This window comes from Mammaliicoccus sp. B-M6 (assembly GCF_022386965.1).
In the GTDB taxonomy this organism is placed as follows: Bacteria; Bacillota; Bacilli; order Staphylococcales; family Staphylococcaceae; genus Mammaliicoccus; species Mammaliicoccus sciuri_A.
Map to the genome: position 1 here is coordinate 1 of NZ_JAJNHJ010000014.1, position 57,671 is coordinate 57,671.

The following is a 57,671-nucleotide window of genomic DNA, read 5'->3' on the forward strand; positions in this document are numbered from 1 at the left end:
TGCCCTATGTACAGAAAAAGGCATTACCAGAAGCATGTCCCGTAAGGGAACGCCAGCTGATAATGCCCCAATAGAATGTTTTCATGCCTCTATAAAGTGTGAAACATTCTACTTAAACAGTGAGCTTAGAAGCTCTAATACCATTGTAATAGATATTGTCGAAAATTACATTGAAAACTATAATAAAGTTAGAATTCAACAAAAACTAGGCTACTTATCCCCTATAGAATATAGGGAATTAGCAGCCTAGAAAATAGTGTTTTTATTGAGCTCCCTTAGTAAGGGTGCAGTGCCATTCTACGGGGCTTTCTTTATATGGTAGTATTATAAATCCAAAATTCACTTCTTTTCTATCATCATAAATAAGACATAAAACAATAAGAGAACTGAAATACCTAATATAATAAAAAAGATTGATAATATAAAATTAAAACCATAAACTAAATCTCCAGCAACAATCAATACTGTTCCTAAAAATAAACAAGTAGAAAATATGTATGAGATTTTAGCTATATTTTCTGGATTTACTTTATCATGTTCTATAGAAGCAATAATATTTATATTTTTAGATATTGCAACGTATATAGAAAGGGTTAAAGAAATTACAAGTATACATATAACTAGTACAATATTAAACACTGTCTACCTCCATTTACTTGTTAGCTTTATTCTTTTTATAATCTTTGATTAAGTAAAATAAATGTGAAGCACCTAAGCAACAAAAAATGACTATAACTATATTAACAATTATACATATCATATTCGAATTAGGTAAATACGAAAACAATAACATAAATGGTATAAAGCATATAATTTCTAGTATTGTTATATTCTTAAAAATTTCTTTTAAGTTATTCAACATTGACCACCTCATTATGATAACCTAGTTAGACTTAATTTATATTTCCTTATTTTGTAAAAATAATACCATAAACACATAAGATGGTATATATTTTCTATATTAAAATATATACCATCGATTTTGTTAAGTGCTGACGCCTGAGGGAATAGTATGCGTGAGAGACTATAGGCTCGAACCATACCCTAGGCAAGCATGCACGAACAAAATCGAAGATTACTTTATAAACACATTATCTAAAATAGATTAAGAAATAGAAAAACCCTGTATAAGTTCTTACGACTAAGAACTTATACAGGGTTATTTTATCTATAAATATTGTCTTACACAGTTTAATTGGTATTATCCAATTGAACCTTCCATTTCGAATTTGATTAGTCGGTTCATTTCTACTGCGTATTCCATTGGTAATTCTTTTGTAAATGGTTCGATGAAGCCCATTACGATCATTTCAGTTGCTTCTTCTTCTGAAATACCGCGGCTCATTAGATAGAACAATTGTTCTTCAGATACTTTAGAAACTTTCGCTTCGTGTTCTAATGAAATGTTATCGTTCATGATTTCATTGTAAGGAATTGTATCTGATGTAGATTCGTTATCCATAATTAATGTGTCACATTCAATGTTTGAACGTGCGCCAGTTGCTTTACGTCCGAAGTGTACTTGACCACGGTAAACAACTTTACCACCATTTTTAGAAATTGATTTAGAAACAATTGTTGATGACGTATTAGGTGCTTTATGAATCATTTTTGCACCAGCATCTTGAACTTGTCCTTTACCTGCAAGTGCGATAGATAAAGTCATACCTCTAGCGCCTTCTTCAAGTAAGAAACAAGATGGGTATTTCATTGTTAATTTAGATCCTAAGTTACCATCAATCCATTCCATCGTACCATTTTCATATACGAAAGTACGTTTCGTAACTAAGTTATAAACATTGTTAGCCCAGTTTTGGATTGTTGTATAACGGCAGTATGCATCTTTCTTAACGATAATTTCAACTACAGCTGAGTGTAATGAATTAGTCGTATAAACAGGTGCTGTACAACCTTCTACATAGTGTACTGAAGAACCTTCATCAGCAATAATTAATGTTCTTTCAAATTGACCCATGTTTTCAGAGTTAATTCTGAAGTAAGCTTGAAGTGGTGTTTCTAATTTTACGCCTTTTGGTACGTAAATGAATGATCCACCAGACCAAACTGCTGAGTTTAATGCTGAGAATTTATTATCTGCAGCTGGAATAACACTTGCAAAATATTCTTTGAATAATTCTTCGTTTTCACGTAATGCTGAATCAGTGTCTTTGAAGATAATACCTTGTTCTTCTAAGTCTTGTTCCATGTTATGGTATACAACTTCTGATTCATATTGCGCAGATACACCTGCAAGATATTTTTGTTCTGCTTCAGGAATACCTAATTTATCGAAAGTATTTTTGATTTCTTCTGGTACTTCATCCCATGAACGCTCTGAACGTTCTGATGGTTTTACGTAGTATGTGATTTCATCAAAGTTTAACTCTGTTAAATCGCCACCCCACATTGGCATTGGCATTTTGTAAAATTGTTTTAATGATTTCAAACGAAAATCAAGCATCCATTGTGGTTCGTCTTTCATTTCAGATATTTTTTTAACGATTTCTTCTGTTAAACCTCTACCTGAACGGAAAATAGAAACGTCTTCATCATGGAAGCCATATTTATAATCTCCAACTTCTGGTGATTTTTTAGCCATTTTCTTCACTCCTCTTTTATAATAGCGTTCGCCCATTTTTCAAAAGTTACGCGTTATTTTGCTCTTTTGTTCCTTTTTCAAATGCTTTCCATGCTAAAGTAGCGCATTTGATTCTTGCTGGGAATTTAGATACACCTGATAGTGCTTCTATATCTCCCATTTCTTCTGTAATATCGTAGGATTCACCAAGCATCATGTTTGAGAATTCTTGACTCATTTCTAATGCTTCTTCGATTGTATGACCTTTAACTGCTTCAGTCATCATAGATGCGCTAGACATTGAAATAGAGCAACCTTCACCTTCAAACTTAGCATCTTTAATAACATTATCTTCTACATCTAATGTTAAGCGGATGCGATCTCCACATGTTGGATTGTTCATATCTATTGTTAGAGAGCCATCTTCAAGAACGCCTTTATTACGAGGGTTCTTATAGTGGTCCATAATGACAGAACGGTATAGTTGATCTAAATTGTTAAAATTCATAAGAGAAAAACTCCTTCGCGCCATTTAGTGCCTGAATGAGTTGGTCAACATCTTCAGTAGTATTATAAATATAGAAACTTGCTCTTGCTGTTGATGATTGGTTTAACCATTTCATTAATGGTTGTGCACAATGGTGACCTGCTCTTACAGCTACGCCTTCAGAATCTAATGCTGTTGCTAAATCATGTGGGTGAACACCTTCTACATTAAATGTAATTAATCCAGCTCTTTTATCAGGAGTAGGTCCATATATTTCAAGTCCATCAATTTTAGACATTTCATTGTAAGCATAATTCACAAGATCATACTCATATTGATGAATGTTATCTAAACCGATAGCATCAATATATTTAATCGCTTCAGCTAAAGCAATTGCTTCAGCAATAAGCGGTGTACCAGCTTCGAATTTCGTTGGTAAGTCTGTCCATGTTGCATCTTCTAATCCAACAAAATCAATCATATCTCCACCAAATTCGATTGGTTCCATCTTATCTAATAAATCACGTTTACCATATAAGACACCTATACCAGTAGGGCCTAACATTTTATGACCACTAAAGCTAAAGAAGTCTACATCTAAATCTTGAACATCCACTTTCATATGTGGTGCTGACTGTGCACCATCTACTGCAATAACAGCATTATGACGATGTGCGACTTCTGCAATATATTTAACATCATTGATTGTACCTAATACGTTAGACACATGAGCGACTGCGACAATTTTAGTTCGATCATTGATCGTACTTTCAATTGCTTCTCTTTCAAGTTCGCCACTTTCTGACATTGGAATAAATTTAAGTTTAGCACCTGTTCTTTTAGCAAGCTGTTGCCATGGCACGATATTCGCATGATGTTCCATTTGTGTGACAACAATTTCATCATCTTCAGAAACATTTGCATCACCGTAACTATGCGCCACTAAGTTGATCGCTGTTGTAGTTCCTCTTGTGAATACAACTTCTTCAAAATATTGTGCATTTATAAATCTTCTAACAGTTTCACGTGCTTTTTCATAAGCATCCGTAGCAAGTGTACCTAGTGTATGCACACCTCGGTGAACATTAGAGTTATAACGGTTGTAGTAATCTACAATGCTATCAGTGACTTGAGTAGGTGTTTGACTTGTGGCTGATGAATCTAAATACACGAGTCTACTACCGTTAACTTGTTGTTCTAATATCGGGAAATCTTTTATAATTTTTTCTACATTAAATGTTGATTCGGCCACATTATCAGACCTTTCTGTGCCTTTTTTATATTTGTGTTGTTACTTTTAATTCAATAACTTCACGTAATTGACGTTTAACGTCTTCGATTGGCAATGCAGATACAACTGGATCAAGGAAACCGTGAATAACTAAACGTTCTGCTTCTTCACGAGAAATACCTCTACTCATTAAGTAATAAAGTTGAGTTGGATCTACTCTACCTACTGAAGCTGCGTGTCCTGCTGTTACATCATCTTCATCAATTAATAAGATTGGGTTTGCATCTCCACGTGCTTTTTCAGATAACATAAGAACACGAGATTCTTGTTGAGCATCTGCTTTAGTACCACCGTGTTTGATGTATCCAATACCATTAAAGATTGAAGAAGAACTATCTTTCATAACACCATGTTTCAATATGTGACCATTAGATTCTTTACCATATTGAATGATTTGTGTTGTGAAGTTTTGTTTTTGTTCTCCACGACCAACTACGACTGTTTTTAAGTTACAGTTTGAACGGTCACCCATTAAATAAGTCGTGTTGTCATTAATTGTACTACCGTCATTCATTAAACCTAAAGCCCAATCAATTGTCGCATCAGCTGCTGCTGTACCACGACGGATAATGTGACCAGTAAAGCCTTTATCCATGAAATCAACTGTACCGTAAGTAATGTTTGAGTTTGCACCAGCAATTACTTCAGAAACGATGTTTAATTGACCTTCGTTTGAAGATACTGTAGATAAATAGTTTTCAACGTATGTTAATTCTGCACTTTCTTCAGTTACGATAATCGCATGGTTGAAGAAACTTGCATCGCTATCATCATGTAATACAACGTATTGAACAGGATTTTCTACAACAACATTTTTAGGTACGTATACAAATACACCACCGTTAACTAATGCTGCGTGTAAAGCTGTTAATCTATGTTCATCTACTTTAACTGCGTCTGTCATGAAGTATTTTTGTACTAAATCACTATTTTCAATTAAAGCTGTTTTTAAATCTTTAATTACAACGCCTTGTTCGACTAATTTTTCATCTACTTTAGTAAAAGCGGGTGTATTATTATGTTGAACAATTAAGTTTGTAGCATTTTCAGTATCGATAATTTTACGAACTGATTCTGGTAAATTGTCGATAGTATCAAATGTTTCACTTGTAACAGTATGTGTTTTGAATGAATCAAAATCCCATCTGTCAATTTTTGTTTTGTCTGGTTTAGGCATTTCTAATGTATCTAATTTTTGAAAACTTTCTTTTCTTAAATCAGTCATCCATTGCGGTTCATTTTGAGATGCTGAATAATTAACTAAGTCTTCAACGTTAATATTTAACTTTGTTTCAGTTGCCATTTATACTCCTCCTACTTGACTATCATGATCATATATTATTCAGCGTTAATTGTTTCGTCTTTAATGTTAAGTTCTTCTTTAATCCACTCGTAACCTTCTGCTTCAAGACGTTTTGCTAATTCTTCGCCACCTGATTTAACAACTCTACCTTGCATCATAACGTGTACAAAGTCAGGTGTAATATAGTTTAATAATCTTTGATAGTGAGTAATAATTAAACAACCAAAGTCTTCTCCACGCATTTTGTTAATACCTTTTGATACAACTTTTAATGCGTCGATATCTAAACCTGAGTCAATTTCATCTAAAATTGCAAATTTAGGTTCTAACATCATTAATTGAAGAATTTCGTTACGTTTCTTCTCACCGCCAGAGAAACCTTCGTTTAGGTATCTTTGAGCCATATCTTGGTCCATTTCTAATAGATCCATTTGTTTATCTAATTTCTTAATGAATTGCATTAAGTTAATTTCATCGCCTTCTTCACGTTTAGCGTTAATTGCAGAACGTAAGAAATCAGCATTTGTTACTCCAGAAATTTCTGATGGGTATTGCATAGCTAGGAATAAACCAGCTTGCGCACGCTCGTCAACTTCCATTTCTAATACATTTTCACCATCAAGAAGTACTTCACCTTGTGTTACTTCATAACTAGGATGGCCCATGATTGCAGATGATAAAGTTGATTTACCAGTACCGTTAGGTCCCATGATTGCGTGGATTTCACCTTGTTTAATAGTTAAATCTACACCTTTAAGAATTTTCTTACCTTCGATTTCTACGTGTAAATCTTTGATTTCTAATATTGATGCCATATTATTTTTCCCTCCAGAGAATTTATTCACATTTAAAAAAGATAACCCTACATTATCTTTTCTAGTTTATAATAATTTTAATGTAACGTCAAAGTTTGCTGTGAATCTTTACCCTTAATATTATAACGTAGTTACACGGGCAAATAAACATTTTCGCTTTATTTATATAGAAGAAACTGCTCATATAAACTATTTTTCTGAAATGTTTTTCAAATGATAATCATTTCAATTAATTCTCAATTTATAAATATTCTATTTCACCCTCTTCCGAATGCCTTTCTATCCAATATATACTATAATGATAATAAATAAATATGCAGTTTATGAAAGGAAAATTACATGAAACGCTATGAACAATTTGCATTCGTTATAAGTGCAATATGTGCATTTATACTTTTATTAAATTTAGTCAATGTTATTAATTTGAGTAGTCTTTTAAACACATTATTAACAGCTGCTACAATTGTTACAATCGCTACATTCAACGTTAGAAATTACAGATTTGTCGGTATCATTTTATATGCCATCGCCGTATTTATGCTCATCATTTATTTCTTTAACGGATATATTTAAGTATTGATTATTGCACGATATCTACCAGTCTTCGTGCAGCTTCCCCATATTTTCATCTCTACTAAAACAAAAAAGCAGTCGACTCTCCGTTTACAAAGGGAGATCAACTGCTTTTTCTTAAATATTATTCATAAACTCGGTATGTTTGACCCGAATGAATACCCTCTACACTTTTCAAGTATGCTTTAGCGGCTTTTTTAGCTGGGACTGCTTGATAACCTGTAAAGAAATCACCATAATCTTCGAGTGCTTCTTCAATTACATTTGGACTTACATTATTAATTCTTAAATCACGTTTTAATTCATATGCAGCTGATTTCACAAATGCTTGAATACCACCACCAGCCATTGCTGATGAAACGCCACCTTTGATTGGTTCGTCCATAATAACACCAGTTGTTAATGTGAACTTCCACCATCATTAATATAATGTTGTCCGATCAGTACTAAGTTGATTTGTCCAAGTAATTTACTCGTAACAGCAACTTCATTTGATTCAGGTGTTAAGTCAGATAAATCATCAAAATTCGCTGCACCTGCAGTAGAAACAACTGCATCTACATTTTGAATTTGTTCAAACATTAATTTAATATCTTCTACATTTGACATATCCATTTGATAGTCACCTGAGTTACGTCCAACTTTCACAACTTCATGTCCGTTTGACGCAAGTTCTTCTGCCACTGCTGAACCAATAATACCATTAGCACCAACTAATATAATCTTCATAATTTACTACCTTTTCGATTAATTAAATAAATTTTATCTATAAATGAAAGCATACACAAACATAATGCCCAAAGATGAGTAATAATACAAAAAAACATCTAACCATATGGCTAGATGTTTTTTAAATTTCTTATTTAGCTGCGATTACAGCTCCGTCGTATTTCTTGTTAATGAAGTCTTTAATTTCTTTAGATTGTAAGACTTTCATTAAAGCTTTAATTTGTTTGTCATCTTTATGACCTTTTTGAACTGCAATTAGGTTTGCGTATGGTGAATCTTTTCCTTCTACTGCAATTGAATCTTTAAGTGGATTTAATCCTTGTTCGATTGCAAAGTTAGAGTTGATGATTGTAGCGTCACCTTCATCTGCTTGATAAGATTTAGGTAAAAATTCTGCTGATTGTTTATTGTTGAATTTAATGTTTTTCTTGTTTTCTACGATGTCATCAAATGTTGCGTCAACTGGTTTAACACCGTCTTTGATTTTGATTAATCCTTCTTTAACGAAGAATGAGATGAATCTACCTTCTTCTGCTGGATTGTTTGATACATAAACTGTTGCATTTTTTGGTAAGTCAGATAATTTTTTATATTTCTTAGAGTAAACTGCCATTGGCTCTAAATGTACGTTACCTGCTGATTCAATTTTATATCCTTTTTCTTTTGATTCAGTTTTTAAGTATGGTGTATGTTGGAAGAAGTTTGCATCAAGTTCACCTTTGTCTAATAATTTGTTAGGTGTTGTGTAATCATTGATTGTCTTGATTTCTAAGTCATAACCTTCTTTTTTAAGAAGTGGTTTAGCTTCTTCTAAAATTTCAGCATGAGGTGCTGGTGATGCACCAATTTTAATTGTTTCGTTCTTTTCTTTCTTGTCGCCACTACCGCCACCACAAGCTACTAGCACGACTGCTAAAATCGAAATAAATAATAACCCAAATACTTTTTTCATTTAAAACACTCCTTAACGTTTATCAATTCTTTTTACAATTAAATCTCCAATAAATTGGATAACAAAAACAATAATTAAAATAAAGATTGTTGAAATTAAAATGACGTCATTTTGATTTCGTGTAAATCCAGTTAGGTAAGCTAAGTTACCTAAACCACCTGCACCAATTACACCGGCTATAGCAGTTGATCCAACTAAAGCAATAGCTGTAACTGTGATTCCCGATACTAAAGCAGGTAATGATTCTTTTATTAATACTTTTCGAACGACTGTCCAAGTAGTAGCACCCATTGAAACTGCCGCTTCAATAACACCTTTATCAATTTCTTTCATGCCGATTTCAACAAGTCGTGCATAAAATGGTGATGCACCAATAATCAATGCTGGTAAAGCGCCTTTAGGTCCACTAATTGTACCCAGTAAGATGTCCGTAAAAGGTAGTAATAATAATATTAAAATGATAAATGGAATGGCTCTAAATAAGTTCACGACAAATGAAACGATTGAATAGAACACACGTGAACTTTTCGATGTTCCTCTTGATGTTAAAAATAGTAAAGTTCCTAAGATTAGTCCAAATACTAAAGTAAATACTGTAGAAATAATCGTCATATATAACGTTTCATACAATGCTTCCCATACAGCATCCCATCGTACGTTAGGCATCGTGACCATTTCTGTAATGATATCTCCAAATGATTTATTCACCTACGTTCACCTCTACTTTCACGCCTAGATTATTCAATTCTTGCTTAATTGCTTCTTTAGAATAATCTCCTTGAGGTAAATGAACGATCATATGTCCAAATGTACCGTTTTGAGTTAATTTAACGTCACCTTCGATAACGTTAATATCGATATTATAAGTTTTTATAATTTTCGCTAATACTGGATCAGAACTTGTTCCACCAACGAAGTTTAATTTCCAAATTTCACCATTTGGTTGTTCTTTCTTAAAGTCTTGTAAAGTTCTTTGTAAATCATCTGCTTTAAGATCATCTTTAACAAATCGTTGTGTAACATAAGTTTGAGGGTTATTAAATACGTTAATAACTTCTCCCTCTTCAACAAACTTACCATTTTCCATGACTGCTACATGGTCACAAATTTTTCTAATGACATGCATTTCATGTGTAATCAGTATGATTGTTAAATCCAGTTCTTTATTAATATCTACTAACAAATCTAATATTTCATCAGTAGTTTGCGGATCGAGTGCACTTGTTGCTTCGTCACATAATAAGACATGTGGGTCATTTGCTAGTGCACGGGCAATACCTACTCTTTGTTTTTGCCCTCCTGATAGTTGTGAAGGATAGGCATTTTCGCGTCCTTCTAAACCAACTCTTTTGATGAGTGCTTTTGTTCTCTCATCAATCTCACTTTTAGATACACCAGCGATTTCTAATGGAAATGCGATGTTATCTTTAACTGTTCTAGACCAAAGTAAGTTGAAATGTTGGAAAATCATGCTTACTTTTTGTCTTTTTAATCTAAGGTCTTGTTTCGATAATTGTCCAATGTTTGCACCGTCAACAATTACCTCTCCCTCAGTAGGTGTTTCTAGGCCGTTAAACATACGTATAAGTGTGCTTTTACCTGCACCAGAAAATCCAATTACACCATATATACTTCCTTTATCTATTTTTAAGTCAACATGGTCAACAGCTGTTATGTCACCTTTTTTTGTTTTGAAAGTTTTAACAACTTTATTTAACTCGATCAAATCTGTTGCCTCCTAATCTCTAAATTAAAAACGCCTCACTCTTAAAATAAGAGAAAGGCGTCAAAAATTTGTCTTTCTCTCATCTCCAAAAGTTAACACTTTTTGTGAATTGGCACCATTTCATATTGATATGACGGTTGCCGGGCTTCAAAGGGCACATCCCTCCACCACTCTTGATAAGAGTTATTACGTATTTAATTAAATTCATACTATCATGATAAGTTTTTATCGTCAATAACTTTTTGAATATTCTCTAATATATACGGAACAGACTGAAAGGCATAGATTCGACGGATAACTTGATCTTTATGCATGATAAAAAGTACGGGTACTGACATGATTTCAAATTCTTTACAGAATTCTGGATAAAAATTTAAGTCACACTTATTAATAGGTAATTGTGACACATCGTTTGCAATATCTAACATGCGTTCTGATATTTTGCACGTTCCACATGTTGGCGTATATCCAAATAATAAATGGATATCTTTATCAAAATGCTTGTATATATCGTTCAATATTTCTGTGTGTTTCATGGTAACGATACTTCCCTTTCAATACAAAATCATTCTTAACTATAAATCCATGATAATTTAACACATTCGCTAAATATTGTCTTGGACAGCGCGCTACTTCAGAAAATGTAGAATCAATATAAATATGCTGGCTTTCACTCACATATTTCTTAAACCATTTTCTAATTTTCTTACCTTCCTTATCTTGATCTACTAAGACATATACTTGAGAACCGTATATCTCTTCTAGTAGCTCATCCATTTTTTCGACACCCATCGTTCCATGGGTACAAATGATATGAACATGATCATTTAATACTTCTTCCACTCGTTTTTTATCAGAAATACCTTCTACGATTATAATCTTTTTAATCATCGCCATGAATATCACCTTCTACAAATGAGATAGTATTACTGTTCAGTTTCATGATAAATATTTTAAAAAAACTCCATGACACATCAGTATCGTGGAGTTTAATGTTATGTTATTCACCTATCATTTCGCTATAAGCGTCTGCATCTAATAATTCATCTAATTGAGCTTTATCAGATAGTTCAACTTTGACCATCCAAGCTTTATCATATGATGATTCATTAACAAACTCAGGGCTGTCTTCTAGTTCTTCGTTTACTTCAACGACTTTACCAGATAGTGGTGCATATAGTTCAGAAACTGTTTTAACAGATTCTACACTACCGAATGAATCTCCACTAGTTAATTCGTCACCTTCTTCTGGCAACTCAACAAAAACGATGTCCCCTAATTCTGATTGAGCAAAATCAGTAATACCGATTGTTACGATATCTCCATCTACTTTTACCCATTCATGTTCTTTTGAATATTTTAACTCACTAGGCACTGTCAAAGTAATCCCCTCCTATATGTAATTCAATTATAATCATGACATAAAGCCATTATTCAAGCAACTATTTTTATAACCAAGTTTGACGATATTCGTCTTCTTTAAATCCAAGTGTCACTTTATTTCCTAAAACGGCTAAAGGTCTTTTAATTAACATGCCATCAGATGCTAATAAATCAAACTTTTCATTGTCTGATAAATCATCCATTTTATCTTTTAATCCCAATTCGCGATATTTAGCGCCTCGAGTATTAAATAATTGATTAACATTGATGTCTGTCCCATCAATGATATCTTTTAATTCTTTAGCTGTTGGTGTTAATTGAGTAATATCAATCGGTTCAAAACTGGCACCGTTCATTTCTAAGAACTTTGCTGCTTTTTTACAAGTTGTACAATTAGGATATTGATAAAATTTTATCATGTCTTTACCTCCATATGTCTATTTAATTTCATTATAACAATATTAGTACAGAACATGTAGTAATGAGTTAAATATTTTTTTAAATATTAGAAATAAGATATACTTACCTTATAATCATTATTTCTAAGGAGCAGAATAAATATGAGAACAATAAGTCAATATGCTGAATTTGAAGAAATTACACAAAGCGATGAACCAGTTGTCGTTAAATTCTTCGCAGATTGGTGTCCAGATTGCACAAGAATGAATCAATGGATCGATCCAATCATCGATGAATACAATCAATACAATTGGTATCAAATCAATCGTGACCAAGTTCCAGAAGCAGCAACTGAAAATGATGTAATGGGAATCCCAAGTTTACTAGTATTTAAAAACAACGAAAAACTTGCACACTTACATTCAGCAAACGCAAAAACACCAGAAGATGTTAAAGCGTTCTTAGCTGAGAACTTAAAATAATCATATTAAAACCCACAATTGAGTATAAGAACTCAGTTGTGGGTTTTGTTATTACCATTCAGTGATTAATGATTTATTTTCTCTTTCGGCAGCTTTTACACTTGAGTCTTTTTCAGTTAAATATAAAAATCCACATACATCTTCATCATCCTGAGCGCCGACTGTTTTTCTAAATGATGGATTAAATATAAATGCGGGTGTTTTCCAACATGAACCCATTCCCTCGTCATGCATTAATAACATTAAATTCTGTACAAATGCGCCGATTGCCATTTGATTTTCAAGATTTTCTTTTTGTCTTGAGTCTCTTTTTGACAAGATGACAAACATGCCGCCAACTTTAGTCACTTTATTGATATATTTTTCTTGTTTAGCTGGATCGTTAACAAATGCTGATTGTGCAACTTCTTCTGCAAATTCAGGAATTTGTTTTTTATTGATATACACTAGTCTCCAAGGTTCTCTCATACCATGGTTTGGTGCGTATGTTGCTAAATCAACTAAAGAAAATACTTTTTCTTCGTCTATATACATATCATAATCATATTTTTTGACGCTTCTTCTTTCTTCAATCGCTTTCTTTAATTCCATTATTTACACTCCTAATTCATTGATAATTATTATGCTTAATACAGTGATTAATTTTGATATAAAGCTAACTGCTCTTTAATATCTTTAACATGAATTTGTCCTGGTGCCGCTTCTTTACCTACGAAACCATAAGTAAATTTAGATCCAAACATACCACCAGTTATTCTTGTCACCTTACCTAATTCACCCATAGATATACCAATTACATCAATATTTAACTTATGAAAAGCTCTATTCATAGCATTTAACATCGATAATAAATGACGTTCGTTCTGTGGCATCACAGCTAATTTACCAATATCTGCACCTAACTCTGCCATTTTCTCATATGTGACAAACATTTCTTCAACGTCAGGTGTTGATTTAAAGTCATGATGTGAAATAATAATTTTCACATCATTATGCTGAGCTTTCGTAATGCAGTTCATAAGATTATCTTCATACGTATCGAGTTGAATATCGACGTATTCAGCTTTCTTGTTACATATAATATCTTGCATGATTTTGTAATATGTTTCATGATCAAAGTCGCCATGACCACCTTGTCCTACTGAACGATAAGTGAACAGAATTGGCGCATCATGATATGCACTTTTAAATTTCTCTAATGTTTCATTAATGTTTTCAATTGAAGTGTTTTTTAAAGTATCTGCTCTAAATTCAACAATATCTATTGAATCCTTATGAGCATTGAGTTCTTGCACAGTTTTTTCAATATCATCTTGAGTTTCTAATGAAATCGTTGCAACGATATACGGAAACGCTTTCTTTTGTCCATCAGTCATAGTCATTCCTCCAATATGCTTCTATTTTCATTTTACATGAGTTGAGGACTTTTTTCTATGAAACGATGCATGATGATTCAAGAAATCTATTACTTAAATCAATGTGTGCTTACTACTTCACAATTAATACAGGAATTTTAGCTCTTTTAGCGACTTTATGGCTGACACTTCCTAATACCATTTTATCTGTGTCTTCTGCTTTTCTATTACTCAACACAACGATATCAAAATCACCACTATTTGCTCTATGCACTAATTCTGTTTTAGGATTCCCTTTCGCAAATTCAATTTTATATTGAATGTTTTGCTCATGGAAATAATCTAAGACATGTTTCATAGCTTCTTGGCGTTTTTCTTGAATTTCATCTAAATGAACACCCATTCTTACTGAAGCTTGAAGGTCTTTATCAGCGACAACATTCAGTAATGTAACCTGAGAACCTTCTCCGACAAGGTGATTAATTTGTTCTAAAACCTTTTGATTTTTCATTTCTGTATCAATGCCAAACAAAATATTTTTATACATATTTATCACTCCTTTATAACTATATTACCCCTTTTTGCATAAAATTTACAAATATTCATATTCTACAAAATCATTAAATATTAAAGTACTATAAATTTTTTATAAATTTAATAATAAGCCTAGATTTATTTCCCAGTTTACTATAAACTAAAAATAATTAATAAATAACACAATTGTTTATCAATAGTTGAAAACTTTCACACAAGAATTTCGATTAAGTGGAAACAATAATTTTTTATTAAAATAAAGTAATGAATAAGGGGGAAATATTATGGCTAATTCTAATCAATCAGATCAGAATCCTTTTAATCAGAACACCTCAGAACAACAAAGTAATCCATTTAACGAAACAAATGGTAACAATCAGCAACAACAATCGGGAGACGGCAATGGCTCTAGTATGAAACCTTGGTTATTCGGCTGTGGTGGATGTTTAGTTATATTCATTATTTTAGCTGTTATTTTAGGTGCATGCGCTGCTGGTCCAATTAAAGACCAAATCGATGAGTTCACAAACAAAACAGAAGAAAATTCTACTGAAGAGAATTCAACAGAAGAAGAAACAACTGAGGAAGAAACGACTGAAGAGTCTACTACTGAAGAATCTACAACAGAAGAAAAAACAGATGAAGATGATAACGATTCATCTATTATCGATAGACAAACATCAGTTGGTAACGGGATTAGTGCAATCGGTACAAAGATTACAGTTGAAAGAGCTGAATTTGTTACTCCACCATCTGACGGTACTAAACCATTAAAAGATAAAATATTAAAAGTTAACTACAAACTTGAAAATATTAATAACTCTAGCTTAATCGTTGGAGATGCTAACTTCGGTGTTACTGCTGATGGAAGCAGAGTTTCAAAATACTATGGTATGAATGACAAAAATGATGGATTCTCATTCAGTCTAAAACCTGGAGAATCTGATACTGGTTATGTATACTACGATGTTCCTGAAGCGGATCAATATGACGTACAATTACAATTACGTTCATCTGATAAACGTTACAAAATGAAATGGGAAATCGATAAAGACGATGTAAAGTAAATAAAAAGCCATTAGACAGTCATCGTGTCTAATGGCTTTTCTTATGTTATCTGAGAAGTTAAAAATGTATTATTTCTTAAATTTATCGATAACTTCGTTCGCTTTATCTTTAACATTTTCTACTGCTTCTTTAGCTTTACCTGAAGCTTTATCTTTTTTACCTTCAGTTTCTAAGTCCTTGTTATCTGTTGCATTACCAACTGTTTCTTTAATGTTACCTTTTGCTTGTTCGAATTTGCTTTCATCAGCCATTTTATATCACCCTTCATTAAACTTTATTGAATGATTGACCATTCATGTATATTTCACCCTGTAAAAGGATTTTTAAACATCTCACTCCACGATTTTTTTGAAAATTTTACCAATAGAAATATGATCGATAAAACTATATATACACATACCTATTATAATGAGTGCTACCCCTATCATACTTAAACCATTTGGTAATGGTAAGCCTAGGAGAATCATTTCACCAATAATGGCAAATACAACTTCTAATGACTGTGTTGCTTCAACTGCTGCTAATTGTTCTTGGTTATCTTTCACAATATTTGTAGCATAGAAAAATAGAATTGTTGCGATGATGCCTGAAAATAGTGCGACGATAAATGCTTGTACAACTTGACTAGAAGAAGGTAATCCTTCTTTAAGTACGCCCACAATAAAAATGACTACCCAAATAGGCAATGTGACTAACGTCATACCAAATACACGTTCAATAGTACCGAGCTCACCGTTCACAACTTGCATCATTTTTCTATTTCCTAAAGGATAACTAAAAGCTGCAATTAAAATCGGTAAGAAACCTAATAAAAACAAATTCAATTTAATTTCACTTGCTTGAGGAATTTGGATAATGATAATACCGATAAACATAATGCTTGAAATCAATAAGGAACGCCATGGAATTTTATGTCTAACGATTGTTTCTTTACCATTTATAACAACTGTTTCTACAAATAATGGCGCGAGTATCATGCCGCAAATAATTGTTATTTGCCAAGTACCTGAAATCAACCACCCCGGACTATACTCTGCTGAAAAAGTTATCGGTACATAAAACAATACAAATCCAACTGCACTCCAAATGAACCAAGCCTTTTTCTCTTGTTGAATATGCTTTAAAACAAATTTTGTTCTTCCTTTGATTAATACAAACAAATATAAAAATGGCAGCATAAAAATAAAACGTAAAGAGGAACTGAAATACCAACTTCCGCCATCATTAGCCATCATATGATTAACGACAAATGTAACTGCAAAAAATAAAGCTGCCAAGACACCTATTAAGATTGCTTTCATGTTGTGACCTCTCTTATTTTGATAATGTATATTATTTCATATTTCCGACAATTTATATATGAAAATTTATAATTTATAAATGATTTAAAAAAATATATACGGGTAAACAGATAATATACTTTAAAGGAGGTATTTTTTTATGGCAACTCATTATGAAACAAAAGCTACAAACACAGGTGGACGTAAAGGTCATGTTTACACTGACGATAAAGCAATCGATGTAGATGTATTACCACCACAACAAGCAGATGGTAATGCCACTAATCCAGAACAACTTTTCGCAGCAGGTTATGCTTCATGCTTCAACGGTGCTTTTGATTTAATTTTAAAACAAAACAAAGTTCGTGATGCTGAACCAGAAGTTACGTTAACTGTTCGTTTAGTAGATGACGAAAATGCTGAAAGTCCTAAATTAGAAGTAGATATTGCCGCTAAAGTAAAAAACGTATCTCAAGAAGACGCAGAGAAATATTTAAAAGCAGCGCATGATTTCTGCCCATACTCTAAAGCAACACGTGGAAATATTGACGTGAATTTAGAAGTAGAAGCTGTTTAATTGAATATAAGTTACACAAATAAAGACTGAGACAAATTTTGTCTCAGTCCTTATTTTTTATGATTTATTTGGTTCTTCGTGATTCCACCATAATGCATCTTTCGGATTTTCATAAACTTCTTGTAAGTCTTCTTTATTATCTACATTAGGATAAGATCCTCTTAATGATTTATTAGACGTTGTCTTAAACATAAATAAGAAAATGACAAGTCCAACGACATTAATCAATGTTAAATAATAAGATGGTGCAATTTTTTGACCAGTTGTTTCAACTAAAGTTGTTAAAATAAATGGTGTTAAACCACCAAATATCGCTGCGCCAATATTATAAACAAGTGATAATGTTCTTAATCTCACTTTTGTATAGAAAATACTTGGTAATACAGATGGCATAACGCCTTCAAATGTAGACATAAACAGTGCAATGATAAATAGTCCTAAAATAACAATTGGTATTGAAGGAATACTCATTAACCAGAAGGCTAATACTGAGAATAAACTAAATCCTATTAATCCAAATAAAATGGTATTTTTATTTCCAACTTTATCACTGTACCAACCAAAGAAGAATACTGCTGGTATCATTGCTGCCATCGTTAACGTGCTTAATAAACTACTCATCGTACCACCTAAATCTAAAGTTCCATTTAAGAATGAAGGCATATATGATAATACCATGTAATTAGCAACGTTTAAGAAAGCTACACCTGCGAAACAAACAATGATATCTCTCCAATATTTTCTGAAGATATCTTTATAAGAGTATTCAAGCTCTTCTTGCTCTTCAAGTGTTGTTTCATAAGCTGGACTTTCATCTAAATTATTTCTTAAATAGACACCTATAATACCAAGAGGTGCAGCTATAATGAATGGGATTCTCCAGCCCCAAGCTGCCATTTGATCATCACTCAATAGTGCATACATAATCCCTACTAAAGCAGCAGCTAAAATACTACCTGATAAAGTTCCAATTTCAAGTCCACTACCAAGTCTGCCTCTCGTCTTATCTGGTGAAATTTCTGCAATATAAGTCATTGCACCGGCATACTCACCACCAGTAGAGAATGATTGAATCATTCTAATAATTAATAATAAAATTGGTGCCCAAATACCGATTTGGTGTTGTGTAGGTAATAGTCCTAAAGCAAGCGTAGATAATGCCATCATAATAATTGTAGTTGAAAGGACGACTTTACGACCATGTTTATCTCCTAAATGACTAAAGAATATACCACCAATCGGTCTTACTATAAATGCAAAAGCAAATACCGCAAATGTTGATACAAGCTGAATTTCTTTAGGCATATTACCAAAGAAATTCATACTGATAATGACGGCTAGTTGAGCGTATAGACCGAAGTCAAACCACTCAATCGCATTACCAATACCTGTTGCAACGACCGTTTTTTTCGTTTTACTGGCGTCGACAACATTAACGTTCTTTCTTTTAAACTTCATAATTATAAACACTCCCCATTTTGTCTATATAATCATATAACCTAATAAAATGGTTTTAATCAGAAAATTCACTATTTTATGAGTTGAACAGTGTTGAGCCCTATCATTATGCAATTTAAAATTTTAATTTTTTTATAAAAAAACTTCATTCAGCTCGCTATTTTATCCTAACGACACTGAATGAAGTGCTTATTTGTTATATCTTTTTAGCTAAATCTGTCATGTAATCAAAGAATCCATCTCTATCAACATCATTAATGATATTGATCATTCTACCTTCATCACTTTTGAATGTTCTACCTTGACTAGGTCCATCTGTAATGACAGATACTTTATGTGATTCTTTCTTAACGAGTTCAGGTTTTCCAACATATGCCGTTGTTAATACATCCCATAAGAAATAAGTTGAATTTGTTACAAAATGTGTTAATGGTGGCACAAGCGCATAACATATACCTAAGAAATCAACACCTTCATATTGTCTTTCATTCGCCCAACGTTTACGTACATCTGGTGTTAAAGGTACTTTATTCGTGCTTTCTAATGCTACAATATCAATCGGTAATTGCGTATCAAAAACAGTCTTCACTGCTTCTGGATCCCAAAAAGCATTCCATTCAGCTGTACCATCATGTTCAGGTTCTTCAACATTACCTTTATTCAGCAATGTGCCACCCATCCATACAACTCTTTCAATACGACTTTCAATTCTTGGTTCAACTTTCAAACTTTTAGCTAAATCCGTTAACGGTCCCGTAAACAGCATTGTTACCTTTTCAGAACTATTCATTACCTTTTCAATGATATCTTCATATGCTTCTTTTTCAGAAATTGTAGAATTTACTTCAACATCTTCATTTAACATTGGCATCGCATCTACAAAGAAGGCATGCATTCTCCAATCTTTAGGGAATGGATTTTTCCCTCTTTCTTTCGAAGCTGCAACATTTAATTTTTGTGATGAAAATCGATTAATGATTTTACAAGAAGCATTTGTTGCTGGTTCTACATAGCTATCTGCACCAATTGCACTTACACCTATCAAATTAACATCTTCCATTTGTAATAATAAAAATAATGAAATTAAATCATCTACGCCACCATCATGGTTGAAATATACTGTCGTCATTTGGTTACCTCTTTCTTATGTTACGCATAAATTGTCCATTTGATTAACTAACGTTCTTTTTGTTCATTTGAATTATTTTGAGATTGTCTTTGCTCTGTTGATCTTTCTTTTGCTTTTTGTGCTGCATCTTGAGCTGCACGATCTTTCTCTCTTTGTGCCTCTTGATCTCTTTGTTGTTGCTGTTGTTGTTTTTCACGTTCAGCTGCTGCTTGTTCATCACGTTTTTTCTGCTCAGCTGCTTGTTGAGCTTTTTCTTTTTCAGCTGCTGCTTTTTCGTCAGCTTCTTGTTGTTTTTGTTCAGCTTCTTCAGCTTTTTTATCCGCTTCTTCTTGACGTTTTTCTTCTTCCTCTTTAGCTGCCTTTTCTTCTTCAGCTTTCTTCTCTGCTGCTTCTTTATCTGCTTTTTCTTTAGCCGCTTTATCTGCTTCTTCTTGTTTACGTTTTTTCTCAGCTTCAGCTTTTTTCTTCTCTTCATCAGCGTTATTGTTAGGTTGTTGAACCGTTCTTTGTTCATAAGTTGGCGCTTCTTGAGTAGAATTGATTTCTTCAGTTGGATTCTCTTTAGGCGTATTATCTTTAATATCCTTATCATTTATACGCCAATTAGCATTATACGTTTTCTTAGAAGTTTCATAATTCATTTTCACATCATATTTATCAGCGTCCGCTACATCATAGTATAAATAACTCGATTTGCTGTCATCTTTATCAAGTTGGTGTTGGAATCCACCTTTATTATCTTTCATACCATTAAATTGCGGTTGTACCGCTCCACCAATAGTAAGTTGAAAATTAGAATTATCGATTAATTTTTTATCTTTTTCTAAATTTTTGAACTTATAAGTGACTTTAAGAATTTTGCCATTTTGCGAATAAGAATAACCGTCATCAGGTTGAACAACTTCTGCTTTTGTAACGGTCACTTCTAGACCATCAACAATAATTTTATCACCTAGTTTGATATTTTTTAATTCTTTTTTAGGTGTGTCGGAAACATGTTTAACAGCTTTAGGCTTATCTTCCTTAAATAATTGTTTATATGAATATTCTTTATCGAATGACAGACTTACAAATATACATACAAAACTAATCACACCGATTACAAATAGTAAAATTGTGCTCACTAAATAGCTACTATACTGTTTTTCTTTAGCATATTTAACGACTGTAATAATCAAAGTCGTTATAAAGGCAATCGAAATAACAACCCATAATAACGCAAAAAGTAGACTACTCATTTTTTCTCTCCTCTACAAATGATTAATATTTTCATCATAGCATGAATTATTCAAAATAATAGTACAAAATCAAATAATTATTAACTATAATTGACCTATTTATATATGGCTTCACTTTAAAAAAACAGGTTAAAAAATAAATTCAAAACCTGTTTATGTAATACCTTTATTCTTCTAATTTTTCAAAAGTTATTTCATATAAATCTTTATCATCCATATTTACAAAATCATCGATGGATATTCTATATTCATTGGAAGATCGTTTTTTAGAAACTTGACCATCATACTTTAACTCAATTGTCATATTCGTTTCAAAATAGTGATTGTCGATTGTCTTCTTAAATTCATTAAAGACTTTTTGGTTAAGAGGAATTAAATAGAATTGATTATTAGGTAAAATATTAATACGTTTACGTTGTATTACTTCATCGCCATTTAATTTTAAGACGACTTCAATATTTTTAGCAGAACCGCCGCCTAAATTTAATAGCTTAAAAGCCGTATTTAAATATTCATGATCAGAAGAAGTTAAATTCATCACTTTAATACCACTTTGTTTCTTCTCCAATATAATCTGATCAAAAGACAAATAAGGAATAAATGATATTTTAATTTGGCGAATTTGAATCATGACGGATATAAAATATAGAATCGCCATAATAAAGGTCCCTATAGAACCAATCGCTTGAATAATATTAATCATGCGCTCACCTCACAATATAACCTTGTCCTAAATTATACCCATTTGTGTACGTGTAAATCATAGATTTATAATCTTCAAGCTTTCTCTAACAATCCGCCGTGGAAACAATAATATTTCTCAGCATTTAAATCTTTAATTCTCTTTAAGGAATTTTCTGCGTCTTCTAAATTCATACTATATTCAGGATTCGCAACGTTTAAAGTCTCTCCTTCTTTCACAGCAGCATCTCCAGTAATGACGCTATTGACTGATTGTATATATAATGAAATATGCCCTGACGTATGTCCTGGTGTCGCAATAACTTCCACTTCATTATTTAATATGAGCGCCCCATTTGTAACTTCTACATCAACATCGACATGTTCTAATTCCTGTAGCATATTAACAAATGCTTCACCATATGGTTTTTCATCTTCTGACATTTCATTTAATAAATTTTCAGCTTGAATCAATCGTTCTGATTTAGCATGTCCACCTATATATTTAGCTTCTACAAAGCTACTTATAATTTGTGTATTAGGATATTTGTCTTTAAAAGCTTTTAACGCTCCAATGTGGTCATCATCATAATGTGTGATAATAATATTTTTCAAATTTTCTATATTGTAATTTAATCGATTAATTTCTCGTTCAATCTTATCCATGAAACCTGGATAACCTGTATCAACGAGTGTCAATTCTTCATCTTGGATAATAAGTGTAGGATGTATTTCGTAGTTATCTCCTTCATAATCAAAACTTATATTTAACTGTTCTACTTTAATAGGCATAAAAGTTCTCCTTTATAAAATGACGTATATTTATATACATTTAAAGTAATTATATGACATTTTAGTCATTTAATCATAAAATATTATTTGTACGACTTTTGATTAAATAGAATCTAATTTTCACAGGAGGTTACTTATGGTTCCAAAACATATTGTTTCAGCTGCTTGTATTGTCTTAAATGACGAAGATAAAATATTACTCATTAAAGGTCCTAAACGTGGTTGGGAAATGCCTGGTGGTCAAGTTGAATTGGGCGAACCTTTATATGATGCAGCAATTCGCGAAGTTAAAGAAGAATCTGGTGCTGATATCGAAATTATAAGATTTTGTGGTATTTTCCAAAATACGAAAAGTTCTATCGTCAACACATTATTTTTAGCGCGTTATATAGGTGGCACGCTTCAAACGAGTGATGAGAGTTTAGAGGTAGGCTTTTTTTACTTATGATGAAGTTATGAATATGGTTACTCGACAAACATTCAAAGAAAGGTTCGAGTACTGTTTAAATCGTACTGAACCTTTTGTTGTTTCATTTTAATATTCTTCTTTTAAAATGCTATAAATCAATGAATCTCTGTAGCCATCTTTAAGCTTTGTATCTTGTCTTAAGATGGCTTCATGTTTCATACCTAGCTTTTGTAGAACAATTTCAGATGCTGTATTACGAATATCTGTTGATGCCCAAATTCTATTTAGTTTCAATACTTTAAAACCATATTTAATAATCGTTCTACCAATATCCGTTGCTATGCCGTTACCCCAATAATCAGGATGAATGATATAACCAAGCTCTCCACTTTTATTTTTCGTATCACATACTAATTGCACTGCGCCAATGACTTTATCATGTTCTGCATCCACTATGACGTTGTACATCCAATTTTCATCTCGATTTAATAACATCTCAACAAAAGCTTCTGTTTCTTCATAAGTTTGTGGCTCCCATGCTTGATACTGACTCACTTCAGGTAAAGCATTATATGCATGAATATCTTCTATATCTGATCGCTTCAAATCCCTAGTATAGTAATCCATTTAAAATCCTCCAATGATGATATGTAATTTAATGATTGGGAATATCTTATCATAATTTTCAAACTATACAAAACTATTCTTATAATAATACTCAACTTTGCAAAAAATAAAGTGCTAGGACATTGAATCATGCCCTAGCAATAAATAAATTATCTATCTAATTTCACATGTTTGTACTCTTTCGTACCTACGTAATGAATGATACGCCCGTGAACTTCTTTTTTCGTTAATCTTGCTTTACCTTTTTGATAAAGTGGGATAACCATTGCATCATTCAATAACATTTCTTCTCCTCTAGCGAGTTCTTGCCATCTCTTGTCTGGATCTTGAAGTAATGAAGATTTACCTTCGTTGATAATTTTGTCGTATTCAGGGTTATTATATCCCGTTTCACCTTTAGTTGTTTCACTATGGAATAAATCTAAAAATGTCATTGGATCTGGATAGTCTGGTCCCCAACCTGTAATTGCTACATCATAGTCACCTTTTTTAGTCAGTGCTATTTTCTGTTTGTTCGGTTGTTGCTTAATCGACATTGTTACACCAGGTAAATGTTTTTCAACTTGTTCTTTAAAATACTCTGCATCTTTCTTAGCATTATCTTGATCAAATGTTAAAAATTCTATATCAATTTTATCTTTACCTAATGCTTTTTTAGCTTTTTTCAATGAAGCTTGTGCTTTTTTAACATCATACGTATAAGGTGCATTGACTAACTTGTTATAATCTTCTTTTTTCTCATTAGTAAATACTTTTTCAGGTGTAAATGTATCTATTGGTTTTGATCCATCATTTAAATTATGTTCTACGTAAGATTTTTTATCGATTGCTTGTGCAAGTGCAGCACGTAAATCTTTATTTTGTAAGTCTTTATTCGTTTGTGTATTAATTTGAATATAATAAGTAGCAGATTCTAACTTCGTATCGAAGCCTTCTTTATCTTTGTTAGATTCTACGTTTTGAGAACTTAATTCCGTTGTATCCACTTTATCATTATTATATAAATTGAGTGCCGTTTGTTCGTCTTTAATGACTCTATAATTAATACCTTTTAGTGATACATGATCTTTATCCCAATAATGTTTATTTTTCTTAAGCGAGTAATTATCTTCAACTTTCCAACTCTTCATTACAAACGGTCCACTATATAACGTCTTATCAACAGTCGTTCCATACTTACCGCCTTGCTTTTTAACAAACTTCTCATTCAATGGCATGAATGTTCCAAACGTTAATAATTCTTTATAGTATGGTAACTCTTGATTGAGCGTTAACTGTAAAGTATGATCATCAATTGCTTTCACACCTAATTCTTCAGGTTTTTTCTCACTTTTGTTAATCGCTTCAGCATTTTTAATATCATACATGATGTACGCATATTCTGATGCCGTCTTTGGATCTACAACCCTTCTCCATGAATAAACGAAATCATGCGCAGTAATTGGATCTCCATTAGACCATTTCGCGTCTTTTCTTAATTTAAATGTCCAAGTCTTCCCATCATTTGATTTTTTAGGATCACCAGTTGCAATCGCTGGTTCTGCTTTATCATCTTTGTCCAAACGATATAACCCCTCTTGTGTCGCATTCATCACTTCAAAAGCGCCAGCTTCAACAGCCAAACTAGAATCTAATGTCGTTAAATCAGACGGTGCAATTAAACGTAGCGTATCCTTTGAATCACCGCTCGCACCATCACTATCCCCACCACTACTACAACCACCTAAAAATAATGCTAAAACTAATACATAAATCCCCACTTTATAAATATTTTTCATCAAATCAATCCCCTTTGCTTGTTTGATAATGTTTAATTGTGTTTATTCTATCATAATATTTTGAATATTCAATTGATTATGTTCGATTAATTTAATATATCAACAATAACGAACTGTTGTGTAGTGTGTATAAGCTGATAAGATGAAAATAAGCTGAATTGTCTTATGGACAATTCAGCTTATTACAATTTTCGGGTCGATAAATTTTTTTATCGGCCTGCAAATCCCGTTTTCGGGTCGATATTTTATTTTATCGGCCTGGTAATCTCGTTTCTGGACCGGTAATTTATTTTATCGGTCCATATTTCTCAATCCATTCTCTTCACTCTATTTCATATCTCATCATGTCTTCATCATGATAATCTTTTCCATCTAATATTGCATTAGGTTCAGTAGCATATTTGTCAAAGCCAACTTTATTATAAAATTCTACTGCGCGTTGATTATTAGAAAGGACACTTAAATCAATATATTTTAAATCTGTTAACTTGGATGCTTCAATAATCAATTTATTGACTACTTTCTCAGCAATACCTGTACCTCGATAATCAGGATGACAATACATCGCCACTAAATTTCCTTTATGATGCATCTTCTTAACCGGTTCTCTATAAAAAGTAGCTACACAAACCAAATTTTCATTTTCAAAACCACCTATTGTAAATTTTGTATCACTACATTCTAAGCGCTGTTCAAATTTACTAATCGGATAGTTTATTTCAATATCATATAAAGACGCAAACGCAGATGGATCTGTCTGCAAACTTAGTAACCTAAGACTCCTAAATGCATTTACATCATTTTTATTTAGTAACCTTACTTCCATCCCACCACTCCTTTATTTTTCTTTATACCACCTGATTGCTTGCTGTTCTAAATTTTTAACATATGATTTTTTGGCTTTACTATAACCAGCTGTTTCATTATATTCTTCAGCTAATTTTTCTTTATATTTACTATATTCTATAGCCGCTTCTCTATGTTCTCTTAGATAATCTCGTAATATTAAATGTCTATCTATTTCAGGGTTACTTTGTTCATAAATATGTATATGATGTGTTCGATTAATTCCTCCCTTTCGAATGAGTCTTCTTCCTTTTATTCCCCATTCTCCAGCCAAATCGTAACCTCTACTCAAAAACTCATCATCAAATAAATCAATTTTTTCTATATTATTTACAATTACCATCATATCTATAACTGGTTTTGCTTTCATACCTTCAATTGATGTACTACCAAAGTGTTCAAAACTAATAACTTCATCTTCTAATATAGACTTAATTATTCTACATTCTTCTAAATACATATTTCTCCAATCTTTATCAAAATCACTCAACCTTACTTCCATCCCACCACTCCTTTATTTTTGTGATAAATAGTTTAGTATAAATTCTTTCATTTTTACTGGTGGGCTTATATTTTGAGGCAATTTATCTAAATCAAAGAATTTTAAGTTCTGAGTTTCTTTAATATCGGCACTAAGCTCTCCTTCATATTCTTCACTTTCAAATAATGCTGTTACAGTATATGCTTCATCTCCATTTGGATAGACCATGTGATAATCTTTACCTGAAAAATTTGTAATAAATTTAAGGTTTTGAATTTCCAAATTAGTTTCTTCATATACTTCTCTAGTTGCCGCTTCTTCAAAAGATTCTCCGAGTTCCATTGTTCCTCCTGGTAAACCCCAACTTTCATTATCACTTCTTAACTGTAACAATAGTTGTTTATCTTTATTAAATATCAGAACTAAAGCTCCAACTAAAATAACTGGAGCATGTCCGACTTTATCTCGTAAACTTGATATATAATCCATCCCACCACTCCTTATTCACTAAAGTAATACACGTTGCCTTCTCCGTCGTAATTATCTAGTTCTGGATTATGTTTGAATCCTAGTTTTTCTGCTGTCTTTATTGAAGGTGTGTTTTCTTTTTTAGTTAATGCTACGATTTTATATTGGTTATTGGTTAATTCTTTGACGTGCTCGATTATTTTTCTACTTGCTTCTGATACGAGTCCTTGTTGTGTTTCTGCAGCTTCTATTCGATAGTAAATATTCAAATATGTTTGTCCTAATATTTCTTTATACTGTAACCCACATACGCCAAACGGGAGATAGTGGTCTTTTTTAATCAAGACGTAATATCCAAATCCATGGTCTTCATAATGTTTAATCCATTGATCCAATGTTTCTCTAAAAGCTTCTATTGTTGTTGCTGGACCTGCTGGGTTGTATTTTTGATTTGCTGGATCATGATGAACTTCAAATAATTTTTCAAGATATGTATATGCTGGGGGTACGAGTTTGATTCTTTCCGTTTCTAATATCATTGTAATGACTCCTTTTTAGTTACAATTTAGTTATTTAATATCATAACATTAAGCATCTCATATTGGGAGGTCGTAGATATTTTTATGCATACAAAAAAGCATGAGCAGTTACTTATGCTCATGCTTTTAACTTATACTGTTGATAGTTGCCATTGGTAAGGCTCGTTTAACTTTGTCCAATCTGCATCGATTTCTTCTGAATTTAATAAACATTGATCTAATGCTTTTGTAATTTCTTCTTTATTTAAGTCTCTACCGATAACGACAAATTGTGTTTCTCTGTCGCCATATTCTGGATCCCAATCAGCTTTAATTTCTGGTCTAGAAGCAAAGATTTCTTGTTTCGCTTCTTCCTTCATCGCATCAACCCAGAATGTAATTGGATGAATATTTACAAAAGAACCTGCCTGAGAAAATAGACATGCTATATGATTATATTGAGCTAACCAAACGATACCTTTAGCTCTTATAATATTCGTTGGCATATTTTCCATCCATTGATTAAATCTTTCTGCATGAAATGGTAGTCTTCTCTTGTATACAAATGATGAAATACCATATTCTTCAGTTTCTGGTGTATGATGCGCATGACCACCTTCTGTTAATTCTTTAATCCACCCGGCTGATTGACTTGCATCTTCAAAATTAAATAAACCTGTATTGAGCACTTCTTGAAGCGGTACATCTGCATAACTTGTCTTGATAAATTTCGCTTTAGGCTGTAATTTTTTCAAAACAATTTCCAATTGCTTTAAATCCTTTTCTTCTACTAAATCAGCTTTATTTAAAATAAGTACATCACAAAATTCAATTTGGTCAATCAACAAGTCTGAAATAGAACGTTCATCTTCTTCACTGACAACTTGATCTCTATCTTTCAACAAATCTTCAGAATACATATCATGAACAAATCTATGTGCATCTACAACTGTAACCATCGTATCTAAACGACATATACTAGTTAAATCAATGCCTAATTCATCATCTATATATGAGAAAGTTTGGGCAACAGGTACCGGCTCTGAAATACCAGTTGATTCTATTACGATTTGATCTACATCTCCTCGTTTAGCTATCTTTTCAACTTCTATTAATAAGTCTTCTCTTAAAGTACAACAAATACAGCCATTCGATAATTCTACTAATTTTTCGTCAGTTCGTGAAATACCTCCGCCTTGTATGACTAAATCTTTATCTATATTAATTTCACTCATATCATTTACAATGACTGCAATTTTTAATCCTTCTCTATTTTTCAAAATATTATTGAGCAGCGTTGTCTTTCCAGATCCTAAATAACCACTCAACACTGTAACTGGTATTTTATTCAACACTTTTCCCCTACCTTCTATCTATTTATCCCATATAAACCAAAAATCTTACCAACTTGATTTTTTCAATCCAGGTATTTGACCTTTATGTGCGTATTCTCTTAAAGCAATTCTAGACATACCGAATTTTCTATATACACCTCTTGGTCTGCCAGTCACTTGGCATCTACGTGTAATACGTGTAGGAGAAGCGTCTCTCGGTAATTTTTTCAAACCTTCGTAATCTTTATTAGCTTTTAATTCTTCACGTTTTTCACGGTATTTTTCAACCATTTGAATTCTTTTTTGCTCTTTTGCAATTTTTGACTTCTTCGCCATTTTATATACTCCTTTTACATTTAAAATTTTTGAAATAAATCTTTAGATATAAAGAGTGAGACGGCAAATGATGTCTCACTCTTTTGAAATCGTATATTAAGTAAGTAAAGTAGCCATCTCATTTCCAGAGGTAAATCGTAATGACTACGTTTTAACTATAATACATGAATTTTTATTTGGCAAGAGCAAATTTTTATTTTTCATTTAGAATTGATAATTAGAATCGAAAAAACAGAGTCTAAGACAACGTAATGTGTCCCAGACTCTGTTTATCTCTATTCAACTTTCCATACATTAAATCCATGTAATTGGCTGTTTGCATCATATTTCAAATCTTCTTTACCATAAAAAGTATAGCTTTCGCCTTCTTCAAGTTTTTTATGATCATAATCTATAATATAATATGACACTTTATCGTCGCCACTACCTTTTGTAACTTCGACGATTTTATCACCAGCTTCACTATGGCTAATTTTATCAACCTTAGCATTTGTGATTTTTAACAATTCGTTGTGGCTATATGTTTCATTATTATACTTGTCATAATTAATCTCTTTAGAATGGTTCATTTTTTTCTGAACATATTCATTCGCTTGTGCTTCTGCTACGTGATCATCGAACTTAATTTTTGAATGATTATTCTGGACAGGTTCAGTTGAAACAACTCCAACAGCACAACCTAAAGTTAAAAAGAATAATATAATGGTACTTAGCAACGGAATCCTGAACCTAGTATCTCTAATCGCTTTAACAACAGTCGTGCCTAACATCACAATAAAAGCTATTAATACTACAACTCCAATAACGCTAAATATAAAACTTTCCATTTTCATTACTCCCTTGATTTATTCACTATCATATTTGTACATATTAGAACATCTCAGCTAATATTTCATCTATTTTGTTTCAGTTTTCGAAATAAATCAATATTATGCTAAAGTATGAAAGCGTTAACCCAGTTGCTATATAAAGGATAGGTAAGTATTAAAATTTTTTATTGGAAAGTCGCTGTTATTCTTTAAAATCAATATCTTCCAACACTTTTTCTACCATATCGTTTAAACCTATATGTTCTTTTATTATTTTTTCATTTTCTAAACCTAAATAATCATGCTCAACAAACCATTTACTCATTTCTTCCTTACCAAATTCAGCATTTTCCTTATTCTTATGTCTTCTTAACGTTTCTTCAAAAGAGATATCATAGTAATACGTAAACACATTTTTCTTGCCTGCAAAATGTTTTCTCAGCATATCACCATACCTATGCGCTTTAAGAATACCCTCAATAATCATATAATCACAATTTTCCAATCCATATCTGATTAAATGATCGATGAGTTCCACTGTCTTATTGCCAGGTTTATCGTATAACAATTCTCTTCTAATCGTATCTTGTGAAATTAACAAAGTATGAAATCCTATTCTGTTTTGTACTTCTTTTGCTAAAGATGACTTCCCACTTCCTGAATTCCCTCTAATTATAATAACTTTTGTCATTTTCCACCGCTTCTTCTTGTAATTATTAGTATGATTGGTCTCTTGCTACTATTGATTGATATAAAATTCAGATTTTAAAATACCCATATGAATATCGTTATAGTATTCACCTTTTATAAATGCACTATCACGTTCTTCTCCCTCAATTATAAATCCTACTTTTTCATATGCCTTAATTGCACGAGTATTATATTTCAATACTCTTAAGTAAATTTTATGTAATTTCAAATATTCAAACCCATAATTTACTACAGCTGCTGAAACTTTAGTTCCAATTCCCATAGACCAATATTCTGGATTAAATATCCCTATTGCAAATTTTGCTTTGTTATTTATATCATCAATAACCAATCTAACTTGCCCTATAAATTTATCTTGGTATACAATTGCCCATTCATAAGGTTCATTCTGAATTTCTTTAATTAATAAAGCTGCTTTTTCCTTTGATTTTGAAGTTCTGTAATCCATTGTTGATCCATACATCATTAATAGTTCTTTATTAAAAGGAACTGAAAGATAATCATCTATATCTTTTGTTTCTGCATTTCTTAATATTAAATCTTTATTTATATATATTTTATCCATGTAATACTCCCTTATCCCCGAAATAGGTATTCACTTAATTTTTGCTTTTTTCCTTCTTTATTCCATTGTTGATATTGTTTGATCATCTTATGAATGTTGCCTTCATAGTAGTTTTCAACTAAATCAACTATTGCTAAAAAGCTTTTCCAGTAATGAAACATAACATATGCATTATCATTACTTTTATAAACTTCATATGTGAATGATTCTAAATTATTTTCATCATATTTTGATTTATAATAATTAAATAATTCTGTTTCATACTGTATAATTTCTTTAAATTCTTTGTCATTATATAAATAATACCTTGGTAAGAAAGTAACCAATCCTTCTTCAAACCATAAGTCATCTGATGTTAAGTCAAGATCATCAAATTCTGTTAAAAAGAAGTCGCAATGGTGTGTAATTTCATGACCTAATATGCATAATATTTCTTTCTCTAAATAGTTATTAAATATGTTTTGAGTCGTTTCAGACATGTCACTTTTGATTTGACCATTTAAAAAGGTCTTCCAACTTTCTTTTTCAATATTCATAAATATACCTTTTTCATTTGTAAACGCTGGTACATTCTTTTTAAATACGTGTTTCATTACATAATCGCTTGTCCATATGACGTGTTCTGGCATGTCATTTAATTCGTAATCTTTTTTCAGAATATCAATATAATTTTCAATTTTATCTATAAAATATTTTGCTGTTTTTTGAGTTTCTTCCGTATCATTTATTTCATCCATCATAAAAATAGATTTCATGTGTCTATCCCCTTACAAATATCAATAAATATAGTATTAGTATTCATATTATAACAATATTCATTATCTTTTTATTCAATTGAATTAATTTCTACTTCATACTATGATTTATATTAAGCGATTTACAGGAGGTTATGATGTCTTACTTGAAGTCTTTTTTAGAGGAGAAACAAATTTATATATATCTTTTATTTATTATGATGGGCGTAGGTTTCGGTTTATTGTTTGACCATGCTAGTCCTATTTTTGAACCTTTTATTTCTATTTTAATTGCGATTCTATTGTTTAGTATGTTTGCTCAAATTCCTTTTTTATCTTTACGTCAAAAGGCATTAAATTTTAAATTTCTTGTGGCACTTATTATTTCTAATTTTATTTTTATTCCTATTTTTGTTTTTCTAATTGTCACAGCATTTCATATTACATCTACACCGCTTCTAATCGGCATTTACTTAGTTTTACTGACACCTTGTATTGATTATGTGATTGTTTTTACGAAGTTAGGTCACGGAAATGAAAGCTTTATGTTGATTGCTACACCTATTTTATTTATTCTACAAATCATTTTATTACCGATATATTTTCTTATATTTTTAAACCAAGATTTCTCGGAATACATTGACTTTATACCTTTTCTAAAGACTTTTGTATACCTTATTCTAGTACCTTTATTCATAGCTATTTTTATGCAGATTTTAAGCAAAAAGTCCGATACTATGTCGAATATTTTATCTTTATCAGAATGGTTGCCTGTTCCTTTTATGGGACTCGTATTAATGACGGTTATAGGCTCTCAAATTTCAAAAATATTTAATGATTTACACATCGTATGGATAGTTGTTCCTGTTTACATTTGTTTTATGATCATCGCGCCTTTTATTGGTTATCTTTCTGGTAAAATCTTTGCTTTACCTTCAGATTTAAAACGCACAATTGCTTTTAGTACTAGCACAAGAAATGCATTAGTTGTCTTACCATTAGCTTTATCTCTACCAGACAAATGGTCAACAATTGTAACAACTGTTGTCGTCACACAAACACTTGTCGAGCTTATTGGCGAACTATTCTATATTAAATTGATACCTAAATTTAAATAAAGAAACACCTCTAAAGTTACAGTAACGCTTGCACTTTAGAGGTGTTTTTAATTATTTCAGTTTCAATACTTGTCCTACACTTATATCATTTGAACTTAAATTATTTAATGATTTAAGTTTAGCTACACTTACGCCGCTTCTTTGAGAGATATTATACAACGTATCTCCAGAAACAACAGTATGTGTATCGCCTGTAATACTGTCACTCGATTCATTTAAATCATTATAATGCTTTTGAACGAGACTATAAAATCGATCCATATCATAGCCCCACTGACTAAAGTAATTGATTGGATCTGTATGATCTGTTCCACCATAATACTGACTAATGGCATTGTGACTGATAACTGTACCTGTTCCTTCATTATTATCGGCTAATGATGGTTTCAGTCCATTTTGGTGTAACATTTTCGCAGTTAAATATGCTTGATTATTAACCGATTTCGCAAACTGGTCAAATGTACTAGATTGAGCCAATTCTATTTGATAGAAATATGGATTGGCTTTTGCACCTGCTCCCCAAGCTAAATAATCACTAGATGCTGTTTGAACAATTTTACTACTACTTGCATAAGCATGAACAAACGCACTTTCATAATTGTTATACATGTAATTGATTTCTTCATCTATTGTGCTATCAGGATTAGCTGTTTCATGTATAATCACACCGATAAACTTATCTGATTTATAGTCATATTTCGGCAAACTATCCATTCTAGAATCTTGCGTGATTGTAGACGGCTTAATATTATTTTTAGCAATATAATTATTAACATCTTGATACGCTTCATTTGTATGTTGATTGGATTCTATTTCTGTAGAATTTTCTTCTGCATCTTTATTATGTAATTTAAGATCTTCATCCGTTAGCAAGCCTGTTAATTCTTTCGGGTTCATCTTTTGTGCTTGTTCAAAACTAATCGATTTGCTTGTGTTCTCTGTTTGTTCACTTTGATGTTCTTCTGCATTGATATATCCAACAGATTGAGAAAATAATATACTTGTCGTCAAAATTATTGCTGTTCCAAACTTGTACTTCATAATAATCCCCCTTATATTTTATTTTTATATTGTATTACAAACTATAATTAATTAATATACTTGAAGAATATTTCGTTATATTAAATATTTATTACAAATAAAAAGAACGAGATAAATTGATCATCTCGTTCTTTTTTATTCTATAACGTTTAGCACTTTCTTTGGTATTTCACTTTTATCAACTTCTTCAAATGATTCCACATGTGCCCCTTTATGCTTAATTTTTAAATAGTGATTTGTTTTAAGCTCATCTGATGATATAAATTCCACTTTCGTACGTTTACCATCTTCATCTACAATATCTTGCTTATATCTTCTAATATTATGTTCTTCAACAGCATCAGGTAGCTTTGTCTTTACATAAGCGTATTTCTCTTTCATAAATGGATTTAATTGATCTGATACACCTTTAATCTCACTTGAGCCAGATGTACTAAATATAACGATTAATAAACAACAACATAAAATGACAAATATAATTAGAAAAACAATACCTTTTAATAAACCTTTCAATGTTATCTCTCCTTTCAAGTAAAATGATAGCATCATCTCACTTGAAATAGTCCTAACATTGTTGTCACAACAGGCTTCTAAGCTTACAATTTTGTAAGATTAAGTCTTTCTTATTAAAACACACCTAATATATTTCCAATTAACCCTGCTGGTGTTATTAATACACCTACACCCGATAGAACAGATGCAATAACCGCTTTTCTATTTTTCTTATTGTTTCATTAATACTTCTTTCAAGGTTGTTCATTGAAATTGTAATTTTGTCTTGAATGATACTTAGCAAATGATCAATCTTATTGTTCAAAGTATCGAAACGTTCATCAACACACTTTTTAAATTGTTCAAATTCATTTCTCGTAACATATTCTGACATAATGAGCACCTCTCTTTTTTTATTTTATAATTTATAAATATTATTGTCAAAAACTGTATTTTAAAATTATGCGATGGAAAGTAACCATTTTTTATTAGATTATATTGATTGGCTACATATTCTTAATAATTCATATAGCTTATTTTCAAAACTGTAAACTTCAAAGAAATTATAATTTTTCCAATTCACATGATATAATAATTTTAATTATTTTATACAGAACTGAGGGATAACATGGGTGAAAATTGTGAATTACATATTAGACCTATTAAATTAGAAGATTTAAATAGTATATGGCAGATGGCTTTTAAGGACTCAAATCCTGAATGGAAGTTATGGGATGCGCCTTATTTTCCTCATCATGCTATGTCATATGATGATTTCTTGCTACAAAAGGATGATTGGATAAATGTTCCGAATAGATGGGCTGTGATATACAACAACGAAGTTATTGGTACAGTCTCTTATTACTGGGAACATGAACCTTCTAAGTGGCTAGAGATGGGTATTTCAATCTATCAATCTGATAATTGGGGTAAAGGCATTGGCACTAATGTCATGCGTATGTGGATTGATCATTTATTCAATACTTTAGATATTGTTCGCGTTGGTTATACGACTTGGTCAGGAAATAAAGGCATGATTAAAATTGGAGAACGTCTTGGTATGACGATGGAAGCTAGAATTAGAAAAGTAAGATATTATAACGGAACTTATTACGACTCTATTAGAATGGGGCTTTTAAGAGAAGAATGGCAAGATTTAAAGTCTTAATCTAATACGTCACAATCATCATATGATAATATATTGTGCTTTTACACAAGTTTATACTTTACAAAATAGAACATATGTTCGTATAATAAAAGTACAATATGACTAGGGTGATTTTTATGTATGACTACAGTTATTGTCTAAATCGGGATATTTTATGCGTGGATTTAAAAAGTTTCTTTGCGTCTGTTTCATGTATTGAAAAAGGTTTGAACCCGCTAACGACTAAGCTAGCTGTTGTGGCTGATACGAAGCGTAAAGGTTCTGTTGTCTTGGCAGCTACACCACCTTTAAAAGCAATTGGTATTAAAACAGGTTCTCGTTTATATGAAATACCTCAACGTAAAGATATCTATGTTATTAATCCATCTATGAAGAAATATATGCAATTATCAACACAGATTAGCAAAATTGCTTTGGATTATGTTGCTCCTGAAGATTTTCATCAATACAGTATAGATGAATTCTTTATGGATGTATCAGAGTCGTATCATTTATTTGCGCATTCTCCCTTTTCATTAGCGATGCAACTTCAAGAGCGTATATTTAATTATACTCAAATTCGTAGCACGATTGGCATTGGCTCTAATTTATTACTCGCGAAACTTTCGATGGATATTGACGCAAAGCATACGAGTCTTGGTATATCAGAATGGCGCTATGAAGATGTGCCGTCTAAAGTTTGGTCCATTCAACCTTTACGAGACATGTGGGGAATCAATCGACGTACAGAAGCTAAGCTTAATAAGAAAGGGATATTTACAATTGGTCACTTAGCTAACTATCCTGTGGAATATTTGAAGCGGGACTTTGGCGTTATTGGCGTTGACCTTCATTTGCATGCTAATGGTATTGATGAAAGCGTCATTAGAAATCCTCATCGTATATATGATAAATCTCTAGGTAAGTCGCAAATACTTATGCGTGATTACAGTATGAATGAACTTAAGACTGTATTAAATGAACAAGTAGATGAAGTTTATTTCCGTTCTAGAAAGCTCAATTTATACCCTACACGTATTAGCGTGAGTGTCGGTTATGCAGACGTTGGAGGCGTGCGGAAGCAATTTACAAATAAAACGGGATTTATGAATACTTATGTTATCACACAATTATTATGGGATTATTTATCTCAACGGTTAGAACCGGACAGACTTTATAGAACGATCGCGATATCATTTGGCAAATTTATTCCAAACCAAATTAAGCAACTATCTTTATTCGACGATCCGTATCAAATTAAGACAGAGACACTCGAAAATCATTTAGATTTTATACGTATGAAATATGGCAAAGATATTGTTATGCGCGGTTCAAGCTTATTAAATAGTGGTACATTATTAGAAAGAAAAGGACTTATAGCAGGTCATAAAGCATAAACATGAACTTTATAAACATATATTGTAAATACAAACAATCATTGACATAAATATGAAGATAAGTAAATATATAAAGTATATATATTCAGAATGTTTTTTATTCTTTATATTACTGAATATATAAATTTAAACAGGAGGTCTTTATTCTCTAAACAATCTCAATAAGGGTATATTTAGATAATAATGATGGGTGTCGTATGAAACGTAGTGTCAAATATCTATTTATAGTAATCATTATTCTTATAGTTTTTTTCTCATTTTATTTCTACAAACAGCCAAATAATTGGACGTGGGAAACGCTAAATTTAACAAAAAAAGATTCAAACAACTCTAATACCAAAGTGGCTATATTAGATACAGGTATTAATAATGAAAGAATTAACAATGCGTTTGTCATAAAAAAATATGATGCTATAAATAAACGTAATCAAATAAACACTAAAAGTAATCATGCCACACAAATCGCAAGTATTATCACATATGGGAAACATAAAGAAAAGTTAATCGGGATAAGCAAAACAGTAAGTATTTACGATGTTAAGGTTTTAGATGATGAACTCGGTGGAGAGACAGATAGTATAGTGAATGGCATCAATTGGTGTATTAAAAACGATGTAGATATTATCAATATGAGTTTTGGCTTTCAACGTTACAACAAAGAATTACATGATGTTATAAAAAAAGCTAAAAAACAAGGTATCATTTTAGTAGGTGCAGCGGGAAATAATATGGATGATTATAGTGACTATCCTGCTCGTTTCAATGAGGTCTATTCTATTACAGCAATAGATAAAAATAACAAACCATTTATTTATGCACCAACTAAAAAAGTCGATTTTAAAGCGCCCGGTGTCGAAGTTTATACATTAGATTCAAAAGATGAAATTACAACTGTAAATGGAACATCTTTTGCCGCTGCTTATTTCACTTCTTACCTAACAACTAAATTGGATTCAAGAAATAATTTGTCACATGTTTTAAAAAAATACCCAATAAATTGATACATCAAAGGAGAAAATATGAAAAACAAACTTATAGCTTTATTACTTGCTAGTATAATCACGATTACTTATGGAAACTTTGCGGAAGCTGCTGAAGTTATTAAAGAAACAGATATAAATAGTGCTAATAGTAAAGTGAACGAAAATAACATTGACGAAAATATTTATACCAAAGATAACCGTAATTACATTGAAAATAATTATAACTCAAATGATTTAGATATTGAAAGTAGCTTAGAATTTGATCAAAATACAGATAAAATTACCGTAGACGCTTCATTAAATGACGAATATGGTAATAACCTAGATAAAACATATGATGTAACGTTTTTAAGAATTGTGAATGAAAATGACTTTAAAGCTGAATTTACTGATCAAGATACTGGAGAAAAATTAGTATATGATACAAATGAAGTTAAAGCTTCAGTTGCTCCTGTAGTCGCTGTATTAGTTGGCTTTATAGCTAAACAAGGTCTTAAAATGGCTATCAAAAAATATGGTAAAACCGTTGTAACATCAATGATTCGTACAAGCCCTCAAGTTGCTGCTCAAGCAGCTAAAAACTTAGGTTATTCTGCAACAAAATCTGTATCTCATGGCAAAAAGGTCTTTAAGAAAAATGGTAAAGGCAATCCCAAATATATCTCTGTTGATAAAGATGGTCACAATGGAGGAGCATGGAAAGGTGCAAGTAGCATTAAAAATCTAGGTAGTAAGAAAACAAGAAGCGGTACATATGATGCCAACCTAAAAAGAATTGGAGATTAAAAAATGATTATTAACATCGGAGAACAACAAATAAATTTTGATTTAGAAAGTGAAATTCCATTTTTTCAATCATCTCATGAAAATAGAATGCGTTTTGATATAGATAGTTTTGAAAAAAAGCAACTTTCTAAAATTATTAATCAGTTGTTTAGCAACCAATCTAATACAAAGTGTTCATTTTTATCTGAGTATTTATATCCTGTTAAATTTAGAGAAAAAACACGAATTGGTCGTTTTCTATCTATTACAAACTGGCATGAAGAACTCCATTATACTGATGAAAAATATATTATTGCAACTATTGAAAATATAAAAAATACAGAAATAATTAATTATTCTTTATATATTCAAAAAGGATTAGTAGAACCATATATCATCTTCTATAATGATAAAAATATGATATATCTTAGTAATTCTGTGATAGATATCATAAGTTTTTCTAAAGAAACAATTACTAATATAAAAACAGAATTCGGGAATTATATAGATACAATTCAAGAAACTGTTTAATAATTATAAAGAGAAACATAGTTCCCTTTTGATCTATGTTTCTCTCTTTTTTTCCTTTAAAATCGGACTTATATATACTACCATTCGTATGTAAAATATTGTATAGTAAACTTATAGGTTGTTAATTACGGCAGCATTTAATCATACACTAATAAACCAACACTATGTCATATGAACGTTAAAACCACAACAAGTCGCTATAATTGTTGTGGTTTTTATATTTGTCATTGATATTTTACAATCAAGTATTTGTGAGGTTTTTCTTTCCTAATTTCATATACCTTATTACATGTATTACATCTTGATAATTTCATCGTGGCATTGTTAATTTTTTTAAATAAATTTCCATCATGATTATTACAATAAGGACAAGTAACCTCAATATATGTTCTATTATCATTTACCATTAGATACTTCATTATTTTTTCTTTCTCTGTGATATATATAAATTGCTATTATTACTATAATAAAAATGTAACATAGTACAATAAAAGGATTGTTAATCCAGTGATTGTCTACACTAAATATATACACACCTATAAAACATAGTATAAAAAGGATAATATTTAATATCATATTTACCCTAAAAGCTTTGATACTTAAAGCTTGTCTCTTGTTTCGAATGCCGATTAACCAAAAATGTATTGTCATAAATAAGATAGTTAACGGTATATAGTAATAAGGAGAATATATATTATCTCCAATCAAATTAATAATAGCTATAAAAATAACAATAACTATCATTCTTATTTTACTTGCATGTTTTACAATAAATTCCATAATATCCCCCTAACTATTTCAATATTCATAAGTACCATCTTTATAATTAATCGATACACCTTTTTGAGTATTAGATACCCAAACGTTTAAGTTAACAGTCTGACCGTTGTCATTAATAGAATAAGCTCTCACATGTGAACCCCGTGGTAATAATTCATCATTATTGTACACAGGGTGTACATCATAATAAATCTTAGCTTCAGGGTGGTTATATATCGCATTTCTCACTTGAGTTTCAGGATAACCCATACCGCCACCTTCACTAGCTCTATTACTACCAACATTTTGCGCTCTTGTACCTAGTGTTAAATTATGTGTTTCCATATCTCCACCCAATGACCATGCTAATGAGTGAGATTTGTTATAGATATAACCTCTATAACCATCTAACTGTAATATTTGATTATTACTTTCATTGCCTTTCCACCTTTTTTCAAGTGGATCGTAAGTACCATCTTTAAATTCGCCTGCAAGTCTAACTGTTGAATCAAAAGAGGGGCGTTCTTGTGCTTTAGATGAATGACTATCCACTGCTTCCTTAGTCACAAGCGCTGTAACTCTGCCACCTCTACCTAAATCATCTAAATCTGAATAGTTAGCCCAAAATTTATCATTACCATTTTGGTTCAAGAGTTGCTGATCATAATCTGTGAGTGTTGTTTTATTGTCGTTCAATAAAGCGTAATTTTCTTCGTTAGTTTGAACTTTGATAAGCGCCTTATCTTCTTCACTTGTTTTTACTGTCGATTTTTTACTAAACGCTTTCGACTTTAATTCATTTAAACCTTTATCTATTTGATTATTAGCTTCTTGTTTAAGTTCTCTTTTAATATCCTTTTCCAAATCACACCCAGCTAATAGGGTACTTGTTAGGATTATTGCGAGTAACGTCTTGATGTACTTCATATTTTTCAACCTTTCTTATCAAATTGTGATTCTAACCAAAAATAAGTATTGCCACGTTTTTGATGATTTACAAAAGCCGGTTTAGGTACTACATCATAATGTTCATTTTCTAAAGCCCAGCGCACACCATGTCTACTTTTGCCAAGTATATCTCCGACTTCTTGCATACCTAAGATTTTTATAGGTTCTTGTCCTATATTAGTTAAGTCATTGTTTTTTAAATCAGAAACCGAGTAAACACCACTTGTTTCTGATACATAACAACCTAATTCTGTATTAATTGCTACATTCATACCATTAGATTTTGTGTATATAGTTTGATCGTGATTTAAAACCTCATTAATTTTTTTGAAATCCATATTAGTTCCTCCGTCTATAATTATGTTATAATAAATATACCTTTTTGTTTGGTTCAATAGATGATTCTGTTAACCAAATGTGCGATCACTTGTGTGGTCGCTTTTTTTATATCCACCATAACATAGCAGGGGAATAACAGAATCAAACTATAACACCTAACTTTTTAAATTCCTGATGTGCAGTAATCAATTTGATTGCTTCTTCTACTGAATATTTTTCATTTAGATATCCAATTAAATCCGAATTTTCATATAAACCAATTTCTTCATCACCCCAAAGGTTAACAATCTTTGAGAACATATACTTTTTGTTATGTGCTTCAAATATTTGCTCTAACATAGTAACCCTCCTTAGAATTTTATAACGCTTTGAACCAAATTAATTCTTCATAAGTGGTTTCATTCAAGTATTCTTCTAAATCTTCAACTGATTTAAATGGCTTTTTCTCAGTTATCCAATCTTTAGGGCTTTTTATTTCTTTATCTAATTCCAATGTTTGAACATTAAGTGTTACAAAAGAGAATTGACTTTCTTCATTTACGATTTTCATATCTGAACCGATGAGTATAATTGATTTCTCATCTATATTTTTTGTAATTCCAGTGCCTTTTTCATTAACAAAATTATCAATCACATCTTGTAGTTTTTCGAGTGATTTTTGTGTATGATATTTAATCATTTAAACCACTCTCCTTTGAGATGAGTTCAAAATACCTAAAGCTCTAATTAAAACGATATTGTACTTATCTTCTGTATCTGATTTACTCAGATTGTCTATATATTCATTGTTTTTATATAACCTTACTTTACAATCACCATTTGATACATCTTGTAATCTTAATTCATACAATTCATTATCTTTTTCAAACTCTATAGCTTTATTAACAAAGTCTGTATCTCTCATAATCTCAATACTTTTTAATAAGACAACAATTTCAGAAGGTTCATTATTTCCTCTTGCAGCAACACCTTTTAAATAACCATTTTCGTATTGTCTGACTTTATCTTCTTTGTCGGTTTCTTGCAGTCTTAAATCATACAGATTACCATTTGAAATAAATTCAATTGAATTAATCTTTTTATTCATTCTAGTCATGATAATTACCTCCTATAGTGTTATAATAAGAGGTGGAATGTGTCCTCATTCCACCAGTTTTTAAGGTGATAACTTAGTTCACAAGCACTTTTAAAAACTTTCGATTTAGGCGTGCGTTTTTTCTAAAAACGTTGCGTCTTTTTTTATTTTTGAAGCGGTATCGAGTAACACGTTTTCTATCTGCTCATTTACAGGTAGATCTAATAATCCTAGAAAAACACCATTTTCAAAAACGACAATACAGGTATAACCTTTACCAATGTTATGCTTAGTCAGTGTATAAATCTTATTGTTATATACAAACTTCAATGCCTGCGTATTCATTTTTTCACTCCTTCCTGTTTTTAACTACAAACATATTGTAACACACAAACACACATATTGTAAATTATTATTAACTATTTGTTGGTTGAAATACAAAAAAACTACCTATGTTTATTACACAGGTAGGTAAATCATAGCATTCATTTTTCCTTTTATCATGCTAGTCAATTATATATCACCATTTGATACGATTTTTAGTAATTTATTTTTATGATGCTACACTAATTCATATTGTGATTTAATCGGATTTTTCGATTTATTCTTTTTTGCTAGTTCAATATAGTTAAAGAAGATTTGTTTGAAATGAACAAGATTATATCAAATTTTATATAATCTATGTTTTTATATCACTTTTTTCTAAGTTTATATTTTTAGTATACATATACCTAGAAAACATAATTGCTATTAAACAAGTTAACACACCTGAAATAGTATAAATATACTGTATAGCTATATATTCAGTTATATAACCAACTAGTAATATAGAAAATAGAAAAGAAAGTTGCACAAGTGAATTCTTTAAACCTGTGATCTTAATCATATCTTTTTCATTAATTTTATTTATAAAGTAAGTTTCCTGAATAATATCTTTTATTTGTAAAACTGGACCGATTAGCACCACTAGTACTAATGCAATTACATCAATTATATTAAAAGAATATAGAATCAATAAAATTCCATATATAAACATAAAAATAGTAATCTTTTGGATAGGTCGTTTGTTAAAGAATTCAGCATATTTTATTACAATAAAAGCGCCTAATATAGTGCCTAAGTAGTAACTAGCATTAACATATCCCCACCATGTTACATCATGCTTTAAATGTACTTGAACAAATTTTAATGTCACGGATCCTATCCAAATAGAACCCATCAAAACTTCTAAACACTCAATGATAATTAAAACTCTAATTACAGGGATACCTTTTAAAACCGAAAAAGAATTCATAATTGTTATAATCGGATTTTTACCTTGTAGTTCTTCCTTTTCATTTTTAATTTTTATATTAATAATTGCAATAAAAGCTAATGAAAGTAATATTAAAGAAAGTAATAAAAGGTTATTATTACCAATCAATGAGATAATCCATGCTCCTAATATCCATCCTGAAAATAGCAGTATCTGATCTAAACTCGTAATGAGAGACAGACCTTTTGCCATTTCATTACTATCAAGATTTTCTTTCAGTATTCTTGATTTCAGTGGAGTGAAAATACCATTTGAAAAGGATAGAAACATGATTATTATATAAACAATAATCATGTTGACATTATTATTTATACTTATCAGGAGTATTATCATGCATAGTATTTGAAACACTGCATTAAATAATAAAAGGTTTTTTACTTTAATTTTTTCAGTTATAATACTTATACTTAACCCTGAAAGAATTTTTGAACCAACACTAATAAAAGTTATTAGACTTGAAAAAAAGACTGAATTAGTTAGTGTATATACATAATAAGTAATTGCCATTGTATAGAAAGAAAAAGCTAAATTAGTGGCAAGTTGCGTTACTAATAACGAATAAAAACTTAAATTGTAAAACATTAGTAGATTGCCTTATTTTCAATAGGTTTTTTATTTTCTTTTCTCAATAATGGTAATGGAATTTCTTTAACGCATCTAAATCCCATTTCATCATGCCTACAATACGGTATATCTTTCCCTCTAAATGCCGGATACATTAGCTCTTGATGTGAATAAAAAGATCCTCCCTTTAAAACTCCGAATTGATTTAATTTATCATGATTATGATTATAAGAAGGATGGAACATTCTCTTGGAAAAGTAATCACTCTTGGTCCATTCCCAATTACCTCCAAGCATATTATGAACTCCATAACTCGAAACATTTCTTTCTATACTAATACTTTCTGAGAGTTCTATATCTTGGTTATAATATACATCTATTAATCTATCATGCCATTCTGATATAGAATCTGGTTTTTTTTCAAAAAGAGTTCCTGAATAACGTACTTTGCTACCATCAAAATCATTGCCCCAAGGCCACTTTGTTACAGAATTTCCTTTAGCAGCTTTTTCCCATTGAAATTCAGATGGAAGAGTTTTTCCTTTCCATCTAGCGTAGGCATAAGCATCATAAAAATCAATCCCAGATACAGGATGATCAGGTTTATATTTAGAATCATAGTAAGTATTTCTTCTGTGATTTTTATTTTTCGGTTCATTTGGATGACAAAAAATATGTCCATATTTTTCTACAAATTCACAAAATTCATCATATTCCTCATTAGTCACTGGGTATTTATCTATATAATAGGCAGGTAACCAAACTTTAGTACTAGGAGCATTGTCTGTCCAAGCAAAATCTTTTTCTTTAATATCATTTTCACTTATACCATAATTAAAGAAACCCTCTTCTATATAAATCATATTTTCTTCATTTAAAGATTTAAACTCATCTTTAATTACTGCAGAAATATCTACTTTGTTTTCATAATGATTCATAAATTTTAAATGTTTTTCAAAATATGCTTTTTTATATGATAGTTCTTCTTCATTTTTTGCTCCATAGATTTTCAGTAAATTATGTATTACTATTTGGGCACCTAAACCTACAGGCTTTCTAGGTGTGTTTCTTTCCGTAATATCTCCAACAATATCTGATAAATATTTTACTGATAATTCTATTTTTTCTTCACCACAAATACTCATAGCTTTAAAAGAAACAAGATCGTCTGGATCATGAGTTAGCCTAATTATTGTTTCAATTGCTGAAGGATAAGGCAACCAACTTTTAACAAAATCTATTAATTTTGACCTTACATAACTATTTTTAAATCCAATAGCCATTCCAAATAATTGTTCAGCCACTGCAAAATGTCGTATTTTACTAGATATATCTAATACAGTATGGATGGTATTTTCAGTTTCTTTCTTATCTCTTAAGTTTAAATTTTTGAGCAAGTTATCAATTTTAAATAATTCTTCCATGTCTTCATTGTAAATTTCTAAATTATCATTAGATGTATATATCATTTTATTCATCCTTTCTAAATTCAATAAACAAAAGTCTTATAGAATATATTCTATAAGACTTTTGTTTATTGAATTTAATCCCATTTGTCATTACTTACATTAAGTACAGGTTCAAAAATACTTTCTTTCCAATCACGTTCTAAAGTTTTCATATTTATCGCCTCCTGAAATTAAATATATGTACGATTATTATTATATCATCAATAAATAAAAAAACACACTATTTTATCAGAAAATTTCCAATTTTTAAAATACATTCAGTGAATTATTAATCCTTTTACTAACTTATGTTTTTTGAATATCACCATATGATACGATTTTAAATGACTTATCTTTATGATCATACGCTAATTCATATTGTGATTTAATCGGATTATTAGACTTATCTTTTTTAACTAATTCAATATATATCTTTGAACCATCTTTTTTATAGCCTGTATATGTCGGCATAGTGTACTTAGATTTATTTTTACTGTCTACCATAGATTTAATATGATTAGACAAGCTAGAATTAGGTTCAAAATACTTTTCTACATGCTTAAACTCAACTTCTTTATAGGCTTTATTTAAGTCTTTGGTATAGTCGTCCATAAATGCCTTAGCTTCGTTTTCTATTTCTCTATCTTTTTTAACCATTTCATCTATCTTCGTTGTATCAAATTCTAAAGTTATATTTTGATTATTGATATCTTTATTTTCTTTAACTTTAACCGTATTAGACTTTAAAGTTTTACCTTTATATTTACCCTCAGCATATACAGAAATAGATCTATTAGATGGGTATGGTCCATATACACGTTTTTCTTCATACTTTGTTTGAACACCATTCACATAAACGAAAAAACTTAATTGCAGGTCATAAAGCTTAATATTTATGGAGTGTATAGTTATGAAAGAACTTAATATAAACTGGAAATCAGATTTTATTGAATACCAAACTTTATTATATAGTAGTGTCGATCCAGAATGGTTCTATGCCTGTATTAGAAATGATGTTTTAGTACCAGCATATACAGGACAAGGCAAACAATATTTTTGGACTAAAGATATCCTAGAAGCTCATAAAATAATACCAATATTTTAAAAAACCAACTATTTACTACAATTATTGTTTAATTTTACCAATAATTTTCTTTATAAGTGTTTAACGTATCTTCACTTTGGATATATATAAAGAAGTGTAAAAGTAGGAGGTAATTATATATGGGCTTTATATTAATGTTAATCGTCGGCGGTTTAATCGGCTGGCTAGCAGGTGTTATTTTAGGTAAAGATATTCCAGGCGGTATTATTGGTAATATTATCGCAGGTATTATTGGTTCAGCAATTGGTGGTAAATTATTAGGAGATATGGGACCAGTAATAGGTGGAATTGCAATTATTCCAGCATTAATCGGTTCAATCATCTTAATCTTAGTACTTTCATTCATTTTAAAAGCAATTAAAAAATAGAAAGTACAATAAATATAAAGAAGCATATCACTTAATTAATTTTGTGATATGCTTCTTTTTTGATACAGATATATTTAACAAATAAAAGCACCACACAAAATTGTGCGGTGCTTATGTCATATACGAATAAATATTTTCAAAACCACTCTAGGTAAATAGCTTTGTAATAATAAAATACCCGACGTATATAAACTCTAAACATTATTTTAATAATAATCTAAAGAAATTCATGATTCTTTAACGTTTATTAGAACCTTTACTAAAAAGATTTCTTATAAGTCTCATAATTAAAACTGTACCAACATATCTTAAAATACGTTTTACTATGTTTCCCATCCTTATCAGCTCCTCTTACAATATATCATTTACTATTACTTCTTCACTACTTTACCCAATTAAGTCTTTCATTACACATATAACAAAAAGATTTCGTAGTCCCGCCCCGGCAAGGATCACTAGAGTTGAAAAAACTTAGTACAAGCGTATTTCAATTAAGACATCTACTGATAAGATACTACAAGAGACTGAGACATAGCATTATGTCCCGGTCTTTTTTATAAGGAAAAATCAATGTAAACGTGAGTTTCTATGTTGCTTGTTTGGGCTGTCTTGCAACATAGGGATCGTCTATGTTGCTTGTCGCACCTCACTTGCAATGTTGACCCTCATATTTCTAAAAATATGAAAAAGAGTCTAGAACTTTTCAGTCCCAGACTCTTTAATGTAAATTATGATTTTGTACTTTCGTTATGCCACCATAATGAATCTTTCGGATTTTCTACAGCATGAACAAATTCTTTTTTCGATGCTACAGTTGGATAAGATCCTTTTAATGATTTTTTAGAAGTATCTTCAAATAATGTTAAGACAACAATCAGACCAATAATACTCACACCCAATAAATAGAATGCAGGTGCTAAATTATTACCTGTCACGTGTACTAACCATGAAGCTACTAATGGTGTTGTACCACCAAATAACGAAACTGAAATATTAAATGTCCATGATAATGTTCTGTAACGAATATCTGTATGGAACAATGTTGGTAATGAACCTGGCATTGTACCTTCGTAAACTGATAATACGATACCTAACAATAGTAATCCAAGGAATAAGAATCCTAGTCCCCCAATGTTTAAGAATTGGAATGAAACAACAGATACTAATATACCTAAGATTAGACCGAATGAAATTACTTTCTTATTACCTATTTTGTCGCCAAGTCTACCAAATGTAAGTGCGAACGGTACCATAATCAGTAATACAATCGCTGTTATCGGTGTACTAATACGATCACTAATACCAACTGTTTCATCTAGATATGAAGGCATGTAACCTAATAATACATAGTTTGTAATATTAAAGAAGGCTACAAACACAATACATAATAAGATATCTTTTTTATATTGTTTTATAATTTCAATAACGCTCAGTTGATCTTTTTGATCAGCGATATCATTTTCAAAAATTGGCGTTTCTTCTAAATGCGTTCTCAAATAAAGACCAATCAATCCAATTGGCGCGCTTAAGAAGAATGGAATTCTCCAACCCCAAGAATTCATTTGAGCGTCTGATAGTGTCCAGAACAATACTGTAACAAGGATAGATGCCACAATATAACCAGTTAAAGTACCAATTTCTAATCCACTACCTAATCTAATTCTTTTATTATCCGGTGAAGACTCTGCGATATAAACCATCGCACCAGCATATTCCCCACCTACTGAGAAACCTTGTAAAATACGAGCTAGCAATAATAAAATTGGTGCCCAAACTCCGATTTGATCATATGTAGGTAATAGTCCAATAATCAAAGTAGAAATTGCCATCATAATAATAGTAAATGTTAAGACAACTTTTCTACCTAGCTTGTCACCTATTTTACCAAAGACGATTCCGCCCACTGGTCTAAGTAAGAATGCTATCGCAAATGTTGCAAAAGTGAAAATTAATTTTAATTCATCATTTTGAACTGGACTGAAGAAATTCTTACTAATGATAACTGCAAGGTAAGAATATAGTGCAAAGTCAAACCATTCCATTGCATTACCAATACCAGTAGCAAATACACTTTTCTTTGCCATACCGATATCTACGACGTTGATTTTCTTTTTATTAAACTTCAAACGTATACAGCTCCTTTTCATGTTTAAAGAGTATACGCTCACTTTTTTATAGTGTCAACTTAATATTTAAATATAATAATATACATCTTTCATCTAATAGTATATAAACAAAAAATGTCCTCGCTTACATCTTAGTAAGCATGGACATTATAAATTTAAACGATATTCACTTAAGTAAATAGTATATATGAAAAATAAATGACGATTGAAACTGTGACTGAACTTAATAATGTGGAGAATAATACAATTTGAGCATGTAGTTCAGGTTCCACATCATATTCAAAAGCAATCGTTGATGTATTTCTTGAAGTTGGAAAGGCACTAGCTATAAATAACGATTGTGCAATAACGCCATCAATATGGAATAAATAAATTAAACCAAGTGCAGTAAGTGGTCCAATTATCAACCTACCAATCAACGATCCCATAATCGCTCTATGCAATAATTTCAATTTAATATGCGCTAATTGAGCACCTAATAAAATTAAAGCAATTGGCGCAAAACTATCTGAAATTTGATGGATAGGAATAAGAAACACTTGAGATAATTTAATATGCCCTACTTGAAATATAATCCCTAAAATCAGTGCATGAAAAACAGGTAGCTTCAAAAAAGAAATGACAATATCTTTTAAACTTTTAGTAGTGGAAAGTAAATTATACATACCATAAGAATACGTAAGTAGATTTTGGAAAATAAGCACGAATATTTGTACAGCAACACCAATAGGATTTTGACTAAAGATTAATTGACTGACCGGCAAACCATAGTTACCAGAATTCATCAAAGAGATGCTATTCTTTAACGCCGCACTCTCACCTTTTTGAAGATTCAATACTTTAGCAAATAAATTACCAATTAAAATCATAACTAAACTATAAGCTACAATATAGTATAGAACCTTTAATAACAAATCCATCTGAATCGTAATATCATAAATATTCGCAAAAACCGCAACAGGCATTAAACAATAAGTAATAAGTGTAGAAAAATGTTTTAAATTAAATTCAAACTTTCTCTGTAATAAAAACCCAACAAAAATTAAAATAAGAAGCGGTAATAACACTTCCGTTAAAATGAAAACAAACATAATATCCTCTTTCTCACTATATTTCTCTTATATTCAAGCTATCACAAATGAATCATAATAAATATGACAAATTTAGTATTTTGAATGATAAGTTTAAGTTATGAATATAGAAATATAGATAACTAAAGCTTAGGTAGTTTTATTTAAATTTTTCCATTCTATAAATACCTTCAGCATCTTGAAATTTGATACCATTCTTGAAATCATAACCATACTTTTTATAGAACTCTACTGCTGTAACTGATGCTGGAATTTCTATACGTTGTGCACGTTTATAATAATAGTCATTTTCAAGGGTTTCTATTATGAACTTACCAATACCTCTTCCTTGATGATCTGGTGATACAAAAATGGTAAACAAGCTACTTTCAGTTTGGCTACCCCAATACGGTCCAATTGCACCTGTTGCTATTATTTGATTATTTTCTTCAAATATATAAAAATTTGTAAAACTTGCTCTTTCAATTATTGCTTCAGGTGTCATGCTACTCACAACTTTTTCTATCTCTTCAACTGGTTCATCTTTTACATTGGTTGTTCTCAATGTGTGAATAATCATTTCACTAACTGCTTTTGCATCTTTTGAATCGAACATTCTAATTTTCATACAATCATCCTTTATATCTCACCAATTTTCTTATATTGAGACAAGTGATTTACTTGATTACATTCTAATATTTCTACTTTATCGTCTGATATTTTTAACGACGATATGCTACCGTTTGTAAGTTTAATTTTTCCTGTCCCTGTTTCTCCATTTGAATAATGATATAATATGGCATTAATAAAGGCACCATGAGATACAACTACTACATTTTGATTTGGATATTTTTCATGTAATTCAGACAATCCATTTACGAATCTATGCTCGATACTAGCCCCATCTTCACTATTAGGATATATTCGATTTGGGAATCGTTCGAGTTTTTCAGCAAGCGTCATACCTTCAGCATCACCAAACGATAATTCAATAAACGCTTCTCTCTCAATCAAATCTACATTCAATTGTTCTTGAACGATTTCGGCAGTTTTTTTAGCTCTTTTTAAAGGACTCGTAATAATCACATCAATCTTTTTATCCTTTAAAGCTACACCACTTTCGTTAGCTTGTAATTCGCCATTACGATTCAAAGGAATATCCGTTCTGCCTTGCGTTCTACCTTCCAAATTCCAATCCGTTTCACCATGTCTTAAAAAATATACATTTGTCATCATTCAAACCTCACATTAAATAATTTAAAATCTATTGTATCACTTATAACGGTACATAACACGCTAAATTTCAGTAAATATACATTGAAAATTGTGAAGAAAACTTTTGAATTGGACTTATCAATATTGTATAATATTTCCATACAATACAACCATGATAGCCTCCATCATGGACAACACCAAACCCCCTTATTCTCGGAAAATAAGGGGGGTTTTTAGTGTGGTTATTTATCTATTTTTTCTAATTCTAATGAATACCGTTTCAACAACTATACTAACGAAAATCATTACGATTAATAGTACAACTAAACTCCAAACATATCCCAATTCCAAATAACTAGTTAAAGTATTACATCCCCAAATAGCTAAGAAATAGATTAATAATCTTAAGATAAAAAATATAATTTTATTATTCATAATAATCTCCTTTAACTAAGATAAATAAAATAAATTTAATTTGCTTCACATGCAAAGTTATCTTTGTCTCTATCTAGTTTACCATTGTATGCTGGATGTGTACTAGGTACGCCATTTGGATATACTTTTCTAAGTGCTGTACAATTTGGATAATATTCTGATCCTGCATTTTGAGAAGTATTTTTTGGTGTTTGTGTTGCAGAATTTCCTGCTCCATTTGAACTTTGAGTATTATTTGATGCTGGTTGATTAGTTGTAGATTGTTGTGTGCTTGCTTGATTATCTTCAAATGCACTTCCTAAACTCCAAATACCTAATTTTTCTTCTTTTGCTTTTTCTTGTGCACTTTCTAATTGATCTAAATATCTTGTATTTGGCGGATATACATATGCTACTTTAGCTAATCCTTCTCTCACCAATATTTCATTAAGCATTTTACCATCTACATATATATATGCTAAATAACGTTGATATTTATCTGTTTGTCCACCTACATCAAACTCTACTTCGATTTTCTTTGCATTCGTTAACAATTCTTTTGTTCTATCTGATGCTTCTTGTCCAAATGGTTGCTTACCTAATCTTGGATGTTTCGTTTCAGGTGTGTCAATTAGTAAAAATCTAAATGATTGTTGGCTGCCATTATAAATAAATTTCGCAGTATCTCCATCAACTGTACCCGCTAACTCAACTGGAATTCTGTCAGTTGTACCTGGTTTGTATGTTTTTTCTTGAGTACCATTTTGACTAGATTTCTCATTATTATTTGAATTTTTCTCGGAGTTCTCTACTTTTTCCTTCAGCATTTTATTTGTCTCTTCTAATTCTTTTTGTTTACTTTTTAATGCTGTATTCTCCTGTTTTACTTTTTCTTTTTCACTATTATCAATACTTACATTACTACATCCACTTTCAATAGTTGCTAAGAATAAAATACTTACACATAACAATATAATCTTTTTCATAACACTTACTCCTACTTAAATATTCACTTGTTAATTATACTAAATTCACAAAAATTTATCGTAAATTTTTATTATCTTGTTCGATTAAATTACCTTACCTTAAAAGATTATATTAATAGCATTTATAAATAAAAAATATTCAATGGATTAAAATCAAAAAAATAAAAACACCTTTACGATGTTTTTAGTCAAATAATCGAAAAATCATTCTAAATATCCAGCCTATAGCTCTTGGAATTGTAACAAATATTGCTCTGATAATATCTCCTATATAAAAGAACCCTTCTAAAAAATCTCCAAAAGATAATTTATCAGCTTTATGTTTTTTATTTTCTTTACCCATATGACGCCTCCTATCTTAATTTATAAATGTACAGAAGCAAATTCAACTAGATAGTTGATACCTTTTATAAATATATAAAATGCATAAGCCATAGTGCCTAAAATAAATAAAGCAGACATTATTTTAATTTTTTCTCCCTTATCTCTATAAACAATATGTACGATAATAAACAATGTCATTAAAGAAAGATAAGCAAAAGCCACTGCAGTTAACGTACCTACAGCATTTCGCTTCGTATGTAAGTGACTCGTAATCCATGAATCATAAAATGCATCTCTAATACCAAGATGCCCAGTATAAAGATCAAAGCCTACTCCTAGTAATATCAGTAAACCTTCAACAATAAATGCCATCAACAATAAGAATGTTTTCATTTAATCACCTTAGTATTTTAATTAATTCCATAATTAATAAATAACAATAGTTATGGATAATAGTAATATACTTATGAAATAAGGGCAACATGTCGAAACACATTACCCTTCAAATATTTAAATTAATTTTTAGATAAGATTTGATATGTGTACCAAGAATAAAGTAATGGTATTAATACAAGAATTACAATTAAAGTAATCGTTACAACAGTGTTAATCATGTGTAATAAACCTAGAACAAACATCATGAGTCCAACTATTATATAAATTAAAGCTGTAAATCTATGCGTCTTCTTCCATACATATTCACTAGCTTTCGTCCACTTATTTTTAATCCCCAATGTATTATTTTTCGGTACTTTAGGTAAATAATTACCTATTATAATCAGAAGTACACCAACTAAAACTGGTATTATAAAATTGGCTGAGATTTCATACCCTAGTCCATTACTTATTACAATTAACGTAATGACATATATAAATCCTTGAACTAAAGGATTGAGTAAATCATTTAAAGATTTTATATTAGAAAATTTGCGTTGATCTTTATCTTTAGCAATTTTTAAATTTGTGATGATATAACTAAACAACATAATACCAATCATTACAATAGCTGCTACAAATTTATTAGCTGACCAATTTATTTCTCCATTTGCATTATATTGCATTGGAACATCATGAGGTAGAAACGGAATTGCTATAATCCATGTAATAATAGCAATACAAATAATAAATATACTGAGTTTAGATTGTTTATATATTTCTTTCACTTCAAAAACCCTCTCATTTAGTTTTTAAACTGAATCACCCATTTAATGACTTCCTCAAAAACAGATAAGTTTAAGTGATAATATATATACTTTCCTTGCCTTTCAGAATAAATTAAGTCATTCAGTCTAAGTATTTTCAAATGTTGCGAAACACTAGCTTGGCTCATATCGAAATGACTTGCGATATCACTAGCAGTCATCTTTTCATCCTTTAACATTTCTAAGATTTCTCTTCTTGTTTCATCTGATAAAGCTTTAAAAATATCTTTCATAAATCACACCTTTTTCTTTATCATCATTTAATCATTTAATTAACTACTTAAATGTTATAATAAAAAAATTTATATGTCAACTTCGTAAGTTTAAAGACTATTTAATTAAAAGTTTATGATAAAATAATGATATTCAAAAAAACATTCAATCTGTTAAATCAGACGTAGGCACTATGTACTTAATATGTGGCATTACGCTAATACTTATAAGCATTATCATATTTATCTGGGAAGGCAAAAGTATCTTCAATATATTTATATTTGCTTTAGGAATTTTATTAACTTTAGGTTCTTTGTTAAACTTCCTTTTAAATTTAATATAAAAACTAGTCATACTGTCATAACTAGTTTTACCTACAAACATTAATCTTTTTCAATAGCACCTCTTCTGTATGCGAAATATACTAATGATAAAACAGAAAACCACATAAATGGTGCAAATAATGATACAAATCCAACTCCAACAATCATACTTAACCAGGTTGAATCCACTCTATATTTACCAAAATTCATATAATACTCCCAAAATAATTATTAATTTCAGTCGAATATACCACTTAATTATAAAATAGTATAGTTATTTTAATATTTCTTTGTTATATTATTTAAAACAAATCATCAATAAGAGGTGTTGCATATATGGATAATTGGTTAAGTTTCGTAGTTATTGCATTAATGATCATTATTATTCCGGGACCAGATTTCTTCATTGTATTGAATAATACTTTAAAAGGAAATGCTAAAAATGGCATTATGGCTGGCTTAGGTATATCGAGTGCACATGTTTTTTATTCAGCTTTAGCAGCATTTGGATTAATTTTTATATTAACAACATCATATTATGTTTTTAGTGCTATCAAAATATTAGGTTCTGTTTACATTGCTTATTTAGGCGTTAAGACCATTTTAAACGCTAAAAAGACTTTTCACATTACAACTGAACCTACAATACAGACGAATATTAGTCTGACATCATCATATAAACAAGGATTTTTAAGTACAATTTTTAATCCAAAAGCAATACTATTTTATGTGAGTATATTACCTCAATTTATTACAAAACAAGATGGATCAATGACAATAATCATTCTATCCTCTTTATTTATCATCACAGTATTTGTGTGGTTCTTTATCTGTAGCTTTCTATTTAACTACATAAGACAATTATTTAATAATCACAAATTCAAATCCATCCTCGACTATGCAATAGGCACCGTCTTAATCGGCTTAGCCATCAGTATATATAGATTGGAGAAATAATTAACTCTATACCTAGACAAGAATTCTGCTAATAACAGTTTTCTTGTCTTTTTTTGATACACCTAATACTTTTTAATTAATCTATATCCTAATTGTTAACATTGATATATAATTTTAAAAAAAGTATATATTTCACCAACCTTTTAATAAAGGAGGAAAGCGATGAATAAACATAATAAATATATAGAACTTTTAAGCACTAATTTAGAGGAACGTCAAAAGTATTATAAAAAAATACTCTTTATTGTTAGCTTATAACAAGTGTTTGGAGGTGCTGGTTTAGCTGCTGGTTTAACAGTAGGTGCTTTAATAGCTAAAGATATATTAGGTACAGATGCATACACAGGGATCCCCACTGCTTTATTCACATTTGGTTCAGCTGGTGCAGCATATTTAGTAGGGCTATTTTCTCAAAGATATGGGAGAAGAATAGGATTATCCTTTGGCTTTGCTTTAGGTGGACTTGGCGCAATCGGCGTTATTATTTCAGCTATAACTGAAAATATTTGGTTACTATTTATATCATTACTAATTTATGGATCAGGTTCTGCAAGTAATCTTCAAGCTAGATATGCAGGTACAGATTTAGCTCAACCTAAACAAAGAGGTAAAGCAATTAGTACCACAATGGTTATGACTACTTTTGGTGCAGTATTAGGACCTAACTTAGCAGAAACGACCGGTAATTTTGCAAAACTTATCAATTTACCACCATTATCCGGCCCATTTATACTCGCAGCAGCTTCCTATATTATTGCTGGTACAATTTTATTTATAATGTTAAGACCTGACCCATATTTAGTGTCGAAATATATGAGAAGTAATCATAAAAATGATCTTACTTCACCATTAAATAACAATCAGAAAGGTATTATGATTGGTGCATTTGTAATGATTTTAACGCAAATGATTATGATCGCAATAATGACAATGACACCTATTCATATGCAATATAATGGACATTCGTTATCATCAATCGGAATGGTTATCGGTATTCACA

At 30.8% G+C, this 57,671-nt stretch carries 72 protein-coding genes, 3 pseudogenes and 1 riboswitch (1 of these 76 running past the window's edge); of the genes and pseudogenes, 16 read left to right on the forward strand and 59 right to left on the reverse strand.

Going from position 1 to position 57,671, the window contains the following annotated elements; genetic code table 11:
- Positions 1-250 (forward strand): integrase core domain-containing protein (locus LQ693_RS06785; protein ID WP_239703121.1); only part of this gene is annotated, 250 nt, incomplete at its 5' end.
- 89 nt (positions 251-339) lie between these two features.
- On the opposite strand, the gene LQ693_RS06790 is transcribed toward LQ693_RS06785, so the two are convergent.
- The 7 genes from LQ693_RS06790 to sufC all read right to left on the reverse strand — a co-directional run bounded on the left by LQ693_RS06790 (position 340) and on the right by sufC (position 6,474).
- Complete coding sequence (locus tag LQ693_RS06790) at positions 340-639, reverse strand: hypothetical protein (protein ID WP_107596615.1); 300 nt, start codon at positions 637-639, stop codon at positions 340-342.
- A gap of 13 nt (positions 640-652) precedes the next feature.
- Positions 653-874: a DUF6007 family protein gene (locus LQ693_RS06795; RefSeq protein ID WP_311403224.1), complete on the reverse strand. Its 222-nt coding sequence runs from the start codon at positions 872-874 to the stop codon at positions 653-655.
- Positions 875-1,201: 327 nt separating this feature from the next.
- Positions 1,202-2,599 carry a Fe-S cluster assembly protein SufB gene (gene sufB, locus LQ693_RS06800; protein ID WP_025904379.1) on the reverse strand — a complete coding sequence of 466 codons (1,398 nt, stop codon included), beginning with the start codon at positions 2,597-2,599 and terminating at the stop codon, positions 1,202-1,204.
- Positions 2,600-2,645: 46 nt separating this feature from the next.
- On the reverse strand, positions 2,646-3,086 hold the full coding sequence (gene sufU, locus LQ693_RS06805) for a Fe-S cluster assembly sulfur transfer protein SufU (RefSeq protein ID WP_025904378.1): 441 nt from the start codon (positions 3,084-3,086) through the stop codon (positions 2,646-2,648).
- The gene (locus LQ693_RS06810) at positions 3,076-4,317 is read right to left on the reverse strand and encodes a cysteine desulfurase (protein ID WP_107596618.1); all 1,242 of its coding nucleotides are present in this window, start codon (positions 4,315-4,317) and stop codon (positions 3,076-3,078) included. The genes sufU and LQ693_RS06810 overlap by 11 nt, the downstream gene beginning before the upstream one ends.
- A 25-nt stretch (positions 4,318-4,342) precedes the next feature.
- Positions 4,343-5,659, reverse strand: a complete 1,317-nt coding sequence (gene sufD / locus LQ693_RS06815) for a Fe-S cluster assembly protein SufD (protein WP_025904376.1) — start codon at positions 5,657-5,659, stop codon at positions 4,343-4,345.
- A 35-nt stretch (positions 5,660-5,694) separates the two neighbouring features.
- Positions 5,695-6,474 carry a Fe-S cluster assembly ATPase SufC gene (sufC, locus tag LQ693_RS06820; protein ID WP_025904375.1) on the reverse strand — a complete coding sequence of 260 codons (780 nt, stop codon included), beginning with the start codon at positions 6,472-6,474 and terminating at the stop codon, positions 5,695-5,697.
- Positions 6,475-6,813: 339 nt separating this feature from the next.
- Here sufC and LQ693_RS06825 point away from each other — a divergent pair, with 339 nt between their 5' ends.
- On the forward strand, positions 6,814-7,047 hold the full coding sequence (locus LQ693_RS06825; RefSeq protein WP_025904374.1) for a hypothetical protein: 234 nt from the start codon (positions 6,814-6,816) through the stop codon (positions 7,045-7,047).
- A gap of 124 nt (positions 7,048-7,171) precedes the next feature.
- Here LQ693_RS06825 and LQ693_RS06830 read toward each other — a convergent pair.
- The 8 genes and pseudogenes from LQ693_RS06830 to LQ693_RS06865 all read right to left on the reverse strand — a co-directional run bounded on the left by LQ693_RS06830 (position 7,172) and on the right by LQ693_RS06865 (position 12,256).
- Positions 7,172-7,776 (reverse strand): annotated as a pseudogene (locus tag LQ693_RS06830) (short chain dehydrogenase).
- Positions 7,777-7,906: 130 nt separating this feature from the next.
- The gene (locus LQ693_RS06835; RefSeq protein ID WP_107591110.1) at positions 7,907-8,728 is read right to left on the reverse strand and encodes a MetQ/NlpA family ABC transporter substrate-binding protein; all 822 of its coding nucleotides are present in this window, start codon (positions 8,726-8,728) and stop codon (positions 7,907-7,909) included.
- A 12-nt stretch (positions 8,729-8,740) separates the two neighbouring features.
- Positions 8,741-9,436: a methionine ABC transporter permease gene (locus LQ693_RS06840; protein ID WP_025904371.1), complete on the reverse strand. Its 696-nt coding sequence runs from the start codon at positions 9,434-9,436 to the stop codon at positions 8,741-8,743.
- Positions 9,429-10,454 (reverse strand): methionine ABC transporter ATP-binding protein, encoded by a 1,026-nt coding sequence (locus LQ693_RS06845; protein ID WP_025904370.1) that lies wholly within the window; start codon positions 10,452-10,454, stop codon positions 9,429-9,431. The genes LQ693_RS06840 and LQ693_RS06845 overlap by 8 nt, the downstream gene beginning before the upstream one ends.
- Before the next feature lie 76 nt (positions 10,455-10,530).
- A riboswitch (SAM riboswitch) is annotated at positions 10,531-10,637 on the reverse strand.
- Between the two features lie 29 nt (positions 10,638-10,666).
- The gene (locus LQ693_RS06850) at positions 10,667-10,990 is read right to left on the reverse strand and encodes a thioredoxin family protein (protein WP_107565555.1); all 324 of its coding nucleotides are present in this window, start codon (positions 10,988-10,990) and stop codon (positions 10,667-10,669) included.
- On the reverse strand, positions 10,947-11,351 hold the full coding sequence (locus tag LQ693_RS06855; RefSeq protein WP_107565556.1) for a toprim domain-containing protein: 405 nt from the start codon (positions 11,349-11,351) through the stop codon (positions 10,947-10,949). Before LQ693_RS06855 ends, LQ693_RS06850 begins: the two co-directional genes overlap by 44 nt.
- Positions 11,352-11,454: 103 nt before the next feature.
- Positions 11,455-11,835: a glycine cleavage system protein GcvH gene (gcvH, locus tag LQ693_RS06860; RefSeq protein ID WP_025904367.1), complete on the reverse strand. Its 381-nt coding sequence runs from the start codon at positions 11,833-11,835 to the stop codon at positions 11,455-11,457.
- Between the two features lie 67 nt (positions 11,836-11,902).
- Positions 11,903-12,256, reverse strand: coding sequence for an arsenate reductase family protein (locus LQ693_RS06865; protein WP_025904366.1), 354 nt, complete (start codon positions 12,254-12,256; stop codon positions 11,903-11,905).
- 141 nt (positions 12,257-12,397) lie between these two features.
- Here LQ693_RS06865 and LQ693_RS06870 point away from each other — a divergent pair, with 141 nt between their 5' ends.
- Positions 12,398-12,718: a thioredoxin family protein gene (locus LQ693_RS06870; protein ID WP_037588811.1), complete on the forward strand. Its 321-nt coding sequence runs from the start codon at positions 12,398-12,400 to the stop codon at positions 12,716-12,718.
- Between the two features lie 51 nt (positions 12,719-12,769).
- Here LQ693_RS06870 and LQ693_RS06875 read toward each other — a convergent pair whose 3' ends face one another.
- From LQ693_RS06875 to LQ693_RS06885, 3 genes are all read right to left on the reverse strand, one after another.
- Positions 12,770-13,309 (reverse strand): nitroreductase family protein, encoded by a 540-nt coding sequence (locus LQ693_RS06875; RefSeq protein ID WP_107565557.1) that lies wholly within the window; start codon positions 13,307-13,309, stop codon positions 12,770-12,772.
- 47 nt (positions 13,310-13,356) lie between these two features.
- The gene (gene aroD, locus LQ693_RS06880) at positions 13,357-14,094 is read right to left on the reverse strand and encodes a type I 3-dehydroquinate dehydratase (protein WP_107618051.1); all 738 of its coding nucleotides are present in this window, start codon (positions 14,092-14,094) and stop codon (positions 13,357-13,359) included.
- A gap of 112 nt (positions 14,095-14,206) precedes the next feature.
- Entirely contained in the window at positions 14,207-14,620 is a 414-nt protein-coding gene (locus LQ693_RS06885) for a universal stress protein (RefSeq protein WP_025904362.1), read from the reverse strand.
- Positions 14,621-14,891: 271 nt separating this feature from the next.
- On the opposite strand from LQ693_RS06885, the gene LQ693_RS06890 reads away from it, so the two are divergent.
- On the forward strand, positions 14,892-15,674 hold the full coding sequence (locus tag LQ693_RS06890) for a DUF4352 domain-containing protein (RefSeq protein WP_107596621.1): 783 nt from the start codon (positions 14,892-14,894) through the stop codon (positions 15,672-15,674).
- Between the two features lie 69 nt (positions 15,675-15,743).
- Here the strand turns inward: LQ693_RS06890 and LQ693_RS06895 are convergent, their stop codons facing one another.
- Positions 15,744-15,926: a CsbD family protein gene (locus tag LQ693_RS06895; RefSeq protein WP_037588806.1), complete on the reverse strand. Its 183-nt coding sequence runs from the start codon at positions 15,924-15,926 to the stop codon at positions 15,744-15,746.
- 81 nt (positions 15,927-16,007) lie between these two features.
- Positions 16,008-16,976, reverse strand: a complete 969-nt coding sequence (locus LQ693_RS06900) for a DMT family transporter (protein WP_107565560.1) — start codon at positions 16,974-16,976, stop codon at positions 16,008-16,010.
- A gap of 139 nt (positions 16,977-17,115) precedes the next feature.
- Between LQ693_RS06900 and LQ693_RS06905 the strand changes: the two genes are divergently transcribed.
- Entirely contained in the window at positions 17,116-17,532 is a 417-nt protein-coding gene (locus tag LQ693_RS06905; RefSeq protein WP_025904358.1) for an organic hydroperoxide resistance protein, read from the forward strand.
- Positions 17,533-17,589: 57 nt separating this feature from the next.
- Here the strand turns inward: LQ693_RS06905 and LQ693_RS06910 are convergent, their stop codons facing one another.
- The 5 genes from LQ693_RS06910 to LQ693_RS06930 form a co-directional block, all read right to left on the reverse strand.
- Positions 17,590-18,990 carry an MFS transporter gene (locus LQ693_RS06910; protein WP_119499066.1) on the reverse strand — a complete coding sequence of 467 codons (1,401 nt, stop codon included), beginning with the start codon at positions 18,988-18,990 and terminating at the stop codon, positions 17,590-17,592.
- 196 nt (positions 18,991-19,186) lie between these two features.
- Positions 19,187-20,119 (reverse strand): nucleoside hydrolase, encoded by a 933-nt coding sequence (locus LQ693_RS06915; RefSeq protein ID WP_025904356.1) that lies wholly within the window; start codon positions 20,117-20,119, stop codon positions 19,187-19,189.
- Between the two features lie 47 nt (positions 20,120-20,166).
- Positions 20,167-21,357 carry a DUF4352 domain-containing protein gene (locus LQ693_RS06920; protein WP_119499065.1) on the reverse strand — a complete coding sequence of 397 codons (1,191 nt, stop codon included), beginning with the start codon at positions 21,355-21,357 and terminating at the stop codon, positions 20,167-20,169.
- Between the two features lie 166 nt (positions 21,358-21,523).
- Entirely contained in the window at positions 21,524-22,060 is a 537-nt protein-coding gene (locus LQ693_RS06925; protein ID WP_107590923.1) for a hypothetical protein, read from the reverse strand.
- A 74-nt stretch (positions 22,061-22,134) separates the two neighbouring features.
- A complete protein-coding gene (locus tag LQ693_RS06930) occupies positions 22,135-22,824 on the reverse strand; it encodes an MBL fold metallo-hydrolase (protein WP_119499067.1) in 690 nt (229 codons plus the stop codon).
- A 142-nt stretch (positions 22,825-22,966) separates the two neighbouring features.
- Between LQ693_RS06930 and LQ693_RS06935 the strand changes: the two are divergent.
- Positions 22,967-23,369, forward strand: a pseudogene (locus LQ693_RS06935) (NUDIX hydrolase).
- Here the strand turns inward: LQ693_RS06935 and LQ693_RS06940 are convergent.
- The 12 genes from LQ693_RS06940 to LQ693_RS06995 form a co-directional block, all read right to left on the reverse strand.
- The gene (locus LQ693_RS06940) at positions 23,366-23,866 is read right to left on the reverse strand and encodes a GNAT family N-acetyltransferase (protein ID WP_025904351.1); all 501 of its coding nucleotides are present in this window, start codon (positions 23,864-23,866) and stop codon (positions 23,366-23,368) included. The pseudogene LQ693_RS06935 and the gene LQ693_RS06940 sit on opposite strands and share 4 nt — an antisense overlap.
- Before the next feature lie 149 nt (positions 23,867-24,015).
- On the reverse strand, positions 24,016-25,644 hold the full coding sequence (locus LQ693_RS06945) for a peptide ABC transporter substrate-binding protein (RefSeq protein ID WP_107573013.1): 1,629 nt from the start codon (positions 25,642-25,644) through the stop codon (positions 24,016-24,018).
- Between the two features lie 322 nt (positions 25,645-25,966).
- Positions 25,967-26,470, reverse strand: coding sequence for a GNAT family N-acetyltransferase (locus tag LQ693_RS06950; RefSeq protein WP_107590919.1), 504 nt, complete (start codon positions 26,468-26,470; stop codon positions 25,967-25,969).
- 12 nt (positions 26,471-26,482) lie between these two features.
- On the reverse strand, positions 26,483-26,992 hold the full coding sequence (locus LQ693_RS06955; RefSeq protein ID WP_107618215.1) for a GrpB family protein: 510 nt from the start codon (positions 26,990-26,992) through the stop codon (positions 26,483-26,485).
- A 12-nt stretch (positions 26,993-27,004) separates the two neighbouring features.
- Entirely contained in the window at positions 27,005-27,460 is a 456-nt protein-coding gene (locus LQ693_RS06960; protein WP_107573010.1) for an NUDIX hydrolase, read from the reverse strand.
- 11 nt (positions 27,461-27,471) lie between these two features.
- Positions 27,472-27,978 carry a GNAT family N-acetyltransferase gene (locus LQ693_RS06965; RefSeq protein WP_065381020.1) on the reverse strand — a complete coding sequence of 169 codons (507 nt, stop codon included), beginning with the start codon at positions 27,976-27,978 and terminating at the stop codon, positions 27,472-27,474.
- Between the two features lie 131 nt (positions 27,979-28,109).
- Positions 28,110-29,309, reverse strand: coding sequence for a GTP-binding protein (locus LQ693_RS06970; RefSeq protein ID WP_119499116.1), 1,200 nt, complete (start codon positions 29,307-29,309; stop codon positions 28,110-28,112).
- Positions 29,310-29,357: 48 nt separating this feature from the next.
- Positions 29,358-29,627, reverse strand: a complete 270-nt coding sequence (rpsN, locus tag LQ693_RS06975) for a 30S ribosomal protein S14 (RefSeq protein ID WP_025904347.1) — start codon at positions 29,625-29,627, stop codon at positions 29,358-29,360.
- 275 nt (positions 29,628-29,902) lie between these two features.
- Positions 29,903-30,454, reverse strand: coding sequence for a hypothetical protein (locus tag LQ693_RS06980; protein ID WP_107618217.1), 552 nt, complete (start codon positions 30,452-30,454; stop codon positions 29,903-29,905).
- 184 nt (positions 30,455-30,638) lie between these two features.
- Positions 30,639-31,127, reverse strand: coding sequence for an AAA family ATPase (locus tag LQ693_RS06985; protein ID WP_107618218.1), 489 nt, complete (start codon positions 31,125-31,127; stop codon positions 30,639-30,641).
- A 48-nt stretch (positions 31,128-31,175) separates the two neighbouring features.
- Positions 31,176-31,712, reverse strand: a complete 537-nt coding sequence (locus tag LQ693_RS06990) for a GNAT family N-acetyltransferase (RefSeq protein WP_107618219.1) — start codon at positions 31,710-31,712, stop codon at positions 31,176-31,178.
- Between the two features lie 11 nt (positions 31,713-31,723).
- Positions 31,724-32,467 carry a hypothetical protein gene (locus LQ693_RS06995; RefSeq protein WP_119499118.1) on the reverse strand — a complete coding sequence of 248 codons (744 nt, stop codon included), beginning with the start codon at positions 32,465-32,467 and terminating at the stop codon, positions 31,724-31,726.
- A 137-nt stretch (positions 32,468-32,604) separates the two neighbouring features.
- On the opposite strand from LQ693_RS06995, the gene LQ693_RS07000 reads away from it, so the two are divergent.
- Positions 32,605-33,564 (forward strand): arsenic resistance protein, encoded by a 960-nt coding sequence (locus tag LQ693_RS07000; protein ID WP_119493956.1) that lies wholly within the window; start codon positions 32,605-32,607, stop codon positions 33,562-33,564.
- Positions 33,565-33,615: 51 nt separating this feature from the next.
- Here LQ693_RS07000 and LQ693_RS07005 read toward each other — a convergent pair whose 3' ends face one another.
- Together LQ693_RS07005 and LQ693_RS07010 are read right to left on the reverse strand one after the other, a co-directional pair.
- Entirely contained in the window at positions 33,616-34,605 is a 990-nt protein-coding gene (locus tag LQ693_RS07005; RefSeq protein WP_119493957.1) for a LysM peptidoglycan-binding domain-containing protein, read from the reverse strand.
- 135 nt (positions 34,606-34,740) lie between these two features.
- Positions 34,741-35,118: a YxeA family protein gene (locus tag LQ693_RS07010; RefSeq protein ID WP_158011184.1), complete on the reverse strand. Its 378-nt coding sequence runs from the start codon at positions 35,116-35,118 to the stop codon at positions 34,741-34,743.
- A gap of 607 nt (positions 35,119-35,725) precedes the next feature.
- Between LQ693_RS07010 and LQ693_RS07015 the strand changes: the two genes are divergently transcribed.
- From LQ693_RS07015 to LQ693_RS07035, 5 genes are all read left to right on the forward strand, one after another.
- Positions 35,726-36,265, forward strand: a complete 540-nt coding sequence (locus LQ693_RS07015; RefSeq protein WP_107566130.1) for a GNAT family N-acetyltransferase — start codon at positions 35,726-35,728, stop codon at positions 36,263-36,265.
- 116 nt (positions 36,266-36,381) lie between these two features.
- Positions 36,382-37,641, forward strand: a complete 1,260-nt coding sequence (locus LQ693_RS07020) for a Y-family DNA polymerase (RefSeq protein ID WP_107566129.1) — start codon at positions 36,382-36,384, stop codon at positions 37,639-37,641.
- A 197-nt stretch (positions 37,642-37,838) separates the two neighbouring features.
- Positions 37,839-38,642 (forward strand): S8 family peptidase, encoded by an 804-nt coding sequence (locus tag LQ693_RS07025; protein WP_107566200.1) that lies wholly within the window; start codon positions 37,839-37,841, stop codon positions 38,640-38,642.
- 18 nt (positions 38,643-38,660) lie between these two features.
- The gene (locus LQ693_RS07030; protein WP_107566199.1) at positions 38,661-39,410 is read left to right on the forward strand and encodes an SAR2788 family putative toxin; all 750 of its coding nucleotides are present in this window, start codon (positions 38,661-38,663) and stop codon (positions 39,408-39,410) included.
- Between the two features lie 3 nt (positions 39,411-39,413).
- The gene (locus LQ693_RS07035; RefSeq protein WP_107572999.1) at positions 39,414-39,920 is read left to right on the forward strand and encodes a phage tail protein; all 507 of its coding nucleotides are present in this window, start codon (positions 39,414-39,416) and stop codon (positions 39,918-39,920) included.
- Between the two features lie 396 nt (positions 39,921-40,316).
- Here LQ693_RS07035 and LQ693_RS07040 read toward each other — a convergent pair whose 3' ends face one another.
- From LQ693_RS07040 to LQ693_RS07085, 10 genes are all read right to left on the reverse strand, one after another.
- Positions 40,317-40,700 (reverse strand): hypothetical protein, encoded by a 384-nt coding sequence (locus tag LQ693_RS07040; RefSeq protein WP_107566159.1) that lies wholly within the window; start codon positions 40,698-40,700, stop codon positions 40,317-40,319.
- A gap of 18 nt (positions 40,701-40,718) precedes the next feature.
- Positions 40,719-41,606: a DNA/RNA non-specific endonuclease gene (locus tag LQ693_RS07045; protein ID WP_107566158.1), complete on the reverse strand. Its 888-nt coding sequence runs from the start codon at positions 41,604-41,606 to the stop codon at positions 40,719-40,721.
- Between the two features lie 5 nt (positions 41,607-41,611).
- On the reverse strand, positions 41,612-41,965 hold the full coding sequence (locus tag LQ693_RS07050; protein WP_084756559.1) for a hypothetical protein: 354 nt from the start codon (positions 41,963-41,965) through the stop codon (positions 41,612-41,614).
- Positions 41,966-42,107: 142 nt separating this feature from the next.
- On the reverse strand, positions 42,108-42,305 hold the full coding sequence (locus LQ693_RS07055) for a hypothetical protein (protein ID WP_084756558.1): 198 nt from the start codon (positions 42,303-42,305) through the stop codon (positions 42,108-42,110).
- Between the two features lie 19 nt (positions 42,306-42,324).
- The gene (locus tag LQ693_RS07060) at positions 42,325-42,645 is read right to left on the reverse strand and encodes a hypothetical protein (RefSeq protein WP_107566157.1); all 321 of its coding nucleotides are present in this window, start codon (positions 42,643-42,645) and stop codon (positions 42,325-42,327) included.
- Positions 42,646-43,062, reverse strand: coding sequence for a hypothetical protein (locus tag LQ693_RS07065; RefSeq protein WP_239703122.1), 417 nt, complete (start codon positions 43,060-43,062; stop codon positions 42,646-42,648). It lies immediately after the preceding gene.
- Between the two features lie 105 nt (positions 43,063-43,167).
- Complete coding sequence (locus LQ693_RS07070) at positions 43,168-43,386, reverse strand: hypothetical protein (protein ID WP_107566155.1); 219 nt, start codon at positions 43,384-43,386, stop codon at positions 43,168-43,170.
- 334 nt (positions 43,387-43,720) lie between these two features.
- A complete protein-coding gene (locus tag LQ693_RS07075; RefSeq protein WP_107596634.1) occupies positions 43,721-44,938 on the reverse strand; it encodes an MFS transporter in 1,218 nt (405 codons plus the stop codon).
- Positions 44,938-46,389 carry a formylglycine-generating enzyme family protein gene (locus tag LQ693_RS07080; protein ID WP_107566191.1) on the reverse strand — a complete coding sequence of 484 codons (1,452 nt, stop codon included), beginning with the start codon at positions 46,387-46,389 and terminating at the stop codon, positions 44,938-44,940. Before LQ693_RS07080 ends, LQ693_RS07075 begins: the two co-directional genes overlap by 1 nt.
- A gap of 285 nt (positions 46,390-46,674) precedes the next feature.
- Positions 46,675-47,220 (reverse strand): TcaA NTF2-like domain-containing protein, encoded by a 546-nt coding sequence (locus tag LQ693_RS07085; RefSeq protein WP_107566050.1) that lies wholly within the window; start codon positions 47,218-47,220, stop codon positions 46,675-46,677.
- A 58-nt stretch (positions 47,221-47,278) separates the two neighbouring features.
- Between LQ693_RS07085 and LQ693_RS07090 the strand changes: the two genes are divergently transcribed.
- On the forward strand, positions 47,279-47,473 hold the full coding sequence (locus LQ693_RS07090) for a hypothetical protein (protein WP_107566049.1): 195 nt from the start codon (positions 47,279-47,281) through the stop codon (positions 47,471-47,473).
- 119 nt (positions 47,474-47,592) lie between these two features.
- On the forward strand, positions 47,593-47,841 hold the full coding sequence (locus tag LQ693_RS07095) for a GlsB/YeaQ/YmgE family stress response membrane protein (RefSeq protein WP_025904335.1): 249 nt from the start codon (positions 47,593-47,595) through the stop codon (positions 47,839-47,841).
- Between the two features lie 728 nt (positions 47,842-48,569).
- On the opposite strand, the gene LQ693_RS07100 is transcribed toward LQ693_RS07095, so the two are convergent.
- From LQ693_RS07100 to LQ693_RS07145, 10 genes are all read right to left on the reverse strand, one after another.
- The gene (locus LQ693_RS07100; protein WP_107618194.1) at positions 48,570-49,967 is read right to left on the reverse strand and encodes an MFS transporter; all 1,398 of its coding nucleotides are present in this window, start codon (positions 49,965-49,967) and stop codon (positions 48,570-48,572) included.
- Between the two features lie 170 nt (positions 49,968-50,137).
- Complete coding sequence (locus LQ693_RS07105; RefSeq protein ID WP_119494234.1) at positions 50,138-51,058, reverse strand: AEC family transporter; 921 nt, start codon at positions 51,056-51,058, stop codon at positions 50,138-50,140.
- A 139-nt stretch (positions 51,059-51,197) separates the two neighbouring features.
- Complete coding sequence (locus LQ693_RS07110) at positions 51,198-51,665, reverse strand: GNAT family N-acetyltransferase (protein ID WP_107566047.1); 468 nt, start codon at positions 51,663-51,665, stop codon at positions 51,198-51,200.
- 11 nt (positions 51,666-51,676) lie between these two features.
- The gene (locus tag LQ693_RS07115) at positions 51,677-52,270 is read right to left on the reverse strand and encodes a histidine phosphatase family protein (protein WP_107566046.1); all 594 of its coding nucleotides are present in this window, start codon (positions 52,268-52,270) and stop codon (positions 51,677-51,679) included.
- A gap of 452 nt (positions 52,271-52,722) precedes the next feature.
- A complete protein-coding gene (locus tag LQ693_RS07120) occupies positions 52,723-53,652 on the reverse strand; it encodes a thermonuclease family protein (protein ID WP_107596904.1) in 930 nt (309 codons plus the stop codon).
- Between the two features lie 184 nt (positions 53,653-53,836).
- Positions 53,837-53,995, reverse strand: a complete 159-nt coding sequence (locus tag LQ693_RS07125) for a hypothetical protein (RefSeq protein WP_158011185.1) — start codon at positions 53,993-53,995, stop codon at positions 53,837-53,839.
- Positions 53,996-54,015: 20 nt separating this feature from the next.
- Positions 54,016-54,369 (reverse strand): hypothetical protein, encoded by a 354-nt coding sequence (locus LQ693_RS07130; RefSeq protein ID WP_107634375.1) that lies wholly within the window; start codon positions 54,367-54,369, stop codon positions 54,016-54,018.
- Between the two features lie 122 nt (positions 54,370-54,491).
- Complete coding sequence (locus LQ693_RS07135) at positions 54,492-55,139, reverse strand: SdpI family protein (protein ID WP_107566043.1); 648 nt, start codon at positions 55,137-55,139, stop codon at positions 54,492-54,494.
- Between the two features lie 17 nt (positions 55,140-55,156).
- Positions 55,157-55,411 (reverse strand): autorepressor SdpR family transcription factor, encoded by a 255-nt coding sequence (locus LQ693_RS07140; protein ID WP_049319759.1) that lies wholly within the window; start codon positions 55,409-55,411, stop codon positions 55,157-55,159.
- Positions 55,412-55,774: 363 nt separating this feature from the next.
- Entirely contained in the window at positions 55,775-55,924 is a 150-nt protein-coding gene (locus LQ693_RS07145) for a hypothetical protein (RefSeq protein ID WP_182476238.1), read from the reverse strand.
- Positions 55,925-56,050: 126 nt separating this feature from the next.
- Between LQ693_RS07145 and LQ693_RS07150 the strand changes: the two genes are divergently transcribed.
- Positions 56,051-56,671: a LysE family translocator gene (locus LQ693_RS07150; RefSeq protein ID WP_107634417.1), complete on the forward strand. Its 621-nt coding sequence runs from the start codon at positions 56,051-56,053 to the stop codon at positions 56,669-56,671.
- Between the two features lie 162 nt (positions 56,672-56,833).
- Positions 56,834-57,671, forward strand: a pseudogene (locus tag LQ693_RS07155) (MFS transporter); it runs 407 nt beyond the window's last position.

Coding starts and splice junctions, on each gene's coding strand:
- LQ693_RS06995 (WP_119499118.1), bottom strand. CDS start 32,467: ATGAAATCTATTTTTATGATGGATGAAATAAATGATACGGAAGAAACT.
- LQ693_RS07095 (WP_025904335.1), top strand. CDS start 47,593: ATGGGCTTTATATTAATGTTAATCGTCGGCGGTTTAATCGGCTGGCTA.
- LQ693_RS07115 (WP_107566046.1), bottom strand. CDS start 52,270: ATGACAAATGTATATTTTTTAAGACATGGTGAAACGGATTGGAATTTG.
- LQ693_RS06850 (WP_107565555.1), bottom strand. CDS start 10,990: ATGAAACACACAGAAATATTGAACGATATATACAAGCATTTTGATAAA.
- LQ693_RS06980 (WP_107618217.1), bottom strand. CDS start 30,454: ATGGAAAGTTTTATATTTAGCGTTATTGGAGTTGTAGTATTAATAGCT.
- LQ693_RS07050 (WP_084756559.1), bottom strand. CDS start 41,965: ATGGATTTCAAAAAAATTAATGAGGTTTTAAATCACGATCAAACTATA.
- LQ693_RS06925 (WP_107590923.1), bottom strand. CDS start 22,060: ATGATTAATATTATTCAAGCGATTGGTTCTATAGGGACCTTTATTATG.
- LQ693_RS07140 (WP_049319759.1), bottom strand. CDS start 55,411: ATGAAAGATATTTTTAAAGCTTTATCAGATGAAACAAGAAGAGAAATC.
- LQ693_RS07065 (WP_239703122.1), bottom strand. CDS start 43,062: ATGACTAGAATGAATAAAAAGATTAATTCAATTGAATTTATTTCAAAT.
- LQ693_RS06825 (WP_025904374.1), top strand. CDS start 6,814: ATGAAACGCTATGAACAATTTGCATTCGTTATAAGTGCAATATGTGCA.
- LQ693_RS07150 (WP_107634417.1), top strand. CDS start 56,051: ATGGATAATTGGTTAAGTTTCGTAGTTATTGCATTAATGATCATTATT.
- LQ693_RS07040 (WP_107566159.1), bottom strand. CDS start 40,700: ATGGAATTTATTGTAAAACATGCAAGTAAAATAAGAATGATAGTTATT.
- LQ693_RS06960 (WP_107573010.1), bottom strand. CDS start 27,460: ATGGATTATATATCAAGTTTACGAGATAAAGTCGGACATGCTCCAGTT.
- LQ693_RS07025 (WP_107566200.1), top strand. CDS start 37,839: ATGAAACGTAGTGTCAAATATCTATTTATAGTAATCATTATTCTTATA.
- LQ693_RS07045 (WP_107566158.1), bottom strand. CDS start 41,606: ATGAAGTACATCAAGACGTTACTCGCAATAATCCTAACAAGTACCCTA.
- LQ693_RS06905 (WP_025904358.1), top strand. CDS start 17,116: ATGGCAACTCATTATGAAACAAAAGCTACAAACACAGGTGGACGTAAA.
- LQ693_RS06940 (WP_025904351.1), bottom strand. CDS start 23,866: ATGGATTACTATACTAGGGATTTGAAGCGATCAGATATAGAAGATATT.
- LQ693_RS06900 (WP_107565560.1), bottom strand. CDS start 16,976: ATGAAAGCAATCTTAATAGGTGTCTTGGCAGCTTTATTTTTTGCAGTT.
- LQ693_RS06890 (WP_107596621.1), top strand. CDS start 14,892: ATGGCTAATTCTAATCAATCAGATCAGAATCCTTTTAATCAGAACACC.
- sufB (WP_025904379.1), bottom strand. CDS start 2,599: ATGGCTAAAAAATCACCAGAAGTTGGAGATTATAAATATGGCTTCCAT.
- LQ693_RS06865 (WP_025904366.1), bottom strand. CDS start 12,256: ATGATAAAATTTTATCAATATCCTAATTGTACAACTTGTAAAAAAGCA.
- LQ693_RS06955 (WP_107618215.1), bottom strand. CDS start 26,992: ATGGAAGTAAGGTTGAGTGATTTTGATAAAGATTGGAGAAATATGTAT.
- LQ693_RS06950 (WP_107590919.1), bottom strand. CDS start 26,470: ATGGAAGTAAGGTTACTAAATAAAAATGATGTAAATGCATTTAGGAGT.
- LQ693_RS07110 (WP_107566047.1), bottom strand. CDS start 51,665: ATGAAAATTAGAATGTTCGATTCAAAAGATGCAAAAGCAGTTAGTGAA.
- sufU (WP_025904378.1), bottom strand. CDS start 3,086: ATGAATTTTAACAATTTAGATCAACTATACCGTTCTGTCATTATGGAC.
- LQ693_RS07055 (WP_084756558.1), bottom strand. CDS start 42,305: ATGTTAGAGCAAATATTTGAAGCACATAACAAAAAGTATATGTTCTCA.
- LQ693_RS07005 (WP_119493957.1), bottom strand. CDS start 34,605: ATGAAGTACAAGTTTGGAACAGCAATAATTTTGACGACAAGTATATTA.
- LQ693_RS07070 (WP_107566155.1), bottom strand. CDS start 43,386: ATGAATACGCAGGCATTGAAGTTTGTATATAACAATAAGATTTATACA.
- LQ693_RS07090 (WP_107566049.1), top strand. CDS start 47,279: ATGAAAGAACTTAATATAAACTGGAAATCAGATTTTATTGAATACCAA.
- LQ693_RS07075 (WP_107596634.1), bottom strand. CDS start 44,938: ATGTTTTACAATTTAAGTTTTTATTCGTTATTAGTAACGCAACTTGCC.
- LQ693_RS06990 (WP_107618219.1), bottom strand. CDS start 31,712: ATGGATAAAATATATATAAATAAAGATTTAATATTAAGAAATGCAGAA.
- LQ693_RS07035 (WP_107572999.1), top strand. CDS start 39,414: ATGATTATTAACATCGGAGAACAACAAATAAATTTTGATTTAGAAAGT.
- LQ693_RS06945 (WP_107573013.1), bottom strand. CDS start 25,644: ATGAAAAATATTTATAAAGTGGGGATTTATGTATTAGTTTTAGCATTA.
- LQ693_RS06910 (WP_119499066.1), bottom strand. CDS start 18,990: ATGAAGTTTAAAAGAAAGAACGTTAATGTTGTCGACGCCAGTAAAACG.
- LQ693_RS06885 (WP_025904362.1), bottom strand. CDS start 14,620: ATGTATAAAAATATTTTGTTTGGCATTGATACAGAAATGAAAAATCAA.
- LQ693_RS07015 (WP_107566130.1), top strand. CDS start 35,726: ATGGGTGAAAATTGTGAATTACATATTAGACCTATTAAATTAGAAGAT.
- LQ693_RS06870 (WP_037588811.1), top strand. CDS start 12,398: ATGAGAACAATAAGTCAATATGCTGAATTTGAAGAAATTACACAAAGC.
- rpsN (WP_025904347.1), bottom strand. CDS start 29,627: ATGGCGAAGAAGTCAAAAATTGCAAAAGAGCAAAAAAGAATTCAAATG.
- LQ693_RS07120 (WP_107596904.1), bottom strand. CDS start 53,652: ATGAAAAAGATTATATTGTTATGTGTAAGTATTTTATTCTTAGCAACT.
- LQ693_RS06915 (WP_025904356.1), bottom strand. CDS start 20,119: ATGACGACAGTATATTTCAACCATGATGGTGGCGTAGATGATTTAATT.
- aroD (WP_107618051.1), bottom strand. CDS start 14,094: ATGACTGATGGACAAAAGAAAGCGTTTCCGTATATCGTTGCAACGATT.
- LQ693_RS07000 (WP_119493956.1), top strand. CDS start 32,605: ATGTCTTACTTGAAGTCTTTTTTAGAGGAGAAACAAATTTATATATAT.
- LQ693_RS07130 (WP_107634375.1), bottom strand. CDS start 54,369: ATGAAAACATTCTTATTGTTGATGGCATTTATTGTTGAAGGTTTACTG.
- LQ693_RS06895 (WP_037588806.1), bottom strand. CDS start 15,926: ATGGCTGATGAAAGCAAATTCGAACAAGCAAAAGGTAACATTAAAGAA.
- LQ693_RS07125 (WP_158011185.1), bottom strand. CDS start 53,995: ATGGGTAAAGAAAATAAAAAACATAAAGCTGATAAATTATCTTTTGGA.
- LQ693_RS06920 (WP_119499065.1), bottom strand. CDS start 21,357: ATGAGTAGTCTACTTTTTGCGTTATTATGGGTTGTTATTTCGATTGCC.
- LQ693_RS06985 (WP_107618218.1), bottom strand. CDS start 31,127: ATGACAAAAGTTATTATAATTAGAGGGAATTCAGGAAGTGGGAAGTCA.
- LQ693_RS06795 (WP_311403224.1), bottom strand. CDS start 874: ATGAGGTGGTCAATGTTGAATAACTTAAAAGAAATTTTTAAGAATATA.
- LQ693_RS07080 (WP_107566191.1), bottom strand. CDS start 46,389: ATGATATATACATCTAATGATAATTTAGAAATTTACAATGAAGACATG.
- LQ693_RS06875 (WP_107565557.1), bottom strand. CDS start 13,309: ATGGAATTAAAGAAAGCGATTGAAGAAAGAAGAAGCGTCAAAAAATAT.
- LQ693_RS07060 (WP_107566157.1), bottom strand. CDS start 42,645: ATGATTAAATATCATACACAAAAATCACTCGAAAAACTACAAGATGTG.
- LQ693_RS07145 (WP_182476238.1), bottom strand. CDS start 55,924: ATGAATTTTGGTAAATATAGAGTGGATTCAACCTGGTTAAGTATGATT.
- sufC (WP_025904375.1), bottom strand. CDS start 6,474: ATGGCATCAATATTAGAAATCAAAGATTTACACGTAGAAATCGAAGGT.
- sufD (WP_025904376.1), bottom strand. CDS start 5,659: ATGGCAACTGAAACAAAGTTAAATATTAACGTTGAAGACTTAGTTAAT.
- LQ693_RS06965 (WP_065381020.1), bottom strand. CDS start 27,978: ATGATATTAGAAACGGAAAGAATCAAACTCGTACCCCCAGCATATACA.
- LQ693_RS06855 (WP_107565556.1), bottom strand. CDS start 11,351: ATGGCGATGATTAAAAAGATTATAATCGTAGAAGGTATTTCTGATAAA.
- LQ693_RS07030 (WP_107566199.1), top strand. CDS start 38,661: ATGAAAAACAAACTTATAGCTTTATTACTTGCTAGTATAATCACGATT.
- LQ693_RS06835 (WP_107591110.1), bottom strand. CDS start 8,728: ATGAAAAAAGTATTTGGGTTATTATTTATTTCGATTTTAGCAGTCGTG.
- LQ693_RS07020 (WP_107566129.1), top strand. CDS start 36,382: ATGTATGACTACAGTTATTGTCTAAATCGGGATATTTTATGCGTGGAT.
- LQ693_RS07105 (WP_119494234.1), bottom strand. CDS start 51,058: ATGTTTGTTTTCATTTTAACGGAAGTGTTATTACCGCTTCTTATTTTA.